Raw genomic sequence first — 57671 nt, forward strand, 5'->3', positions numbered from 1 at the left:
AAATGATTGAATCTTATAATATGAGTTATAGCGAACTGGCTAAAAACGCTGAATTTTTATCAAAAAAGCAAGTTAAGTTTCTTCAACAAGGTTCTGTTATTGATTGGGTCAACGACACTCAAAAATTAGCAAATCATGTGTATGCATCCGTCCAAGAAGATGAAAACTTGGGCTATGCTTATTCCTATAAGTTTCTGAACGTTGCAAGAGATCAAATGCAAATCGCAGGGATTAGATTAGCGAAGATCTTGAATGATTTATTTTGATACAAGAAGAAGATTTTAAAATTAACATTTAGTAACTGCCATAGATTATTTTCTGTTTTTTATCGCAGTTGCCGAACTAACACCCAAAATTACATTTCCAGGAATTTACACGTTTAACCTAAGCCCTTGATTTTTTATTTCAGTTGAAATTGCTGAGCTTTTTGAAGCATCTCGTCTCTTTTCTCGTACACTATTGATTTTAATACATCAATTTTTTAATATTCTTCATATATCCTCTACTCACCCTAACTACATCTCCATTTTCCATGGTGATATCGTAGCTTTTAGTGTACTTACTCAGTTCTTTGACCTTATTGAGATTGACAATTGAAGAACGATGTACCCTAATAAAAACAGAATCATCCAACTTCTCTTCGAGCGTAGAAATTCCATAATTACTTAAATAAGTGTCATCCGTGACTACTAATTTAGAATAATCGCCATAAGCTTCAATTCTGATCACATCTTCAACAGCAATAGTCACAAGTTTATTCTGCTTTTGAACCAAAATACGTTCAGGATATTTAGACGTTTCTATAAGTAAGCTTTCTGCTAAAGGTCGTGCTCTGTTGTTTTCAGAAGACTTTGATAAGCGCTCTATCGCAACTTTAAATCTTTCTTTAGTATAAGGTTTTAACAAATAATCAACCGCATGTACATCAAAAGCCTTTAGGGCATATTGGTCGTAGGCAGTGGAAAAAATAATCTGAGGCAATTCCTCTAAATGCTTTAGAACATCAAAACCCGTCATTCCAGGCATCTGAATGTCCAAAAACACTAGATCAGGTTTAAATTCGTTGATAATCTTTACGGCATCTACCCCATTATTCGCTTCTCCCAATAGAATTAACTCCATGAAGTCTTCAAGATATTCCTTAATTAACTTTCTTCCTGCAGATTCATCATCAACAATAATTACTTTTTTCATAGCTCAAAACTCACCTTTAATCCCTGTGGTTCATTATCATTTAATTGTAATGTGCTTTGATACATCTTTTCCAATCGCAAACGCGTATTGTTCAAACCAACACCCTTATCAAAAACATCACTTTTATCTTTTATTCCAACACCAGTATCTGAGATTTCAAACATCAGTTTGTTATTTACTTTATGAATGCCAATAAAAATCTTTCCACCATCAATCAAAGAAGATAAGCCATGTTTTACAGAGTTCTCTACCAAAGGTTGCAGCAACATTGGTGGCACCATATCATTCAAGATGGCCTCTTCAACATCAATTTCAATTTCCAAACGCTCTTGAAAGCGTTCTTTTTCTAAATCGAGATATTTTTTCACAAAATCCAATTCATCTTTTAGAGGCACTAATTCTGTTTGCGATGCTTTAAGTTGATACCGAAACAAATCTGATAATTCAGCAATCATATGTCTTGTTTTTTCGTTTTCAGAAGGTACTGATGCACTTATGGTATTGAAAATGTTATATAAAAAATGTGGATTCAATTGGGCTTTTATTGCGGATAATTCACTTTTTAATGCTGCATTTCTAAGCTCACCTTCCAGTTTTATTTTCTTTTGATTTTCTTTAAAATATCGGTAGGCAAAAAGGCAACCAAACTGAATCATCATAAATAATGAAGGAATATACCAATCCCAAATAGTACCTGCGCCTCTAAATCTATCAGCACCAATTGAATCCATAAAGGCATAGCGTCCCTCCCTGATAAAATAAACTACGATAGGAATCAAGATGACGACAACAGCAATCTGTAAAATGGTCTTTTTGTTTTTCAGCATGTAAATGGCCAAGAACCAAATCAAAAGGGAGGCAAAAAAATAAAATAAATATTGCATTCCAGAATCCAACCAATACCCTTTCAAATCTGCCCAGCCAAAAATCCCGTCACGCTCATAACCTCCGCTGTAGGCCCACAAAACGAGGCGATACAACAACGAGAAAAACACGTAAAATAAAACACCAATTAAGATTTCCTTTTTGGTCACGTTTTTCATTGATTGTAAATTTTATTAGGGGTTAAATATAAACCTTATCGACGCATTTTAAAACATAAAAGAGACGAGTGGACTTATGGCTCGACCAATCGTCCAAGCCTATTTAACTCTTAATTGTCCAACTCATCGGAATAGACGTGCATACCTTAAGCAGTCTCTTCATATTTGCATCGAATTAAAAAAAAATCAAATGAAAACACTTGTAACTATAGCTGTATTATTAATTGTTAATTTATGTGTCTCACAGCATATTATCGATGGAAAAGTCTTGGACGAAGAACATAATCCTGTCAATGCAGGTGTTCTGTCTTTACTGACTTTTGAAAACGGAACTTTCGTAAAAGCAGTAATAAGCAATGAAAACGGAACTTTTAAAATAGATAATATTGCCAATGGCAATTACAAGTTATTCATTACTTCTTTGGGCTTTAAAGATTATACCTCAAAAAAGTTTACTATTTCAGATAACAACAAAACATTGGACGCTTTTATTATTGAAGCCAATTCCGAAGCTTTGGATGAAGTGACTATTAAAGCCGAAAAACCAATGGTGCAGGTATTAGCTGATAAAATGGTTTTCAATGTGCAAAAATCCATCAGTATTGCTGGTGAATCCGGTTTTGAACTGCTTCGAAAAGCACCTGGAGTTCTGATAGACAATAACGAAAATTTAATTGTAGAAGGGAAAGCAGGCGTTTTGATCTATATTGATGATAAGCCATCCATGTTGCGTGGTGAAGATTTGGTCAACTATCTAAAAACCATTCAGGCTACCGATGTTGATGCGATTGAGATTATCACACAACCGTCCTCTAAATATGATTCTGAGGGAAATGCCGGAATCATCAACATCAAATTTAAACGGGATAAAACCTTGGGGACTAACGGTAGTTTGGCTTCTGGCGTTACTATTGGTGATTTCGCGACGTTTAATAATTCAATCTCCTTAAATAATCGCAACAAAAAAACCAGTTTGTACGGCTCCTATAGTAACCGATTTGGCGAAACCACAAGATACATGAATCTTTATAGGCTGCAGAACAACACTATTTTCGATTCTAAAACTAACAGTAATTACAATGTGAATAATAACAATCTACGTCTGGGATTTGACTATTTCGCAACTTCAAAGTCAACTTTTGGAATCATTTTAACCGGGAACTTTAGTGACAACGAAAATACAAGTAAGTCGAGAACTCCTATTATTCCAGAAGGCAATACCAATCCCACCTCCGTGTTGGTTGCAGGCACTGATTCCCATTCAAAAACGTCAAATTTGTACGGCAATCTTAACTATAAATTGAAACTTGATAATAATACAAGTTTTAATGTGGATTTGGATTATGGCAAGTACACCCAAGACAGGACCAACCTTCAGCCAAACCGTTACTTCAACGGAGCCGAAACAGAAGTGATAAGCGAATCCATCAACTTTATGGATACGCCAATAACGATTGATATTGTTACCGCAAAAATAGATTATGAACAAGATTTCTTAAATGGGAAACTTTCACTGGGTGCAAAATATTCTAAAATTGTAACGGACAATAAGTTTGATTTTTTTGATAGAATCAATGGAGAGGACATCATCAATGTAAATCGAACCAATACGTTTAAATATGATGAAAACATCAATGCGGCTTATGTGAACTTCAACAGAACCTATGAGAAATTCAATTTCCAAGCAGGCTTGCGTGTGGAGCAAACCAATTCAGATGGTATTTTGAAAAGCTTACAGGAAGACCAAAATGCCCAAGTAGATCGTAGTTACATTGATTTTTTTCCAAGTGGCGGCATAACCTATCAGCACAATCGGACGAATTCTTTTGCCTTAATCTATAGTAAAAGAGTACAAAGACCTAATTACCAAAGTTTAAACCCTTTTGAATATCAAGTGGATGAACTTACATTCTTAAGGGGCAATCCATTTTTACAGCCTCAATATACGGACAATATAAAATTTTCACACACTTATAACTACAGATTGAACACCTCTTTAAGCTACAGTTTTGTGAAGGGTTTTTCAGCACAAGTCACTGAAGCCGTAGGCGATGACCAGAACTTTATGAGTCCTAGAAATGTGGCCAATCAGAAGGTCATTAACCTCGGGATTTCTTATCCTACAAAATTCAACGATTGGTGGAGCATCTATTTTACCGCCAATGCATCCAGAAGTATTTATGAGGCCACAAATGAAGACTTTTTATCAACTGAGCAAAACACTTTAAGTCTCTTTGCGCAAAACACCTTTAAAATTACCAAAAGTTTTAATGCTGAAGTTTCAGGTTGGTATAGTTCGCCTGCCATTTGGAGTGGAACTTATAAAATTAAGAGTTTAGGAGCATTAAACATTGCGTTCCAAAAGAAGTTTTTTGACGATAAACTTTCAGCAAAATTAGGGTTTAATGACATCCTATACACGTCATCATGGCGCGGTACAACTCAGTTTGGTGATTTAAGAATTGATGGTAGTGGCGGAAGCGACAGCAGACAGGTTCAATTTAACCTCGCCTATAATTTTGGTGGAAGTGACATTAAAAAAGCTAGAAGTAGAGATACAGGAATAGAGGAGGAAAAGAATAGATTGTAACTTTTGAAATCTTACAAGTCATTGTTAATTGTATTTCATGAATGAGTTAGTCTTCAACATATCCATACAATTAATTCAAAGATTGATTAAATTATTTCATTAGATTAATCTCATCTTTACAATTCCTGAATTGATTTTATAAATTTCCACAACAGCCCTTAACGATAGTGATTAAGGCTTTATTTAAACACCTCTAAACTTAATTGATAATGAATAAGTTTTTGTTCTTTTTCTCTAGTTTTTTAATAATCGGTTTCTCTAGTTTTTCGCAGAAAGAAGGCCGAATTATTGGAAATATTCAGGACAAAAACACTTTGGAAGCTCTAATGGGTGTCAACCTTTTAGTTGAAGAAACTTCGTTAGGAACTACAACGGATGATACTGGACGTTTTAATCTGATTCTGCCTGTGGGAACCTATTCTATTACCGCATCTTTTTTAGGCTACAGGACATCCACCTTATATAGTATCGAAGTAACTTCGGGAAATGATCGGATCATTAACTTCGAAATGGAGCCAGAATCGGAGGTTCTTGAAGGCGTAATCATTAGTTTTAACAGAAATGCTTCGGCAAAAACCACAGATATGGTCACGCCCCTATCTGTTCAACAATTGACCTCTCAAGAAATCAAATCCAATCCGGGAGGCAATTTTGATGTCTCGAAAGTTGTTCAGACCTTGCCTGGAGTTGGTCTTAGTAATGGCGTTGGCGAGCGGAATGACATTATTATTCGCGGAGGCGCACCAAATGAAAATGTTTATTATTTAGACGGCATAGAAATTCCCGTTTTGAACCATTTTCAAACCCAAGGAAGTTCGGGCGGTGCCCAAGGCATCTTGAATGTGTCTTTTATCGAAAGTTTAAAACTAACAACATCAGCATTCGATTCAAAGTATAACGATGCTCTTGCTTCTACTTTTGTAATCAAACAGCGCAATGGAAATCCCGATCGGTTTTCTGGAAATGTTCGTGTAAGTTTAACGGAAACAGCCTTAACCTTAGAAGGGCCTCTATCTCCTAAGACCACTTTTTTAAGTTCCGTTCGAAAATCCTATTTAGGCCTACTTTTTAATATTGTAGACTTGCCGATTCGCCCAGATTTCTACGACTTTCAGTATAAGGTAAACCATGAATTTAATGACAAAACGACTTTAACTGCCATTGGCCTTGGAGCGATAGATGATTTCAGCTTTGCAAAAACAAAAGAATCGACACCTGAGGACATTTACATCCTTCGTTCAACGCCATATATCAATCAATGGACCTATACTATGGGTTTTAACTTAAATAGAAAAATCGAAAATGGGTTTATGAATTTTGCTTTGAGCAGAAACATGTTTCACACCACTATTGACAAATTTGAGAATGAGCAAAGAATAGAACAAAACAGGACGTTGTTGGTAAATTCTGATGAAATTGAAAACAAATTTAGGTTTGATTATAATAAATTTGTAAACGGATGGCGTTTTTCTTCGGGATTGGATGCGCAGTATGTTGGGTATTTTGGAGATGTCTTTAATAAAATAAGTAACGAGTTGAAAAACGAAGATGGCACTGTCATCTCTCCTGCACGTACGATTTCATTCAATAGCCAAATTAACTTCTTTAAATACGGCATGTTTGCACAAATTGCGAAACGATTTTATAATGAAAGGCTCCTTATTTCCGGTGGGATTCGTACGGACATGAATAGCTTTACCAATACTGGCAATAACCCTCTAAAAACCTTATCACCACGCCTATCTGCCTCTTATAGCCTGAATGAACGTTGGAATATCAATGGGTCTTTAGGTACGTATTACAAAGTACCAATTTATACATCATTGGGTTATAAGGATGACAATGGCGATTTTATAAATCGGGATTTGGAATACACACGTTCCACGCATTATGTACTTGGTACAGAATTCCTTCCTAATCGATCTTTACGATTTACATTTGAAGGCTATTTTAAGCAGTATTCTGATTATCCAATTTCTGAATCTACTGGTGTGTCGCAAGCCAATCAAGGCACACAATTTGGGTCGGTGGGAAGTGAACGCATCTTATCTATCGGTGATGGCCAAACTTATGGTTTGGAATTCTTCGTGCAACAAAAAATGACAGATCGACTCTTCTACGTTGCAAGCTATTCTTATGTGGTGAGTAAGTTCTCGGGTGCTGATGGCATTTTAAAACCATCATCATGGGATAATCGCCATTTATTTTCTGCGACCTTAGGATATCAATTTAATAACAACTGGGATTTGGGCCTAAAATATCGTTTTGCGGGAGGAAATCCATATACCCCATTTGATATGCCAGCTTCCCAACAAAATTATTTATTGCTGGGACAAGGTGTGCTTGATGTGGACCTGCTCAATCAAAACAGATTGTTAAACTATAACCAGTTGGATTTGCGAGTGGATAAAAAATTCAATTTCAATAAAACATCACTTGCGGTGTATTTGGATGTTCAAAATTTACTAATTCAAAAGAGTGAATCGAATCCAGATTACACATTTCAACGTAATGCTGATAACACGGCATTCCAAACTACCGATGGGCAACCAATTCAAATGGACGGAAGCAACGCCATTCCTATTATTTTAGATAATAAAAGTGGGCATCCATTGCCTACTTTAGGAATTGTGTTTGAGTTTTAAGAACAGTATCATAATCCTTACTTCGACTTCGTTTAGTAATAATTTCGCGTCCTAATCAAATGCCATTTTTGGCGTTTTACACCAACAGTATTTTATAAAGCAACGACGCACAAAAAAAGCCCTCAAATTACTTTGAAGGCTTAAATTCTGGGTGGAAGACCGGGCTCGAACCGGCGACCCTCGGTACCACAAACCGATGCTCTAACCAACTGAGCTACAACCACCATGTAGCCGCATCCTTAAATGCGACTGCAAATGTAATTTATTTACTAATGTTTACAAAGCCTTTTGCCAAAAAAATTATACTAAATCGAATAAACTTTTTACAGCAGCATACCGCTCCACTGTAAAACCCTCTGCGTGCTCTGTTCCTATCAATCGCCCTAAATCCCTGGCTCGGTAGTCAATACTATCCGTAAAGTTTTTACTGCTGATTGGCGTTTGGGGTGCTTTACTTTCAGGATCAAAGAATTGCGTTTTATAAGCCGCAACTGCCTCCATTTTTTTATCCATAAATCCCGACACATCTACCACAATATCTGGCTCAATATTTTTCCATTGAATGTAATGGTACACAAATTTTGGGCGCCATTGCTGTTGAGTTTTTCCGTCATATTCTGTTTCAATTTTTACCAATCCGCTTAAAAAACAAGCGTCACTAACTAATTGGCTGCCCTTTGCATGGTCAATATGCCGATCGCTGATAGCATTACATAAGACCATTTCAGGTTGGTATTTCCTGATCATTCGGATAAGTTCCAACTGATGGGCTTTATCATTTATAAAAAAACCATCCGCGAAACCCATATTCTCACGCACCACAACACCTAAAATTTTAGCACCGTCTTCGGCTTCCGACTTTCTGGTTTCTGCAGTTCCCCGCGTCCCTAATTCACCACGTGTGAGATCAATAATTCCTACTTTTTTACCGTTATGAACTTCTTTTGCAATGGTAGCACCACAACCCAATTCAATGTCGTCCGGATGTGCGCCAATAGCCAATATATCTAATTTCATCTGTTTAATTTTTAATCCAATCGTTTTGTTCTGCTTTGGTCAAAAATGACCAAGCCACTACTCTACTCACTTTATTGCCTTGGATCATATCCAAAACCTGAAACTCTGTTGCGCCCAATTTTTTCAAAGAAGCTTCCATGGATCGCACATGACTGACATTTGACACCAGACTTGTATACCAATAGCATTGCTGCTTATACTGTGAACTTTCATATAAATAATTGTGCAAAAAAGCTTTTTCTCCACCAGCGTAACACAACTCTTTCGGCGTACCACTAAAGTTTCTAACGAGTTTATCGTTTCCTTTGCCCAACCCTTTCAACTTGGTTTTGGTTGCTTCGAGAGCATCTGCCTGACTTTTATAAAATGGCGGATTGCAAACCGAAGCTGTAAATTTATCCGATGACTTAAGAATTCCCTTTAAAATATGCTGATAATCTTTTTGATGACGCAATTCAATGGCATTCCCAAGATTGTTTTCATCTATAATTTTTTGCGCAATTTGAAGGGACTTTTCATCAATATCGGTACCTACAAAACTCCAGTTATAAATAGCATTTCCCAATAGAGGGTATATACAGCTCGCACCTACACCAACGTCCAATATTTTGATATCAGTTTCTAACTGGCTTCGTCTTAATAAATCAGACAGATGGTGCATATAATCTGCACGACTAGGTATTGGTGGGCACAAATTTTCGTCAGGAAACTCCCAGAATTTTACATTGTAATGGGTAAACAACAATGCAGTATTCAAAGCCTTTACCGCATCAGGATTAGAGAAATCAATGGTTTGGGTTTGATAGTCATTGACAAAGACATAAGATTTCAAAGCCTCATGGTTTTTTGTGAGTACATCAAAATCGTATTTTTTAATGTGAAGCGAGTTTTTATGCAAATTATTTATGTTTTAGTGAGAAAGCTCTTTTAATTTATTTTCTATTCTTTTATCTGGAATTAACCACAGCAAGGCAACCAGAATAAAAATGGCGCCCCCAATCCGAACATCAATTAGAGCACCGACGATGCCACAGATATATAAAATTGGTGATATCTTACCTTTAATATCTTTCCCTAAAGCAGACGCCAATATAGACTCTTTTCCTTGGTTTTTGATGATCGAATTCTGTAGCATAAAATAGGCAATGGCAGCACATAGCAACACAACGCCATATAAAGTTACCGATGCCGTGGTAAAATCATTTTCACCCATCCAACCGGTCACGAAAGGAATCAATGACAACCAAAAAAGTAAATGGATATTAGCCCACAAAATTGATCCGGATACTTGTTTTACGGTTTGCATCATATGATGGTGGTTGTTCCAATAAATAGCCACATAAATAAAACTCAGTACATAACTGCCAAAAACAGGAAGCACAATCTGTAAATGTTTAAACTCACCACCGTGAGGCACTTTTAACTCCAACACCATAATCGTGATGATAATTGCTAAAACACCGTCAGTGAATGCTTCCATCCTACCTTTGTTCATAATGATATAGGTATATATAGTGTTATTCTATTTCTGAAGCTTTTAATTCTGAACTTGAAGTTTTGAACTTTTTACGGCTTCAATGGCTTGCTCAATATCAGCAATCAAATCTTTTTTAGATTCTATTCCAACTGAAAATCTGATCAAATTATCGCTCACTCCAATTTTATCACGTTCTTCTTGTGTCATTAAAGCATGCGACGTTTTATGAGGTGATAACATTGTGCTTTCCACTCCTGCCAAACTCATGGACGATTTGATCAACTTCAATGCCTTTTGAAATGCCATGGCATCCAAGCCGTCAACCAACTCAAAAGAGAGCATGCCTCCAAAACCTTTCATTTGTGATTTTGCCAAATTATATTGTGGATGACTTTTAAGTCCCGGATAATAAACTTGTTTGACATCGTTATGGTTAGATAGAAATTGTGCCAGTTTTTTAGCATTTTTATTTTGGGCCTTGACACGTAATGCCAAGGTTTTCATACTGCGTTCCAACATCCAAACGGTCATATCACTCAAACTGCCCCCTAAGTTCTTGGCAACATTAAAAATCGTATTCATATGCACGCTATTACAAGCAACTGCACCTGCCAAAATATCAGAATGCCCTCCCAAATATTTTGTGGCTGAATGTATGACAATGTCAATCCCAAAATCGATTGGCGTTTGATTGACAGGACTTGCAAAGGTATTATCAATAGTCGTTACGATATTTTTGGATTTCGCCAAATCGGCTACACCTTTTATATCTGTTATGGTCAATAAAGGATTGGATGGCGTTTCAATATGGATGAGTTTTGTGTTCGGTTGGATGGCCGCTTCAAAATCAGAAACTTCGTACCCATCCGTAAAGGTAAATTCGATGCCGTATTTTGGAAATTCTTCCCGAATAAAATTACTGGTACCACCATACAAGGTATTTTGGACGACAACATGATCGCCTTGTTTTAAAAACGCCAAAAACACAGTGCTTATGGCAGCCATGCCACTTCCAAAAATCATTCCTGATTCGGCGTGCTCCAATGCGGCAATCTTTTTGGATAAAAACTCCTGGTTGGGCGTGTTGAAATACCGTGGATAACGTTTGACATCGACCTCGTCAAATTGATAGGACGTGGACATATAAATAGGCGAAACAGCCCCTTTAAACTGTTCGTCTTTGATTTCTCCAACATGCGTGCAAATGGTATTTAATCCGTATTTTGATTTTGACATGAGTTCTGATTTATAATATGGTTTAAAATTACGAATATTTGGTTATACATCGAAGAAATATCAAAGTGCTTTTAGGAGTTAGAATTTGGTTTTCGCAATATATACTATGAAGATCAGTTCATGTGATTTTTTAAAAAAGCTCCCATTAACTCTTTATAAGTACATATAAAAGTAATTATCACAAAAAATATCCAAACTTAAAATCTGTATTTTAGGCATTGTAAGTCATTTAACTTATATTCGTGACGCTATTAATAAATTACTCTCCAAATGCTTAAAGCCGTATTATTTGATATGGACGGTGTTATTGTTAACACTGAACCATTACATCAAAAATCCTATTCCCTCATGTTTGACGATGTCAATATTGAGGTGCCAAATGATCTCTATGCTACTTTTACAGGACAGTCCACAAGGGCAATTTGCGACATGTTGATCAAACATTTTAAATTACCATTAGGCACTGAGACCTTACAGGAAATCAAACGCCATCACTTCAAATATTTGTTTGAAAACGATAACGAATTAGATCTTTTACCTGGCGTTTTAGACCTGATCAAAGATTATTACAACAATGGATTGACCTTGGTTCTTGCGTCTTCTGCAACAATGGAAAATATAAATAATATTTTTGAACGATTCAATTTGAACCCTTATTTCGTGGCCAAATTAAGTGGCGCCGATTTAAAAGCGTCTAAGCCACATCCAGAAATCTTCGAAAATGCTGCAAAAGCTGCCGGATTTGACCGTGACCAATGCATGGTGATCGAAGATTCGACAAACGGTATCAAAGCAGCGAAAGATGCTGGTATCTTTTGCGTGGGGTATGATAGTTTGGATTCTAATCAAGATTTTTCACTTGCCGATTTGGTCGTGAACGATTTTAAGGATATTTCTTATAAGAATATTTCTAAGCATTTCAGTTCTGTTCTTTCTGAAAAATAATACCGTCGTAAACAGATCCAGAGCTATAAAACCTATAGTTAAGGTTTCAGACTGACCACCTTTTTTTCCTATAAGAAAAACACTTAGGTCATCACTTCTGCTTTTTCAGCAAGTCATTTTGTTCCTGGATCAACTCCGTCAATTGCGAAAGTAACTCAATGTCTTTCGGTGTTTTGATCGTTTTATCTTTGACATCATGAGCCTTGTTTTTTAGACTATTCATGAATTTGACCACCAGAAAAACGGTAAATCCAATGATTAAAAAATCCATAAAGGCTTCAAAAAGGGCGCCATAACCAATCGCTACTTCATCAGAGATCAACTCCCCAGCAGGATCCATTAATTTTTCTCTTAAAACGAAACGCCTGTCCTGAAAATTTAAGCCATCGGTCATTAAAGATAAAGGAGGCATTAATACTTTTTTCACCAAGACATCAATAACCTTATTGAACGACGCACCAATAATGATTCCGATGGCCATATCCATCATATTCCCTTTTACGGCAAATTCTTTAAATTGTTTAAAAAACCCCATCTCTTTTTATAGTTTTAATTTAAATTGCAACAGCCACAAACAAAGTGTTTATGGCTGATATAATATCTGAATTGTATTAGTTCCTATTTCTTATAATAAACGGCATATTTTCGGTAAGCAAAAAAGGCCAAAAGAGCTACAACACCTACGGTAATTGCAATAAACTTCAAGCTGACAATTTGATCACCACTGGCATAGGCGTGAAGTCCTGAAAGGTAGAAGTTCACTCCAAAATAAGTCATCATAATACTTGCAAAAGCAATAATCGAAGCCAAGTTAAATCCAAAACGTCCGCGAAGTCCTGGAACCAATCTCATGTGGATGACAAAAGCATACACCATAATACTGATCAAAGCCCACGTTTCTTTAGGATCCCAGCCCCAATAACGGCCCCAACTTTCATTGGCCCACATCCCACCTAAAAAGTTTCCGATGGTCAACAGCACCAAACCTGTGGTCAGCGCCAATTCGTTGATGATAGTGAGTTCCTTAATGTTGAGCAACATTTTTTGTTTATTCTTTTCGTTGGTAAAGATCATCAAGATCAAAGAGACTGCTCCCAAGATCATCCCAAGAGTAAAAGGTCCATAACTCATCACAATTACCGCAACGTGAATCATCAGCCAGTAACTGTCCAATACAGGCTCCAAGGTTGAAATGGCAGGATCCATCCAGTTCCAATGTGCAACCATCAATATAATGGCCGTCACAAAGGCCGTTGCCGCAATGGTCAAATCACTTTTTCGTCCGAAAGCCAATCCGAAGAACATGGTTGCCCAAGCCACGTAAATCATCGATTCGTAGGCATCACTCCATGGCGCATGCCCCGAAAGGTACCAGCGCACACCCAATCCTGCGGTGTGAAGTATAAATAATCCTAAAAGTAAAAAACCGAAGACCTTAATACTAACATTGACGAACTTATTCTTGCCGTTAAAAATCTGTACAATTAAAAGAACGAACATGAGCGTTCCCACGTACATGTACCAACTAAACAGATTTTTAAAAATATCATATTTATTATAGGCGATTTCTGTTTTTATCTTTTCATCAGACAACATGACTTCACTACCATATTTCTCCTGTGTTTTTTTAATCCCATTCAACACCGCATCAGATTTAGAAAAGTCACCATCTTGCTTTGCCTGGTTAAGCGTCAATAAATAGGCACTAAAACCGTTATTTATGAAATTTGCTAACAGTGAATCGCTCATTTTTTCGCGATACCCGCCATCTCTAAATTCCTTTGAAGATATCCATTTGTTATTGTCGTCCTCTGGAACAGGAAAGATTTTCATGGCACGACCTTCCAACGCATTGTGCATCAAATTAACGCGTTGATCCGCTTCTTTGAATTCCTTTTGAGACCCATTAGGTATTGCCGCTCGGTAGGCGCTTTCGAGATAGGGTTGTAATTTGTAGGTACCGTCTTCTGTAAAGAAATCGATAAACGCCACATATTTTTGATCCATTGGAGTTCCAATAATTTTTCTGATGGTATCTGCTTTTTTTGCAGCCAAATAAATGACTGGTACATTATACCACAATAATGGACTTTCCTGAATGGACAACATCACCTGATTGGCATCAAACCCTTCATAAGTATCCTGTTTGCTAAGTTTACGCAGCACTTCAGATGCATAAGTGTCCATCGGCATCATACGTCCGCTATAATCCTGAACAACCATGTGTCCAAACTTATCTGCTTCTTCTTTTGGAGTGATATTGGCCCTAAGCACAGAATCTATCTGAGCTTTTGTTGGTCTGTCATTATGGCTGTGCCCATCATCTGGAGAATGTGATTGTGAGAAACCTAAGGTAGAACAGCCTATAAGTAAAATGGTAGCTAGTTTTCGTTTTTGTTTTTTAACCTTTTCGAGCATACGGTTCAAATCTGCAAATCGTGTGTTTTTATCAAACCAAATCGCCATAAGTCCGATATACAATAGGATATATCCTATATAAGTCACCCATGTACCCCAAAAATCGTGATTCACAGAAAGAATTGTTCCTTTTTCATCAGAATCAAAACTTGCTTGGAAGAAGCGATAGCCTCTGTGATCCAGAATATTATTCATATAGATATGATAATCATAATCACCTTGTTCTTCATCCAAAACCGTTACCTTACTCTCATAAGACGAATAACTTTTTTCAGTACCCGGATATTTCTTAGCAATAAATTCGTTGAGTTTCACCTCAAAAGGCAGCTCCATCAATTTGGACCCGTATTTTAACGCAATTTCCAAATTCCCGAATTTCAGTTGTTCGAAAGGGTTGTTTTTAAACGGACCGCCCAATAAGTTCACACGTTGCGTTTCACCGTCAACCGTCACCTTCAACACGACGCCATCTTCATCTCCCGCTAACATTTCTGACTTTTTAACCACATCAAAAACACCTTTTTCAACTGGTTTTGGAAATACCATTGACATATTTCCAATAAGATATCGCGACCGTAAAACCAAGGGCTGCATACTGTCTTTTACCACGGTTCCCGTTTCCATGGTTGCCATGGTCATATAAGTCCCTTCATAAGGGGACTCAATGGTCAGGCCATCAGGTGTGGAGGTTATATTGATGGCACCGGGTGTTGGTTTGTCTAAAGCCACCAAAACGTTATGGAGATTGGAAACCTCTCCAACTTTCAAGAAATGATTGTGAGGCTGCCCATCTCCAGCTTCTACTAATTTAAGATACGACTCACCCGATTCGTCCGGAATTATATCTACTTCCGCACTTTTGATATATTTCTCCAACTCAAAAGTGATCGGAATATCATCATAATCAGTTTCCACATGGAATTTATTGTTCAAACGGTATGAAAAATCAACCTCACGCTCAATGATCTTCCGCTGCGCCACGCCGTTTACCATGTAATCACCGTCTATATAAGCCGTAACATAGGTTTTTTGTGATAAAAACTGTTTTTCAGATGCACCTTCCCGTATATGCATCATCCCTTCATAGCCGATATATCTCGTAATAAATGCCCCGAAAATGATTAAAACAAAAGATAAATGTAGCATCAAGGTGGCCCATTTTTCCTTTCTCAACAAGCGATAACGAAACATATTACCAAAAAAATTGATCATAAAAAACCCCATGATGGCTTCAAACCACCACGCATTGTAAATCAAATGTCGTGTGTAAGGTGTAGGCGAAGTTTCTTGATTGGCATCTAAAAATGTCCCAATTGCCATAGCTAAGGCAAATACAACAAATAAAATGGCAGTTAAACGGGTGGAGAAAAGAATATTAGCGAGTCTTTTTTGCATGATAGAAAAACTAATTTTTGCGTGTTCATTTAAGCAGTGCAAATTTAGCCTTTTTTGTTGATGTTTGAAGGCATAATGAATGTTAAATTTCAGATAATTAAGATGCGCTAAAGTTTCGAAGAAACGTTTTGGAAAAAGAAGGTGTAGCCTTGCAAATAATTACTCCAGAAGACAAGGACTTACATTAAAAATAGGCACAACACATTTAACACTTGCTGAAATAAAAGAATGCAGGTCACTCACAGAAAGGCATCAATTTTGAATCTTGAACTCTAAACTTTGGAATTTGGAATTTAAACTCTGGACACCTATCCCTGCCTCGCCTGAAAAATATTCAAATACATGAAAGATCCCATTTTACGCGCACGATTTTTGGCATTTTGCGCATATTCGCCTTCAAAAAGCTCATCAAGAGTTGCGAACCACAGATTCATCCAAAGGCCAAAATGCAGTTCTGTAATGGTGTTGTCATTTTCTTGATCAACCTCTATATGTACCTGTAAAGGGTTTCCATGATAACGATTTTCCAACTTTCTGGTCATAAACAAACTGGTTTCCCAAAATGTGGTCAAACGCTCAATATGAGCATCCCAATCGGTTATGACACGATTAAAAAAGGGTCCTAAAACTTCATCTTTTCTAACTTTTCTATAAAATTCTGACACGAGTAGAAATACATCGTCCCGAGTCTCAATATCTTTTTTTTCCATTATAAGCTATGCCAAGCGTATCAGATTAATGATGAGGAACGTAGAATGCACTAAAATTGTTGCGATCAACAAATTATAGATGATTTTTGGCTTCATCTGCGCATACAAAGATCCATTATAAGCCATTGCAAAGCTAACAACTAATATCAAATCTAAAAAACGAAAGGTATGGGTACTGTTCATAATGATAAACATCGCTGCAATAGAACCTAAGCAACTTTGAAAAATGATGGTCAACGGAACATATAAGGTCAAATGCTCTTTAAAATCTTCGAGTCCTTTGTCATAAAGTGTCATATTGTTTATTTTTAGTGTTCTCACAAAGTTCCTAAACGTTTCTTCGTACATTTATGATTCAAATCATAAGATTATGATTCCTGAAGATATTATTTACGCTTTTGGAGGCAGTTTAAAAAACTATTCCAAAGATCGAACCATTTTCAATGAAGGTGAACGGGCCGATTTCTATTTTCAGATTAAAACAGGACATGTCAAAATGTTCAACATGACCGAAGAAGGAAAGGAATTTGTCCAAGGCTATTTTGAGAACGACAACTCCTTTGGAGAACCACCTCTGTTTGGAGCTTTCAAATATCCGGCAACAGCACTAACCCTTGAGATATCTGAAATTTATGTGCTTCCGAAGGCTTCGTTTCTTAAACTATTGAAAACACATCCGGACATTCATTTAAAATTCACAAAATTAATTTGTAAACGTATGGTCTACAAGGCGAAAATAGCAAGAGAGGTATCTATTTATCCGCCAGAACATCGTATTTTAACCTTGTTGCACCATCTTAAAGGAAGTACAGAAAGGGATCGAACTTTTGAAGTGCCTTTAACACGACAACAAATTTCAGAATTAACCGGATTACGAGTGGAAACGGTTATCCGAGCCATTAAAAAACTCGAAAAATCAAAAGCTTTATCAATTATTGACCGAAAGGTATTTATATAAATAATGCCCAAAAATTTCAATGCATTAGAACCAATCGCAAAGCTAATACAGGGAGATATCCAAAAATTCCTGTTTCTTAATTCTTAATTCCTATTTCTTCATTAATTTAGCAGCATGATTTCAGTGGTTATTCTTGGGGCAGGCAATGTCGCAACACATTTATTCAACGCTTTTGACAACGCAGATGCTATTTTTGTAAACCAATGGTTTAACAGAAGTATCAGCAGATTACGATCTTACAAAAATAAAGTTGAGATTATTGACGATGTATCGCAATTAAAAGATGCAGACGTTTATATCATTGCTGTCAGTGATGATGCAATTGCCAATCTATCAAAGCAATTACTCTTTGAAAACAGATTGGTGGTCCACACTTCTGGCACGGTCAACATTCACGATCTTGACAAGAAAAACCGACGTGGGGTATTTTATCCCTTACAAACATTTAGTAAAAGTGCTGCGTTAAATTTTGCGGATGTGCCCATTTGTATTGAGGCCATCGACAAAGCTGATCTTAAAACTTTAAAGGCACTGGCAAAAGCGATTGGCAGCAAAAGCCATAAGGTCAATACCGAGCAACGTAAAGCCTTGCATCTAGCAGCTGTGTTTGTCAATAATTTCACGAATCAACTGTATCGTGTGGCTCATGAAATCACTGAAGGAGAAGGCGTGGAATTTGATATTTTAAAACCGCTGATTTTAGAAACCGCAAAGAAAGTCCAAAACCTTTCCCCTTATATGGCGCAAACTGGCCCAGCAAAACGCAACGATAAAAAAACCATAAAAAAACATATAGAATTGTTGAAAAAGGAGCAGCATAAAGCTATTTATGAACTGCTGACAGCAAATATCCAGCAAACACATGGTGTTTCGACAGGTGCAACGGCCCAGTCGAAAAAAAAATAATGTAAATGGAAGAAAAAAGTTATAAAGAATACCTAGAACACATCACCACGTTTGTTCTTGATGTAGACGGTGTCCTGACCGATGGCACAATTTTATTGACTACCAATGGCGACATGCTACGAACCATGCATACCAAAGATGGATTTGCCATGAAAACCGCTATAGATGCTGGTTATCACCTGTGCATCATTTCTGGAGGTAGTAATGAAGGGGTCCGTCAGCGCTTAAACGCACTTGGAGTTACCGATATCTATTTGGGTGCCCACAATAAAATTGACCAATTGAACGAGTATATGGACAAAAATAATATCAAACATGAACAGGTGCTATACATGGGTGATGACATTCCTGATTATCCGGTGATGAAACTCGTTGGAATGCCCACCTGTCCTCAAGATGCAGTCCCAGAAATCAAGGCCATCTCCAAATATATCTCCCATAAAAATGGCGGCCGAGGTTGCGTGAGAGATGTGATTGAGCAGGTATTAAAAGTCCAGGGAAAATGGAATGGGAATTTTGATGCGAAGTATGACTGAGGGAGCTTGAAGCATGAAGCTTGAAGCACGGAGCTTGAAGTTGGAAGACCGAGGACGGGTGACTGATGAACGGATGATACCAGGCATGAGGGATTAGTATGACTAATAAAATCTCGAATCATTACGACTAAGTAATTTACGCGAATCTAAGGGAAACTCCCTGGGGATTGGAGATTATCGATTTTTGATTGAAGACTATAATTTAGAATCCGCTTTTAACTTAATACACTGATTATTTGATAATCAAATCCGTCAAGTCTGCGAATATCTGCAGGAAAAAACTTAAAAAATGAGGTGAATGAATTTGGATTTCGAACTCATAACTCTGAACATAACTCATAACTTTAAACCTAACACCACCAACCAATTGAACATTCTAAATTTAATCCGCTGGAAAAATTTATTGATGATTGCTTTTGTGCAATTGCTCATTAAATATGCCCTATTTCAACCATTCTTAGAAACCACAGAACTGACTATTACACTCAATGGTTTTGGATTTGGACTTTTAGTGCTATCCACACTTTGTATTGCCGCAGCAGGAAATATCATCAATGATATTTACGATGTTGAAACGGATTTGGTCAACAGACCAACAAAAGTGATTATCGGTAAAAAGATTTCTGAGAAAACGGCCTATACCCTATTCATTGCACTCAATGTGATTGGCGTTCTGATCGGATTTTACCTATCACATTTGGTAGGAAGAAGTGGTTTTTTTGCCATTTTCGTCATCATCTCCGCACTGCTTTATGTCTATGCATCCTATCTCAAACAGATGCTTTTATTAGGAAACATTCTGATCTCGGCGTTGGTAGGATTGAGTATTCTTATCGTTGGTGTCTTCGAGTTGATGCCAGTTATTACTGATCAAAATCAAGCCACACAATTGACTTTTTTTAAGATTCTTTTTGACTATGCCCTATTTGCTTTCCTGATTAACCTTGTGCGCGAAATTATCAAGGACCTTGAGGATGTCGATGGCGATTATAAATCTGGCATGAACACCCTGCCAATAGTTATCGGTCGTGATAGAGCTTCAAAAATAGCGTTTTTTGCTTCCCTATTACCGCTATTGGGCTCCATATATTATGTTGCCTCTTATCTTTTAAAATATGAATTGTTTATCGGCTATTTTTTGGTGATGATTATCGTACCATTAATTTATATTGCCATAAAATCTTTCAATGCAAAAACGAAAAAACACTACCATCATATTAGTAATATGCTTAAATTGGTCATGTTATTTGGGATGTTGTCCTTACTACTTTATCCGATTGTTCTGAAGTAGAAACTCTTAAGTGTTTTCTCGCAGAGGATTTTAAGATAGAAGCTGGAAGATAGAAGCACGAAGAATAGCTGATCAACCCCATTGGGGCATTGACAACCTGCCAACTGCCTGCCTGTCCGTAACTAATTGGAGGCGGGAAGACTGCCTACTGCTCATTGAAGACTAAAAAAAATGCTCAACGAAAAACTAAAACAGTACAACATCATCTTAGCCTCGGCATCCCCAAGGCGACAACAGTTTTTCAAAGATCTGGGGTTACAATTTGAAATTCGCTTAAAACCTGTCCATGAAGAATATCCACAGCGATTGAAACATTTTGAAATCAGTGATTATCTGGCACAACTTAAAGCTTTAACCTTTAAGAAAGATCTAAAGCCTAATGATATCCTCATTACCAGTGACACCATTGTTTGGCTCAACAATAAAGCTTTGGGTAAACCAAAAGACGCTGCAGAAGCTTTTGAAATTTTAAAATCATTGAGCAATGCCACACATGAGGTCATTACCTCAGTTTGCTTTACCTCTCTCTCCTTCGAAAAAACGGTGAATGCGGTTACAAAAGTGACCTTCAAACGCTTCTCTGATGAAGAAATCAACTATTATATCAACACGTGCAAACCCTTCGACAAGGCGGGTGCCTATGGTATTCAAGAATGGATTGGTCAAATTGGGGTGACCAAAATTGAAGGTTCCTATTTTAATGTGATGGGCTTGCCAACCCATCTTGTTTATGAAACGTTAAATGACATGGTTAAAAGCATTTAGCATTGTATTTTTAGTCAAAACGATTTTCAATGAAAGTATCACTCCCATTATTTTTTACTTCTATCCTTCTTCTCATAACGTTTTCATGTAAGGACGAGACAAAAGAAACTCAAAAGCCACAAGAAATTATATCGTCTACTACGGAAGAAACCCTAAAAGACGCTCAACCGTTATCGGACAAGTTCAAAACTTATTGGTTTAACAATGAGGCCGAAATCACCTCTTACACTTTGGAGCAAGGTCGCTATGGCGAAATTCGAGAAGGTAATGCCGTATTGGTGTTTGTCACCGAACCATTTTTAAGAGAAGAACAAGTTAAAGCAGATGAAGCCTCTTCCACGAACATTCCTGTACTAAAACTAAATGCCACAAAAAACTTCAATACGGGCATCTACCCGTATAGCATTATGCAAAGTATCTTTTATCCCCTGGCAAACAATCAGCATGCCTTAAAGATATCAAGCTCTGTGCAAGAATGGTGTGGTCATGTCTATACGCAACTCAATAACCGATCGGAGTTTGAAGTGGTTTCCCACTCTTATTTTGAAGGTGAAGCTGACGAGAGTTTTGGTTTGGGCAAAGCCATCTTAGAAAACGAATTATGGACACAGTTGCGCATCAATCCGGAAAGTTTACCAACTGGCGATTTGGAAATCATTCCTTCTTTTGAGTTTTTACGCCTAAGACATATCCCTTTTAAAGCCTATGCCGCTTCCGCAGAATTGCTTTCCGGCACCTACACCATCACTTATCCAGATTTAAACCGAAGTCTCAGCATCAATTTCAATCCGCAATTTCCCTTTGACATTACCTCTTGGGAAGAAACGTTTATCAGTGGTTATGGTGAAAGTGCCAAGCCATTGACCACCAAAGCGACTAAAATAAACACCATAAAATCCGACTATTGGAACAAGACCACAAATGACGATTTTTCACTTAGAGAAAGCCTTGGTTTAAATTAGACTTCTACGTTTTCTGTGTATCTTTGCAAATAATTCTACACCAAAAAATTATGTTTTTTCAAAATTATCAACAAGAGTTCATTTATACTGGCATTGTTCTTATTTTTTTATTGGTTACCCGATACTTCATCAACGCACTTATTGGTAAAATATCAAGAAGAAACGGAATTAATGTAGCACGTACTCAATTAATGCAACGTTACGTGAGTGTGGCATTGCTCATGCTTGCTTTTTTAATCATTCCATTTATTTTTGGAACTCAGGCCAACGATTTGGTCGTACTTTTTTCTTCTGTATTTGCAGTTATAGGGATTGGTCTTTTCGCAATTTGGTCTATTTTAAGTAATATCACTTCGGGAATTATTATGTTCCTCTCGTTTCCTTATAAAGTAGGTGATAAAATAAAAATTCACGACCACGATTTCCCTTTGGAAGGGATAATCGAAGACATTAGAGCTTTTCAATTGCATTTGCGAATTGAAAATGGCGATTTGATCACCTACCCTAACAACCTGATGCTCCAAAAACCAGTCACATTAATCAAAAAGGACGCCATTTACGATGTCATTGATGACAGTACCGATTTAATAAAAGCCGAAAAATAGGATTCATTCTCCGTTCAATCTTATTTCATTTTCTTTACGCCCTTTCAAAGAAAATCCAATCTTTCAGATTTTGAGTTAAATAAAAACTAAAATCGGAAATTACGATGCTTCTTTTTTATATTTGAGGAATTAGCTAAAGTCCAAAAAATGTTCAGACCCTATTTTTTCCTATTTATTATTTTATTTTATTGCTTTCCCGCCCAAGCACAACATCCAAAAAAGCCTACAAGTTCAGAAATTCACCAAGCCATAGAGAAACTAAATTTTTTAGGTTCAGTGCTTTATGTTGCGGCGCATCCAGATGATGAGAACACACGACTTATCTCCCACATGGCCAATGGCGTAAAGGCAAGAACTGCGTATCTCTCCCTAACGCGTGGAGATGGCGGACAAAACCTTATTGGGCCAGAGCTTAAAGAGCTATTGGGCGTGATCAGAACCCAAGAATTACTGGTCGCACGCCAAATTGATGGCGGTGAGCAACTTTTCACAAGAGCCGATGATTTTGGCTACTCCAAACATCCAGATGAAACCTTGGCTATATGGAATGAAAATGAGGTGCTTAGCGATGTGGTTTGGGCCATTCGCAAGTTCCAACCAGACATTATAATTAATCGATTTGATCATAGAAGTCCAGGTACAACCCATGGCCATCACACAAGTTCAGCGCTCTTGAGCATGGAAGCTTTTGATAGTGCTGCCGATAAATCAAAATTCCCAAATCAATTGAAATCCGTTGACGTTTGGCAAGCAAAGCGCGAATTTTTCAATACGTCCTGGTGGTTTTATGGCAGTAAAGAAAAATTTGATGCTGCTGATAAAACCAATCAGTATGCTGTGGAAGTTGGCGATTTTTATCCCGCTTTAGGCTTGTCAAATCCTGAAATTGCGGCTTTGAGCAGAAGTGCACATAAATCGCAGGGTTTTGGGAACACAGGAACCCGAGGAAGTGATTTTGAATATTTAGAACTCGTTAAAGGCGAGGCTCCAAAAGACAAAAATAATATTTTTGAAGGCATTGATACCAGTTGGAACCGTGTCAAAGGTGGTAAACCCATTGGAGTGTTGTTGAAAGAAGTTCAGTACCATTACAATTTTAAAAATCCGTCAGCCTCCATTCCAAAATTGATTGAGGCCTATAGATTGGTTCAAAAACTCGAAAATTCTCATTGGAAAACCATCAAGTCCGAAGATCTTAAAAATGTCATTGCTGCTTGCGCTGGATTGTTTGTGGAAGCCGTGGCGGAGTCCAATCTTGCAACGCCAAACAGCAACATAAAATTGAAATTGGAGGCCATAAACCGCAGTGCCCAGAACATGGCATTAACGTCTATAGTCCTATCTGACGGCACAAGGATTGAAAAAAACACAGATTTAAAATTCAATGAGTCCCACCGATTTGAATCCCAAATAAACATCCCTTCAACCACATCCTATTCCACTCCATATTGGTTGGAATCCAAAGGCACTTTAGGCATGTACAAAGTCGATGATCAAAGTTTAATCGGCTTGCCCGAAACGCCAAAAGAGATCATTGCAACATTTAATGTTTCCATTGAAGGAGAAACACTAGCGTACACAAAACCAATCGTTTATAAAACCAACGATCCTGTAAAAGGTGAAGTGTATAAGCCTTTTGAAATTGTTCCGGAAGTTTCGGCCCACATTGCTGAACCCGTCATTATTTTTGCCGATGACCAACAAAAGGATATCCAGGTGGTGGTAAAGGCCAATCGTACAAATTTAGAAGGTTTTGTTCAATTGGCACATCCTAAAGGATGGCAGGTGTATCCTGAAAAACAGAATATAGCCATCTCCAATAAAGGCGAAGAACAAACCTTGACCTTCACCGTCATTCCTCCAAAAAACCAAAGCGAAGGCCTAATGACACCCATGGTGCATATAGGCAACGATATTTTCACTAAAAAACTTGTTGAAATCAACTATGACCATATTCCATTTCAAATGGTATTGTTGCCAAGTGAAAGTAAAGTGGTCCGATTGGACATCAAGAAAAAAGGTGAAAACATTGGTTATATTGAAGGTGCTGGAGATGTTGTTCCAGAAAGTCTGCGACAAATTGGGTACAATGTGGCCATCATCAAGCCCGAAGATATCAACGCCGAAACCCTAAACCGTTTTGATGCCATTGTGGTGGGTATTAGAGCCTACAATACAGTGGATGCCTTAAAATTCAAACAGCAACAATTATTCGATTTTGTAGAACAGGGCGGTAATTTAATTGTCCAGTACAACACTAATGGTGGTCTTGTAGTAGAGCAATTGGCGCCATATCCATTGGAATTATCAAGAGATCGTGTGACCGATGAACACTCAAAAGTGGTATTGCTAAACACAACCCACGAGCTGCTCAACTATCCCAACAAGATTACCCAAAAAGATTTTGAAGGCTGGGTGCAAGAACGCGGCCTCTATTTTCCAGATAAATGGTCAAAAGAATTTACGCCCTTATTATCCATGCACGACAAAAATGAATCACCAAAAGAAGGCAGCTTATTGGTGGCCAAACACGGAAAAGGGCATTATATTTATACCGGATTGAGCTTTTTCAGAGAATTTCCAGAAGGTGTGGCTGGCGCCTACCGTTTATTTGCCAATATGCTTTCTGTAGGGAAAGAAACAATCAAAGCTGATGTTCAATTAAAAGACTAAAGCTTAAACCTTTGAGATTTTTACAAAAACAACAATTATGCAGAACCAACCAACGAATCAACCACCAAAAGAGCCTTGGAAAAAATCATACACCTTGGTGTTGGTTGCCAACGCCATTTACATCGTATTGTTTTACTTTATCATGAAATCCTTCTAAAATGCAGACATTAGATTGGATTGTCCTTATTGGAACGCTGGTTTCCATCGTTGCTTATGGTACTTGGAAAACGCGACATAGCAATAAGAATGTTGAAGATTATTTAAAAGGTGGCAATGAGGCCAAATGGTGGACTATTGGCTTAAGTGTTATGGCAACCCAAGCCAGTGCGATTACATTTCTCTCTACTCCCGGACAGGCTTTCCATGATGGGATGGGCTTTGTCCAATTCTATTTTGGATTGCCCATTGCCATGATCATCATCTGTTTGGTGTTTATTCCCTTATATCACCGACTCAAAGTCTATACGGCGTATGAATTTTTAGAAAATCGGTTCGATCTAAAGACCAGAAGCCTGACCGCTATCTTATTTTTGATCCAACGCGGATTGGCGGCCGGGATCACCATTTATGCACCGGCCATTATTCTATCCGCCGTTTTGGGTTGGAACTTGAATATTCTCATTGTCATCATCGGTATTTTGGTGATCATTTATACTGTTTCTGGAGGTACAAAAGCAGTCAGTATTACGCAAAAGCATCAGATGGCGGTTATTTTTACGGGCATGTTTATCGCCTTCTTTTTAATCGTGAGCTATCTTCCAGAAAATATCACCTTCACTAATGCTTTGGAGATTGCCAGTGCCAGCGGGAAAATGGACATCCTCGATTTTTCATTCGATTTTAACAATCGCTATACTTTCTGGAGTGGAATTATTGGTGGAACGTTTTTGGCCCTCTCCTATTTTGGTACGGATCAAAGTCAGGTGCAACGCTACCTTTCAGGAAAATCGGTAAAAGAAATGCAAATGGGATTGATTTTCAATGGTTTATTAAAAGTACCGATGCAGTTTTTTATCTTGCTGGTTGGCGTGATGGTTTTCGTCTTCTATCAATTTAATACGTCTCCGATTAATTTTAATCCTGCTGCAACCGAAACAGTGATGAATTCTTCCTACGCTGAGGACTATATCGCATTGCAAAACGAGCAAGATGCCATTTTTACAAAGAAGAAAGATTTGATGAGCGCTTATGCAGAAACAAAATCTGATGCTATTGCCCAACAGATTGCTTCCTATAATATAGGTGATAGAGCAAACAGAGAGGCGGCCAAAGAATTGATTGTCAAAGCAAATGAAGAACGGACACTCTCAGTTGAAACCAATGATAAAGACTACGTATTCATACACTTCATCTTAAATAATCTGCCTCGAGGTTTAATCGGACTGTTGTTGGCAGTAATTTTAAGCGCTGCCATGTCCAGCACTGCCAGTGAGCTCAACGCATTGGCGTCAACCACGACTATGGATCTTTATAAACGTAGTTTTGTACAAAATGAAGACGAGAATCATTATTTAAAAGCCTCAAAATGGTTTACCTTAGGTTGGGGAAGTTTAGCCATATTGATTGCAAGTGTAGCCTATTTGGCAGATAATTTAATACAATTGGTCAATATCATCGGCTCCATATTTTACGGGAACGTTTTAGGGATTTTCCTGCTGGCATTTTTCTTCAAATATATAAAAGGGAATGCCGTATTTATGGCCGCTCTAGTTACTCAAGTTATAGTAATTACGGGCTGGTGGTACGATTGGATGCCGTATTTATGGTTGAATCTATTCGGATGTGCATTAGTCATTGCAATCGCTTTTATAATTCAATTTATGAACTCACAACAAAATGAAAACGCCTAAAACCATACGTTGGGGAATTATCGGACTTGGTAAAATCGCCAATAAATTTGCTGCCGATCTACAGGCCGTTGCCCATTGCGAACTTTATGCAGTGGCCTCAAGACATCAGGAAAAAGCCAATTCATTTGCCAAACAATACAATGCCACAAAGTCTTATGGTGATTATGAAAGTTTGGCTGCCGACCCAAATGTTGATGCCGTATATATCGCCACCCCGCATAGCTCCCATAAAGAATACGCCATTTTATGTTTAAATCATAAAAAAGCGGTGTTATGTGAAAAGCCATTGGCCATGAATCTTCAAGAAGTCGAAGAAATGATTGCTGTGGCAAACGCCAACAATGTATTGTTGATGGAAGCTTTGTGGACGTATTTTCTGCCGCACTACCAATTTGTCTTAAAGGAATTATACACCGGAAGGTATGGCTCTATCAATAAACTGGAAGCCGATTTTGGGTTTAAGCCAAAGATGGATATGCATTCTCGGGTTTTTAATAAAGCGCTTGGAGGCGGCAGTTTACTGGATATTGGCATCTACCCTATTTTTGCAGCTTTATCTACCTTGGGCAGACCCGTTGACGTGGAGGCAAAAGCCAGGTTTTTTGATAATGGCGTTGACGCATCCTGTAAGATCATCTTTAATTATTATAATGGCGTCAAGGCATTCTTAAAAAGCTCGTTTTTAGAGGAAACACCAACCGAAGCTATTTTTTATTGCGAAAAGGGAATCATCAAAATCAACGGGCAGTTTCATAGACCTTCTACGGTAACCATTACCTACAATGGCAAACAAGCCACACATGATTTTGATTGCCACACATTAGGGTATAGTTATGAAACGGAGCATTTTAATGAATTGCTAAGAAACAACAAAACAGAAAGCCCGATAATGACCCATGATTTTAGTAGGGACTTGATGTTTATTTTAGATGATGTCAGATATTTAATCAATCTAAAATACGATTAAAAATCACGAACCTCGGGGTATTAAAACCCACTATTTGAAATAAAGTAGCCCCACAAAATTTTGCGGGGCTACGATAAATATTATGTAGTTATTATTTAATTCGCTCCCCATTCTTTCAATGAATCCTTATTCATTTTAATATAATCAGGATTGCCTGCTTCTTCTGAGGCTTTTAAAGATTTTTTGGCAAGTTCAATCGCTCCTTTCTTGTCCCCTGCTTTTGCATATATCAACGACTGTTGTCTCAATTGGTAAAAAGCTGGTTTTGGCATCATTGACATCGCTTTATCCATCCATGTTTTGGCTTGGTTGATATCTTTTCCTTCTTGATAATAGTATACGGCAGCAGCATAATAATCGCCAGCTCCTGGACCGTTCATCACTTTATCAATTGAAGCCGCTACTATTTTATCGGTTGGCACTTCAAATTTCACACCAGCATATACATTGGCCCACATCATCCCGAGAGTGGCTCCTGTACTTGACAAATCATCAAAGCCCATAGTGAAGGTTTCGATATTCATTGGTAATGGATACGTTTCTGCTTTTACTTTGGCAGCAATCTTTGATTCGTCCAATTCTTGAGGTGCTCCCCAATTTTCAGCACTTGAATAAAATACGATATCCCAATTATTTTCGTTCGGGATCGCAAAAAGCGCATAAGTTCCAGCTTTCAAAGACTTCCCTCCCACGGTAACATCTGTGCTAAAGCTTATTTTAGTATTCTCATTCGCACCCAAACGCCATACTTTGCCATAAGGTACCAAATCGCCAAAAACAGTACGTGCTCTCATATTCGGACGAGAATATTCCAAGGTTACATCAGTCAATCCCACAGTTTGCTCCACTTTAGAAAACGGACTTGGTTGTGGTGTTTGAATTTGGGCATTTGTTGTAAAGGTCATTCCTAAAACGCCAATAAATAGCATAATTTTTTTCATAATAATTTATTTTTAGTTGATTATTTTATTCAAAAAACAAAATTACATTTTTTAAAACCCTCAATTGTTAACGAAATCTTAAAATAAAAACTGTCCGAAAGCTAAATTACTGAAATGCATTCATTTAAAACAGCACTCAAAAGTCTTAAACCGTTGTTAAATTTTGTTTAATCTAATACATTAAAAGTTAAACATATTGTATCTTTACAGTAAATTAATAGTCATGGCAAAAAAGAAAAACATATCAGATCAAAACATCATCTCTTTTTATATGGATTATGTTTTAGAACATGGTGCACAACCTAAATCAGTTTACATATTCAGTAAGGCCAATAACTTTGAAGAATCAAAATTTTACGAACATTTTGGAACCTTTGAAGCCGTTGAGAAACAAATTTTCAGAGCACTTTTTGACACAACCTTACATCTATTGAATAAAAGTGAAGATTATAACTCATTTGATCCTCGCAATAAATTGTTAAGCTTTTACTTTACTTTTTTTGAGAATTTGACTGCCAATAGAAGTTATGTACTATTTGCCCTGCAACAACATAAAAACGCATTAAAAAACCTATCGGTTTTAACCGAATTGAAAAAAGGCTTTATAAAATATATTGATAGTTTAGATATTGAAACTTTAGATCTAAAAGAAGAACGCATGGATAAACTACAACATCGGGCATTGCAAGAATCAGCCTGGGTACAACTGTTGTTGACCATGAAGTTTTGGATGGATGATACTTCAGCTTCGTTTGAAAAAACAGATGTTTTTATTGAGAAATCAGTAAATACCAGTTTTGACGTCCTTAATATAGCCCCTTTAAAAAGCGTGATTGATCTTGGGAAATTTCTCTTCAAGGAAAAAATGCACATGAAATAGATGAAAACAATAGACAAAATCCCCACATCAAAAATACAAAGAGCTTCAAAATTGGTTACTACCGGCGCTAAGGTTGGGGTCAATTACCTCAAATATTATGGTGATAAAATTACGAAAACTGAGGATGAAGCACGTTCAAGATTGAATGAAAACAATGCAGAGGACATCTACGATAGCTTAAAACAGCTTAAAGGCAGTGCGCTCAAAGTTGCGCAAATGTTGAGCATGGAAAAAAGCATCATGCCACAGGCTTATGTAGAGAAATTCTCCTTGGCCCAATTTTCAGTACCTCCACTGTCGCCACCGTTAGTCATCAAAACTTTTAAAACCTATTTTGGCAAGATGCCAAATGAACTCTATGACTCCTTCAACACAACTTCGGTAAATGCTGCAAGTATCGGACAAGTCCATATTGCAGAAAAAAACGGGAAGAAACTTGCTGTGAAAATCCAATATCCTGGAGTTGCCGAAAGTATCTCGTCTGATCTGGCCCTCGTAAAACCTATTGCCATGAAAATGTTCAATATTAAGGGTAAGGATTCGGACAAATACTTTAAGGAAGTTGAAGGAAAGCTTATTGAGGAAACAAATTATATCTTGGAAATGCAGCAAAGCAAAGAAATTGCCGCAGCGTGTGCGCATATTCCAAACCTTTTGTTTCCTCAATATTATGAAGACTTATCCTCTGAGAGAATCATTACTATGGATTATATGGAGGGTGAGCATCTTTCGGAATTTACGACCAGAAATACGAATCAAAAAATGGCCAACAAACTGGGTCAGGCCCTCTGGGACTTTTATATGTTCCAAATCCATAAGCTTAAAAAAGTCCATGCCGATCCGCATCCCGGAAATTTCTTGGTATCTGAAGATCATAATTTAGTCGCACTCGATTTTGGTTGCATGAAATCTATTCCCGACGATTTTTATGTCCCTTATTTTGAATTGGCAAAACCTGAAAACATCACAGATAAGGCCTTCTTTACTTCAAAACTATACCAATTGGAGATCCTTCGTGAAGATGATTCAAAAGAAGAAGTGCTGTTTTTCTCCGAGATGTTCCACGAACTACTGAGCCTGTTTACACAACCCTTTCATGCAGAGACTTTTGATTTCTCTGATACTCAGTTCTTTGGAAAGATCACAGAATTGGGACAACGGTATTCAAAAAGTACGGAACTGAGAAAAATGAACGGCAATCGAGGTTCCAAGCATTTTATCTATATGAACCGCACGTTTTTTGGCTTATACAATCTTATGTTTGATCTAAAGGCGAAAGACATCAAAATCAATAATTTCACAACCCTATAACCTAATTTACTCAAAATAAGAGCTTAGTGTCGCCTCACAAAATGGACATCAAAAAAGTCATTTCGATTGATGGAAGATTCAGGATATTAAGATCAAATAGTGAGGGAAAAATCTTAACAAATTCATTCTACTCAAATACTTTTAAGCTGTCGTTCGTCTTAGCCATCGGCATAATTGATTGACGTCAAATTGCAATAAAGTACTGTCAAACGGTTTCCAGTTTATTTTTAAATTTCTATTGTTTTCCTGCTAATTTTGGATATCTTTAGCCCGTTGAAACCTGCGAACTCACTACTTACTTTGATTAATATAAATCCCCAAACAGCACAGTTTTCACTTGTTGATTCTACCATCTATGAGTTATTCAATTCAGAGCTCTATGATGGTGTTTGGTATTGTGAAAAGTCACACTCAAGACATATTTTCATCAGTAAACGTTTCAATGCTTTACTGGGCTACGAGCCAAATCGAAAACTATTATGGGATGCTATTCTTCATCCCGACGATATCCATAAACTTCAAAAACACCTCTCTACCATTTGTGGCCAAAATGAGATTGGTATCAACGAAGACCTAAGGCTCATCCATAAATCGGGAGACATCTTATGGTTACAATCTCATATATACTTTAAGCCACAAGCTGAACAAGACTCCCAATTTATTTTTATTGCTTTTAAAAACAACTCTAAAAAAAGGGTTTCAGAATTGGAGTTAATTCATCAACAAGAAAGGGCTCATGAAATCCTTAGTGACAGCTCCATTGGGACTTGGGAGTGCGATTTAATTACTGGAGAATCATACAGCAATGAAAGCTTGGCCACTATTATCGGTTATACGGCCGATGAGATGAAGAATTTTAATATTGATACATGGACAACTCTAACTCATCCAAATGATGTTTTGGAGGCAAATCAACTATTGGAGGAACACTTCCGGTCTAAGTCATCTTGTTTTAACAATGAATATCGAATAAAGCATAAGAAAGGCCATTGGGTTTGGGTAACCTCGATAGGAAAAGTTATCAATTACACCAAAGATCACCAGCCTAAACGATTGGAAGGCATACTATACGAAATCACCGACAGGAAGAACAACGAGCTTCAAATACAAAAATATAAAGAACTATTAGAAGGTGTCAATAAAGCTGCAGAAATTGGTGTTTGGGAAGTTGATTTAGAAACTGACAAAGTCTATTTGAGTGCGGAAATTAAAAAAATGTTTGGAGTTCCCATGTCTTTCGAACCAACTCTTGAAGATATTTTTGATTTCTTCAAGGAAGGTGAGAGTCGCCAAAAAGTGATTGATGCGGTTCAAAACGCCATCGAAAACGGAAAGAATTACGATATAGAATTGCAATCGATCACCGCAGATAATAAAGTCATCTGGACAAGGTCCATTGGAGTTTCAGAATTCAAAGACGGTATATGCACCCGCCTATTCGGCTTTTTTCAAAACATTCACGAAAAGACCATCGCATCAAAAAAGCTGGCTTTAAACGAAGAACTCTTTAGAAAAACATTCGCACATGCACCGGTAGGTATGGCAATTATCGACTTGAAAGGAAATATTTCCCAAGTCAATAAAAATTTATGCGAGTGTCTGGGCCAAACCGAAAAAGAGCTTTTACAAAACAACTTCAACAAATTCTCACATCCTGACGACACAAATATATCCAACGACCTTGTAGGCCAACTTTTAAAAGGAAAGCGAGAGAGTTTTAAATTGGATAAGCGCTATATCCATAAAAATGGTGCAACCATTTGGACTCAACTATCTGTATCATCGGTTAAAAATGAATTGCTTGAAATCACACACTTTGTAGTTCAGGTTCAAGACATTACAGAACGAAAAAAGAATGAATTGCTATTGGTCAATTATAAAGACTTGCTTGAGCGCTCCAATTATGTTGCAAAAATCGGGTCTTGGGAGATCAATGTTGGTGATCATACCGTCTCCTGGAGCAAATCCATGCATAATATACTGAATACGAGAGAGCATTTCGTTCCTAATTTTAATGAGTCCATTGATTACTTCACCAGCAATCCAAAACAGAAAGAGCTTTTAAAGTCCGCATTAAATAAGAGTTTAAAGGAAGGGATCAACTTTGATATTGAAACGCTGGCAAAGACTTATGGTGAAAAGCAGAAATGGGTGAGAATAATCGGCATTTCAGAATTTGTAGATGGCAAGTGCATAAGGTTATATGGTCTTATCCAAGATATAAATGACATTAAAGAGGCACAATTAGGTATTACCGTTAAAGAAGAACAGTGGCGAACCACTCTTAGCCATGCCAAGGCAGGGATGGCATTGATTAACTTTAATGGCAAAGCGGATAATGTCAACAAAAGTTTATGTGACATTTTCGGTTATAGTATGCAGGAAATGCAAGAGATTGGCATCAAAGATATTTCTTTGAGCGAAGATCTTGAAAGCAACATCAAATTAATGAACGATTTGATCCATGGACAGAGCGACAATTTCACGGATGATTTACGGTTTCTGAATAAAAACGGATCGATTATTTGGGCAAATGTCTCCGTTTCTGCCGTGAAAAACGACTACAATGAGTTTACGCACATGGTAGCTCAAGTGGTTGATATTACGGAATCAAAAACAAATCAACTCTTGTTAAAAGAGTACAAAGAAAGTTTAGAGCGCTCAAATAAAGTGGCGAAAATTGGATCTTGGAAAATGGATCCGGAAACCAAAAGCTTAAATTGGAACGAAAACCTTGGACGTTTGCTTGGTAACACAGAATTTATACCGCAAAATTTAAGCGAATTCATTAACTACTTTGCGCTTGAGAAAAACCATGAACAACTGCTCATTTTAGTACAAGAAGCCGTAAATAACGGTTCTAATTTCGATATTGAAATTCCTTTTAAAACGACCAAAGGCTTACGGTGGATGCGTTTGTTGGGTATCTCAGATTTTGAAGACGGCACCTGCAAAATGCTGCATGGATTAGTTCAAGATATAGACGATTTCAAACAGGCGCAATTGGAAATTGTACTTCGCGAAGAGGAGTTCAGACAAACCTTTTGGCATGCGCCCATTGGGATGGCCTTACTGGATTTAAACGGTAAGATTATTAAAGTCAATCCGGTAATCTGTGAAACTTTTGGTTATACTGAACAGGAAATGATTGCAATAGACAAGCATGTTATTTCCCATCCAGAGGATACAGAACTCTCAAACAAATTAATTGCAGAAGTTTTAAGTGGCGAGCGGGAGAGTTTTCAACAGGAAAAACGCTATTTCCATAAAAACGGAAAATTGATTTGGGCCATCCTATCCATTTCTGCCGTTAAAAATGATCAAGGAGAAACAACGCATCTGGTACTACAAGTCAGTAATATTACCGATAAAAAACTGCTGACAGAAAGCCTTAAGGAACACAATAACCGACTTCAAAATTATGCCCATATCGTATCGCATAATTTACGTTCGCATACAGGAAACCTGTCTATGCTGTTGGAGCTTACTGAAATCAACAACAATCAAACTTATGATGATGAATTGTATGAACACATCAAATCAGCCTCCAACAACATGAATGAGACGGTGCAGCATTTGAGTGAGATTGTCGAAATTAACAACCTCATTAAAGACACATTAGTACCCCAAAATTTAAAAAAGCGTGTTAATAAAGCGATAGAAAACGTTAAATCGACCTTGAACCAAGTTAACGGTGAGATGACCATTAAGATTAATGAAGAGTTCATGGTCTATGCGGTTCCCTCCTATTTGGACAGCATCGTGCTGAATTTACTCACCAACGCCATAAAATACAGATCCCATCACCGACTTTTAAAAATTGAGATAAAAGCTGGACAAAAGGATGGCCATACCTTCCTTAGTATTTCGGACAATGGTTTGGGGATTGATCTCGAAAAAAATGGTTCAAAGATTTTTGGTATGTACAAAACATTCCATGAGCACAAAAATGCTAGAGGCATTGGTCTGTTTATTACCAAAAACCAAATAGAAGCCATGGGAGGTAGCATTGAAGTTGAAAGTCAACTTGATGTTGGAACTACATTCACAATATATTTTAAAGATGAAAAAAATTAAGACGATATGCATCATAGACGACGACCCGATCTTTAGATTTGGAACCAAAAAAATGATGGAAAGCGTTCAAAATTCACTTAATTTTTTGGTCTATAAAAATGGAAAGGACGCCTTCGATAATTTATTGCCTAAATTACATTTGAACAATACGTTGCCCGATGTCATCTTGTTAGACCTAAACATGCCAGTGATGGACGGGTGGCAGTTTCTGGACGAACTCGTTAAAAGTCCAGTTGCAGAGAACATACCAATCTATATCGTCAGTTCATCTGTGGATAGCCGCGATATTAAAAGAGCAAAGAGCTATAAAATGGTCAATAAGTATATCGTAAAACCATTTTCTGTTTCCAAGGTGCAAGAACTTATGGAAGAGTTAGAAAATCGATTTTAATCTCTTCAAACATTAGGCTTAATCTCTTTGCCTCATCAACAATCATTCAAATTTTCGAGATCTACTTCATTTTGAGATGCACCTTCATCCTTTAAACTTCATTTTATATCTTTGTTTAACATTTGTAATATTTCATTAGACATTTCGTATATTTATTGAAAATCTACACACTTGAAAATAGTTGTTACCGGTTCTACCGGATATATCGGAAAAAGATTGATTCCCATTCTTATCAATGAAGGTCACGACGTAATTTGTCCCGTACGGGATAAATTGAGAGCAGACAATAGCCTCCTCGAAGAAGGTCATGTCTCTATTGTGGAAGCCGATTTTCTCAAGCCTGAGACCCTCGAGAATATACCTAAGGACATTGATGTTGCCTATTATTTAATTCATTCCATGTCAAGTTCCTCTGATGAATTTGAGAAATTGGAGGCCGCATGCGCCAAAAACTTTAAAACCTATTTTGATACCACCAGTGTCAAACAAGTGATTTATTTGAGTGGCATCACCAACGAAGAACACCTCTCAAAGCATTTAGCATCTCGGAAAAATGTAGAAGATTTATTGGCATCAGATAATTATGCACTTACCATATTCAAAGCCGGTATTATCGTAGGTTCTGGAAGCTCTTCTTTTGAAATCATTCGGGATTTAGTTGAAAAACTACCTGTGATGATTGCTCCCAAATGGTTGAACACAAAAACACAACCCTTGGCAGTCAGAGATGTGCTATCATTTTTATCGAAAGCCAAAGGCAGAGAAGAATTGTATAATAAAAGTTTTGATGTTTTTGGTCCGGAAACGATGACCTACAAAGAGATGCTGCTCAAGTTTGCTGAAATCCGAAATTTGAAACGATACATCTTGACGGTGCCTATTATGACTCCAAAACTATCTTCCTATTGGCTTTATTTTGTGACTTCTACGTCCTATAAGCTCGCCGCCTCTCTTGTGGATAGTATGGGGATCCAAATTATTGGTAAGAAAAGTAACATTAACGAGCTGCTTGACGTACAACCCATTAGTTATCGTGAAGCCGTGGCATTGGCTTTTGAAAAGATTGAGCAAAACAGTATCGTTTCAAGTTGGAAGGATTCCATGGTCAGTAGTGGCCGACTCAAAAACAGTCTTCACAAATATGTGAATGTCCCTACATACGGATGCTTCACCGATTACAAAGAGCGGAAGGTTTTGGATATGGATATCACCATTAATCGCATCTGGTCCATTGGCGGATCTACCGGTTGGTATTATGGGAATTATTTATGGAAAATAAGAGGCCATCTCGATAAGTTATTTGGTGGCATTGGCCTAAGACGTGGCAGAACCCATGTTTCTGAATTAAATGCTGGAGATGCCCTGGATTTCTGGCGCGTGATTTTCAGCGATAAAAAAGACCGAAAGCTATTGCTTTACGCCGAAATGAAACTTCCTGGTGAAGCATGGCTTGAATTCAAGATTGAAGACGGACTCCTGAAGCAAACCGCTACATTTAGACCTCACGGATTGGCAGGCAGGTTATATTGGTATAGCGTGTTGCCTTTTCATGGATTCATCTTTAAAGGAATGATCAATAAGCTGGTAGAAATTAAAGAATAAGTTTTTAGGACGTATTTAAATCACGAGAATAATTTTCTTCATTAATTTGACCGCGTACAACCTACTTTGTTCCTAACGTATTTAATGTATATCAGAAATTTTCTGAAATAACCACAATGGCATATTCTTTCCCCACAATCGAGAATTGATAGATTTCAGTTCAATATTGGTCATTTATTTCCAATAAACGCGTAATACGCCAAATTCTCTAAACAATGTGTTAATTATTGTTTAATGTTTTGACCATAACTGTAAACGCAGATTTTATTTAACTATCTTTAGACCATGATTTTGAACACCACATATTCCAATAAAAAGCACGATGAACTCATCAATGATTTGGTGGGTAAACCTTTTAGTTTGTGGCAATCCATCACGATGAGAGGGATCGGTTCCAAACGAATGATTATTGAAGAAGTGAGCCCAAATATGAATCAATATCTCAATACCGTATCGGATGTCAATTATGCCAATCTGGAAATGCGTCCGGTAGGCGTGCTCGTCAGAATAAATAAAGGCTTGAAAAATTATACATGGATCATTCCGTATTATAAGTTGGCCATTCATAAGAGCAACGGTAGCAGTATTCATGCTGAAGGAAAGTTCATCAATTTCAGACCGAACGCGAATCTTAGGGAAAACAAAGCTTTTTTTGACAAACTCTTGGACGAAAAAGTAAAATATGAAGTTGAATACCATACGCTCCCGTCATTTCAATGAAACACTTGACTCACAATTTAATTTTTAAAACCAATCGTTGCTTTGCTTTGGAAATCAAACTCCAATGACAGCACATAAAAAAGACCAAATGATTCCAGAAAAAGATTTAAATATATTTAGAGTCAATCAGCTCATCAAAGATTTCAATGCCAATGATATCGGTGACGATCATTTATATACGGGATTGGAGACGCCAATGAGGCCCGATGCCTTTAAACTCTCTGATAAGGAGAAGAAAGAGCGGATTTCCGTTTTGTTTGAAGAAATCATGGAAGTGTTAGGATTGGATCTCACCAACGACTCATTAAAAGGCACTCCAAATCGGGTCGCTAAAATGTATGTGGATGAGATTTTTTCTGGCTTAAATCCTGCCAATAAACCAAAAGTCACATTGTTTGACAACAACTACCAGTACAATCAAATGTTGGTGGAAAAAAACATTAGCTTCCACTCCAACTGCGAACATCATTTTGTACCCATTTTTGGCAAAGCCCATGTCGCTTATATTTCTTCTGGCAAAGTTATTGGCTTATCAAAACTGAACCGTATCGTCCAATATTATGCAAAACGTCCGCAAGTTCAGGAGCGTTTGACCAATCAGATTGCAGAAGATTTAAAACATATTTTAGGAACTGAAGATGTTGCCGTCATTATTGATGCCAAACATTTATGCGTTTCCTCACGAGGCATCAAAGATGAATCCTCAACAACAATTACCTCATATTACGGTGGAAAGTTTGGCGCACCTGAAAAAATCGCCGAATTACATAATTATTTAAAAGATTGACATTATGGACCTTATTAATGAAGCACTCGAATTTGAGCAACAAAAACTAAGATCACTTTCTACAAGTGACAGAATAGAAATTTCCAGAAAAGCCAAAACTTTAATTTTAGGCTTAAATGAAATTTATAAACGTAAAAAAGATGAACAGATCATGGATATTATGAAACGATTGACGGTCATCAAACAGAAAGTGGAAAAACGATTGAAGGGAAAACCACTTACTGCTTAGGTAATATATAAAGTATTTAGCTGGGACCGTATTGAGTTATTTAGACATTAGGCTAAAGTAACTCAATACAATCCCAGCATTTGAATATGAAATGTTCTTTAACTCTGTAGCTAAGGGTCAGGGTTTTTATTTAAAATATTCTATAGGAGCATCGTTAATATTAGAGACGATACTAAGATAGAATTTTTATTTTTTTATAAACTCTTTCAAAAATCAATAGTGTTCTAAACGTACTTTGGGGATTGTTACCCTTGAAGATGCAACGAATAATTCAAAGTAAATAATGAAGTTTTTAAAACCACTTTTCGTATTTTTAATCCTCAACTTTGGCGCCTTGGGACTTGGCATTTTATTCATGGGAAACGGCCCAACGAGCGATTGGTATACTTCTATGAGCCAAGCGCCATGGACACCTCCCAATTGGGTCTTTGGAACGGCGTGGACATTCATCATGCTCTGCTTTTCATTTTACATGACCTTTCTTTATCTTAAGCAACCCACCAATAAAGTCATCACTCTTTTTATCATTCAATTTGTTTTGAATATTGCCTGGAACTTCGTCTTCTTCAATCAGCATTTGATTGCCTTTGGGTTGGCAACTATTATCGCTTTGACATTTATCATTACCGTGTTTTTAGTCACATATTTTAAGTTGATGAAAGCTTATTCATTTTTGATCCTTCCGTATTTTGTCTGGATATGTATTGCGACCTCACTCAATCTGTACATTTTAATACATAATTAAAGAAAAATCTTTGAGAGCGATTCAATGTTTCAAATGCAATTCACTGTATCAAAAGGGTTCCTCGCGATCGTTGTTGGGATTGAAGAAATGAAAATATAAAAGAAAACAAATAAACAGATCCCACTTTTTTGGGCATTACCATGAAAATATACACGCTCCACCAAAAACAGAACTTACCCATTAGCATTGACACTGCATGGAATTTTCTTTCTGATCCAAGAAATTTAAAAACCATTACGCCAGAATACATGGGTTTCCATATTCTTTCTGGAGCGGATAGACCCATGTTTGCTGGTCAAATAATCCAATATATTGTGACACCGGTTTTGGGTATTAAAACCAAATGGGTCACGGAGATTACCCATAGCGTTAAAAATGAATATTTTGTGGATGAGCAACGTTATGGACCTTATGCCTTGTGGCACCATAAACATTTCATAAAAGAAATAGACGGTGGTGTGGAGATGGAAGATATTATTGACTATAAATTACCCTTCGGTATATTAGGTCAGTTGGTACACCCTATCATTGTCAAACCAAAATTGGAAGAAATATTCAATTATAGAACGAAAAAACTGGAAGCGCTGTTTGGGGTTTATAAAGATCGAATTCCAAACGTATAACTGCTCGTTCGACTGCCCGTTCGAAGCGAAGCGGAGGCGGGAAACTTTGAACACCGAATAACGAATTTTGAATAGCGAATGATGAAGTAGAACTTCGCAAAAACTCTGAACTCTGAACTCTGAATCCTAAATCGATGCAAAGAGCTGAGAATTTGAACCCTTAATTTTTGAACACCGAATAACGAATTTTGAATAGCGAATGATGAAGTAGAACTTCGCAAAAACTCTGAACTCTGAACTCGAAACTTGAAACCCAAAACAATGAAAAACCCCATCAACATCTTCTGGTTCCGTCGTGATTTGAGATTGGACGACAACGTCGGTTTCTATGAGGCCTTGAAATCGGAATATCCTGTCTTGCCTCTCTTTATTTTTGACACCGAAATCTTGGAGGATCTTCCTGAGGATGATGCTCGGGTGAACTTTATATTTGATTCGCTTCAAAACATGCGAACCCGCTTACAAAATGACCACAATAGTAGTTTGGCCCTATACCACGGAAAACCTTTGGATATTTTCAAACAACTTGTCAAGGATTTTGATATTGCCGCAGTTTACACCAATCACGATTACGAGCCTTACGCTCAATCACGGGATACCGAAATAAAAAATCTCCTTTCATCAAAGGAAATTGACTTTCACACCTATAAGGATCAGGTAATTTTCGAGAAAGACGAAGTTGTAAAAAAAGATGGCAAACCTTATATGGTTTATACACCCTATATGAAGGTTTGGAAAGAGAAATTCAGAACTATGGAGCTTAAGATTTTCTATACCAATTCCCATCTCCATAATCTCGTTAAAAACACGAGCTTACCAAACTTAAGCCTATCCGAAATCGGGTTTAAAAAAGCATCACAAAAGATTGCCGACTATGAGGTGACGCCAACCTTAATTCAAGACTACGAAAAAACCCGAAATTTCCCTGCCCAAGACAGCACGTCACGATTGGGTCCGCATTTGCGTTTTGGAACCGTCAGCATTCGTAAAATGATAAAAAAGGCCATTGCTGAAAAGAATGAAGTATTTTGGCAAGAACTTATATGGCGTGAATTCTTTATGCAAATTCTATGGCACTTTCCACATACAGTCAACGATAGTTTCAAACCGAAATATGACCGCATTGAATGGCGTAATAATGAAGCAGAATTCAAGCTTTGGTGTGAAGGCCATACCGGATATCCGCTCGTTGATGCTGGGATGAGACAACTGAATGAGACAGGTTTTATGCACAACCGTGTGCGGATGTTGGTCGGCAGTTTTTTATGCAAACACCTCTTGATCGACTGGCGCTGGGGTGAAGCCTACTTTGCCGAAAAGCTGCACGATTATGAAATGTCAAGTAATGTTGGAAATTGGCAATGGGTTGCCGGTAGTGGCGTAGACGCTGCTCCTTATTTCCGAATTTTTAATCCAACCACGCAGATTGAGAAATTTGACAAAGATTTAAAATACATCAGCAAATGGGTCCCTGAGTTTCAAGAATTGACCTATCCTGAAAAAATGGTAGATCATAAGGAAGCACGATTGCGTTGTTTGGAAACTTATAAACGTGCCTTAGATTAAGGACACTTCCTCATAAAAAAACTACATAATCTTTTTATATTATTTTCATTAGATGGAATTGTTAACCGCATTTGTCACTAATGAGGTAACAAATTGATCGCTATCTTTTGAACTCCATTGAAAATTAAAAAATAATTGCTTATCCGCTTTTGATCAAAGGAATCAAAACTTGAAAATACAATGCCGATTTTTTGTTTGCCCTCCCGGTAGATCGGGACTAAAAGGAGCAAAAAATATCAATGAATAATTGATTTGAGCATAAGCCACCCTTTAGTATCCATAGCTATTGGGAGGATTAAGGTTTATTCGGATTTTAAATGAGCAATTTTAATTTTTTTTAGGATTAATTATAGCTATGTAATAAAAATAATTCAAAAAATACTGTAACATTTTTAAGATGCTCGTATCCAAAAGAAAAATAAACGAACCTTAATTTAATCTTTTGAGACTATTATGAACATCAAAATCAGCATTGCCTTAATCATGTGTCTTATTAATTTTTATACCCCTTCTCTTGACACTCCCACAAGCTATCCCTTTACTGTCCAAATATCAGGACAAGGCGATAAATCGATCATTTTCATTCCAGGATTTGCAAGCTCAGGTGAGGTCTGGAAAGACACCGTAAAACAATTTGAGAGCAACTTTACATGCCATATCTTGACCATGGCGGGATTTGCAGGAGCGGCACCTCAAAGTCCAATCACTTTTGAACATTGGAAGTCCCAAATTGCCAATTACATCAAAAACGAAAACATTGAAGGGCTTATCCTTGTTGGCCATAGTATGGGAGGTGGATTAGCCATGGCCATTGCCGCAGATTATCCAGAGCTCATTGAGAAAATTGTTATCGTAGATGCTCTTCCAGCTTTAATGGCGCTGACCAATCCCGAATTTAAATCCAATAACAATTTAGACTGTTCTGAACAGGTCAAGCACTTTCAAGAAATGAGCAACCAACAATTTTATGAAATGCAAAAATCAAGCATGCCCATCTTAATGGCTAATGTGGAGATGCATGACACCGTTCTTGGTTGGAGTATGGCATCAGATAGGGAAACCTTTGCCAAAATGTACTGTGACTTTTCCAATACCGATTTGAGATCTCGACTTAATCGGATTGAGTGTCCTACACTCGTGCTTTTGGAGTCTTATTTTGTAAATTTCAAACCAGCAATTGAAGAACAATACAAAGAATTAAAAACAGGTCAGTTCCGATATGCCAATAAAGGCCTACACTTTATTATGTATGATGATGTCGATTGGTATTTAAACGAGTTAAATCAATTTATTACAGCCTATTAATGTCTTTTGAAGATATTTACAATCACTATTGGTCAAAAATTTTCCGTCTCTGCATGGGTTATGTGAATGACCATGCCGTGGCTCAAGATTTGGCACAAGAGACCTTCATCATCGTTTGGCAACAATTACCAAAGTTCAGGAAAGAATCAAGCATCGGAACATGGATTTACAGAATTGCCTCAAATAGATGCTTGAGACAGCTTGAAACAGACAAAAAGATTCAAAAATCAGAACTGCCATTTCAAATAAAGGAAGACGTTCCTATTTCGATAGAACCACAAATTCAGTTTTTATATACCTGCATTTCTAATCTTCCAGAAACCGATCGTATTATTATATCATTGGAATTAGAAGATGTCAAACAGGCTGAAATCGCTAAAATTGTCGGGTTATCAGAAGGCAATATCAGAGTAAGAATTCATCGTATCAAAGCTATTTTAACAGAAAAATTCAAAGTTTATGAACGCTAATATCGATTTTAAAAATCTTTGGAAACAGCAAGATATTGAACAACCCAATCACGCGGACTTACTGCTAACATTAAAGCGTTACAAAAACAAAGGTCTGAGACGCTTAGTATTAACCAATGTTTTATTATTCATTACGATAGTGTGTTTAGTGTTGATTTGGTATTTTTTTCAACCTCAAATGATCACCACCAAAATCGGACTTATAACTACCATATTAGCTATGGTTATTTTTGTTTTTGCCTACAATACTCTGTTTAAATATTATAAAGCGGCTTCTGAATCTGAAAGTAATCGTGCGTATTTGCAGGATTTAATTGCTATTAAACGCAAACAAAAGTTTGTGCAAACTAAAATGCTACAGTTCTATTTTATTTTACTCTCCCTTGGGGTTTGTTTATATCTTTATGAATATGTCAACAAGATGCCAACAGCAATAGGGCTATTGGTGTATGCTTTAACCCTGTTGTGGATAGCATTCAATTGGTTTTATCTCAGACCAAAGATGATCAAAAAACAAGAAGAAAAATTGGACACCTTGATCAAAAAGTTTGAGTTGATCAATCGACAATTGGATGAACAGCTTGAAATTAAAGCATAAAAAAGCCTCGAAAAATTCGAGGCATTCATATCCATAGTTTTTATAGGCAAAGGCAATTAATTCACCCTTTTAATTTTCGCGCCAATAGCTCGCAAACGTTCATCGATACGCTCGTATCCACGATCAATCTGCTCGATATTATGAATGGTCGACGTGCCCTTTGCCGATAACGCAGCAATCAACAGAGAAATTCCAGCTCTAATATCTGGCGACGTCATTGTCGTGGCTTTTAAGGTCGATTTGAAATCGTGACCTATCACTGTAGCACGGTGCGGATCACAAAGAATAATTTTAGCGCCCATATCAATCAGCTTATCCACGAAGAATAAACGGCTTTCAAACATCTTTTGATGTACCAAAACAGCGCCTCTTGCTTGTGTGGCAACCACTAATACGATGCTCAACAAATCTGGAGTAAATCCAGGCCATGGGGCATCGGCAACCGTCAAAATGGAACCATCGATATAACTTTGGATTTCGTAACCATCTTTATGTGCAGGAATATGGATATCATCACCATCTCTCTCAACGGTAATGCCTAGTTTTCTGAAGACATTGGGAATTTGTCCCAAATCATCCCAACTGACATTTTTAATCGTCAGTTCACTTTTGGTCATGGCCGCCAATCCGATCCAGCTTCCAATTTCAATCATGTCAGGAAGCATCTTATGTTCTGTTCCTTTTAATGAATCGACACCTTCAATGATCAACATATTGGAACCAACACCACTGATCTTAGCACCCATCCGGTTCAACATTTTGCACAGTTGCTGCAAATATGGTTCACAAGCAGCATTGTAGATCGTGGTCGTACCTTCGGCCAACACAGCAGCCATCACAATATTGGCCGTTCCGGTTACGGAAGCTTCATCCAATAGCATATAGGTTCCTTTTAATCGGTCTGCTTCCACACCATAAAAATGGTCCTCACGGTTGTATCGGAATTTCGCTCCCAGATTTATAAAGCCCTCAAAGTGGGTATCCAATCTTCGACGTCCAATTTTATCACCTCCAGGTTTCGGGATATAGCCTTTACCAAAACGTGCCAAAAGTGGTCCTACAATCATTATGGAACCACGCAATCCTTTTCCGTCCTCTTTAAACTCAGCAGATTCAAGGTATTTCATATTCACTTCATCCGCTTGAAACTCATAAGAACCAGGACCAATTTTATTGATTTTGACTCCTAAGTTTTCTAAAAGCGAAATCAGTTTATTGACATCGATGATATCGGGAATATTATGGATGGTGACGATTTCGGGGGTGAGCAAAACAGCACACAAAATTTGTAGTGCTTCATTTTTTGCGCCTTGAGGTTGGATACTTCCTTTTAATTGATGACCTCCTTCAATTATAAATGTTGTCATGTATATTTAGTAGCGTTTTCTATTGCGGCTGGAACTGCCTTTTTTAGAGTGTGTTTTCTTAGTGCTTGAAGAGTATTTCTTTTTGTTTCTCATCAACGTCGTAACGTCAGATAAATCTTCATCTTCCTCCTTCAGATTGATTTTCCCGCCGGACAATTCATATAAATGATTAAAGATGACATCATCTTCCACGGTGTCCTTGTTCCAATTCAAGAAACATTTTTTCATGTGATTGGCAATCGTATAGATCAAAGCCTCTTTTAAATCGCCGTCTTCCCATGTATTGGCAACATCAATCATCGTTTTGATATTATTGCCGTAAAAACGGTATTTCGGGAAATTTTGTGGGTATTTTAAAGGTTCAGGATGTGCCTGTAATTCTTCTTTTAATGGTTTCGGATAAGGAGAATCCACATCCAAATCAAAATCGGCCATAATAAACAGCTGATCCCAAAGCTTGTGCTGAAAATCGGGAACATCTCTTAAATGCGGTTGTAGATTGCCCATTACAGAAATAATGGCTTTCGAAACTTTGTTGCGTTCTTCTTTTGTTTCACGCTCTTTGGCGAAATTGATCATCTTCTGCAAATGTCTTCCATATTCAGGAATAATCAAATGTTCACGCTCAGTATTGTATTCTAAATTGTCTATCAAAATAATTAGTGTGTAGTATTAAATGTTATGCATCGCAGTACTTTGTGCATGTCTGCAAAATACGAAAAAAAATAAGGAAAGTTTAATTGTGCTATAAAAGTTTCGAAAAAAGACGGAAATCAGTTGGCAGTCCTCAGTTGGCAGTCGGCAGTTGACAGTTTCAGTTGACAACGATCTTTCATTTTCCGTAATCCCTCATCCGTCTTAGGTCACCTGTCATCGGGCACACGTCATAACTCATAACTCATAACTCTGAACAATATGAAATAGTCTTCAGTCGCCAGTCTTCAGTCGCCAGTCTTCAGTCTTCATTCTTCACTCTTCAGTGATCTGGTCATCCGTCATCACTCATCACTCATCACTCATAACTCATAACTCATAACTCTGAACAATATGAAATAGTCTTCAGTCGCCAGTCTTCAGTGATCCGGTCATCCGTCATCACTCATAACTCATCACTCATCACTCACCCGTCACTCGTCATCCGTCCTCCGTCATAACTCATAACTCTGAACTCATAACTCTGAACTCCCCCCTACAACGAAATTACCCCTTCCACATTCTCCGTCACTTCCTTATATTTTTCAATAACGCTCTCAGGTGTCAACATCTGCAAATTAATGGACACACTGGTATATTTTCCGTTTTTTGAGGGCTTGGTTTTGATGACCGCTCCCATATTATCAAAAACAGTTTCTATTTGTTGCACCTTATCGCCTTCTGATACGACGATAAACTTATAAAGGTATTCCGATGGCCAGCTTGCCGTTGCATAAAGCTGTGATCGTAATTTATCGTAAAATTCGTCTTGATTTTTCTCTGTACTCATAATGGTTCTTATTCATTTGCAAAGATACATTTTACTTTACATTTTTTAGTTTCTATTAAAATTACGATTTTTGCATCCAAAATCCTGCCAAATTGAGCACTAAGAAGATTGTTATTACTGGGGGACCAGGCACTGGGAAATCATCAATAATAGAGGAATTAAAAAAAAGAGGACATATTTGCTTTGAAGAAATCTCAAGACAAGTAACGCTCGAAGCGCGAGAGAACGGCATAGAACAGCTTTTCCTGTCACAACCCCTGCTCTTCAGCAAACTGCTTTTAGAAGGCAGGGCAAAACAATTTACTGAAGCCGATACCTACGAAAACACCACTATATTTCTCGATCGGGGCCTGCCTGATGTTTTGGCATATATGGATTTTTATGACAGTGAATATCCTGAAAGCTTTGTAAAAGTCTGCCAAAACAGCACCTATGACACCGTTTTTATTGTGACGCCTTGGAAAGATATTTTCCAAAGTGACAATGTCCGCTATGAAACTTTCGAACAGTCAGAGCAGATTCATGAGCAACTCTTGAACACTTATAAAAAATTCGGGTATCATTTGGTCCCTATTCCTTTTGATACCGTAAAAAAACGCGCAGACTTCATATTAGATTCCTTAAATTTATAGCGATGTCACATCCTATAATCATTTTAGAACGCTATTGGCACCATACTTCTTTTCGCCCATTGCAAGAGGAGATTATCGAGGCAGTCTTAAATAACGAGGACACTTTTGTATTACTGCCAACAGGCGGTGGAAAATCCATTTGCTTTCAAGTTCCCGCCTTAGTCAAAGATGGCATCTGTATTGTCGTCTCTCCACTGATCGCCTTAATGAAAGATCAGGTCGATCAACTTAAAGCCAAGGGCATTAAAGCCATGGCAATTACCAGTGGTATTCCGTACAACACTTTAGATACCCTCTTGGACAATTGCATTTATGGCAATTATAAATTCCTCTATCTCTCTCCAGAGCGTTTACAACAATCCTTGGTTCAGGACAGGATCCAACAAATGCCGGTCAATTTAATCGCGGTTGATGAGGCGCATTGCATCAGTCAGTGGGGAAATGATTTCAGGCCTGCCTACAAAAACATTAATGTTTTACGTCAATTACATCCGTCAGTCAATGTGATTGCACTTACGGCAACGGCGAAACCTAAAGTTGTACAAGAAATCATGACGGAATTGGACTTTATGGCGCCAAAGGTTTTTCAGGCCTCCTTTAAAAGACCAAACATTGCCTATATGGTTTTGGACACCAATGATAAGCACTACAAAATTGAACAGATCCTAAAAAAATATCCAGGGACGTCCATTATTTACGTCAGGACAAGGCGTGCGACCTTAGAGATTCATTCGTTTTTGGAATCGAAGGGCATTTCTGCCACTTACTATCACGGCGGGATAAGTAGTAAAGAAAAGAATGCGCATTTGGAACAATGGACCAACAACCAAAAAACGGTGATGGTCGCTACAACAGCCTTTGGAATGGGCATTGATAAGGCCGATGTCAAAACCGTTATCCATATCAATTTGCCCGAAAGCCTAGAAAGCTATTACCAAGAAGCAGGGCGTGCAGGTCGGAATGGCGAGAAGGCCTTTGCTGTCATTCTAAAAAATGCTTCCGACGAGCAACAACTTAAACATCAGTTTTTAAGCACCCTGCCTTCGGTGGATTTTATCAAACAAGTGTATCGTAAACTGTGCAATTATTTTCAGATTTCTTATGGTGAAGGCCACTTGACACAACATCAATTTAATTTTAATGTCTTCTGTAAAACCTACGGATTTCCGACAAGCACCGCCTACAACGCGGTTCAAATTCTGGACAGCAACAGCATCATTAGTTTATCGCAGCAGTTCAATTATCAAACCAAACTACAGTTCCTAATTAGCAGTCCAGCGTTGTTTGGCTATCTGAACACCCATAAATCTTTTGAACCTGTTATTAAGGCTATTTTACGCACTTACGGTGGTATTTTTGAGCATCAACTGAAAATCAATCTCAATTTGGTTTCCGAGAAGTCGAATGTCGATGAAAATAAAGTCTTAAATATTCTTCAGCAATTGGATAAGGATGGGGTTGTGGAATTTCAACACTCCAATACCGATTCTGAACTGACCTTCCTACAACCTCGTGAAGACGATAAGACCATCAACAGAATAGCCTCTATTATTGAACAACAGCAACGCTTAAAAGAAAATCAAATTGACGCGGTTATTGATTATATTTCTGATGAAAAGCATTGCAAGAGCATGATGCTGCTGGACTATTTTGGTGAGAAGAACAGCACGCCCTGTGGTATTTGTTCCTATTGTATTTTACAAAAACCAAAAGCCAAAACCTCGTCCGCAAAAAGTGTTTCACACGAGATCATTTTGCTTTTAGAAAACCAACCTTTGAGTTCAAGAGCATTGGTTGAACAGATGCAGCATTCAGAACAAGAAATTTTAGAAACACTTAAACTGATGCTTGCCAATAATATCTTGGAAATCACCTCTAACAATTCGTACAAAATAAAACATACATGAAAAAGAAGGATTTAAGAATTGTGTTTATGGGCACCCCAGAATTTGCGGTCGCCACTTTAAAGCTATTGGTTGAAAACGATTATCAGATTGTCGGTGTCATCACAGCCCCTGACCGACCTGCGGGACGTGGTCAAAAACTGCACCAATCTGATGTAAAAAAATATGCCCTTTCCCAAAATTTAAAACTTTTACAGCCTACCAATTTAAAAGACGACACTTTTTTAGCGGAATTAAAATCTTTAGATGCCAATGTACAAATTGTCGTTGCGTTTAGAATGCTGCCCGAAGTGGTATGGAAAATGCCAGAATACGGCACTTTCAATCTGCATGCTTCCCTTCTACCCGATTACCGAGGCGCTGCGCCAATCCATTGGGCGGTGATTAATGGTGAGAAGAAAACGGGCGTGACCACTTTCTTTATTGACGATAAAATTGATACAGGTGCCATAATTTTACAAAAAGAAGTTGAGGTTAAAGATGATGAAACCGTTGGCACCTTGCATGATACCCTCCAAGAAATTGGAAGTGAATTGGTCATCGATACCTTAAAATTGATAGAAACCGGTGATGTCAAGACCACGATCCAACCCAAAGTAGAGCAGCCCAAAACCGCTTACAAACTCAATAAGGAGAATTGTCAGATTGACTGGACTCAGAATCTGGATGCCATCTACAACAAAATCAGGGGCCTGAATCCATTTCCTGGAGCTTGGAGCTATCTTAACACTAGGGATGGGAATTTAACGGTCAAATTATTTGATGTTTCTAAAGAGCACTTATCGCATTCAGAATTGGCTGGAACGATCATTTCGAGTAAAAATGAGTTAAAAGTCGCAGTTCAAGGAGGTTATCTTTTTATTAATGAAATGCAGCTCCCTGGAAAGCGAAAAATGGATATCAAGTCGCTTTTGAATGGTTTTAATTTTTCTGAGGATGATAAAATGCTGTAACCCCTTATGGGCATTGATATTGCAAGAAATCGACTAAAACCCTTTAGCTTTATTAACAAATGGCCAAAGTTATCAACAAAAATCCGTATTTCCCTTGTCATTACTTGCGTGAATGAATATTCCGTATAATTTTGTAAGAGGATTTGACAAAATGTTAACCCAACTATTATTTAATAATTAAAATTTCAATTTTATGAACAAAACAGATTTAATCAATGGAATGGCTGAAAATGCTGGAATTACAAAAGCAGCAGCTAAAAAAGCATTAGATTCTTTATTAACTGATATCGAAGGTTCTTTACAAAAAGGTGATAGAGTATCTTTAGTAGGATTTGGATCTTGGTCAGTTTCTAAAAGATCAGCGAGAGAGGGAAGAAACCCACAAACAGGTAAAACTATCCAAATCAAAGCTAAAAACGTAGTTAAGTTTAAAGCTGGTTCTGATTTAAGCAGTGCTGTAAACTAAGATCACATTAAATATATTTGAAAGTCCACTCACTTGAGTGGACTTTTTTTATGACATTTTTTAACAAATCTATTGGATTTTTAGAAAATATGTTTTAGATTTAATTCCAAATCATGACTTATGATTACAATTAAACCCGAAAAAGGACATCTTCTGATTGCCGAACCCTCCATTATTGGAGACACATCTTTTAACCGTTCCGTTATTTTATTAGCAGATCATACCAGTGAAGGATCTGTAGGCTTTATACTAAATAAGCCTTTAAGATACACTTTAAAAGATTTAGTGCCAGATACCAAAGCCGAGTTAAAAGTATATAACGGAGGTCCTGTTGAACAGGACAATCTCTATTTTATACATAAAATTCCAGATTTAATACCTGAGAGTATCGAAATTTCTTTGGGTATTTATTGGGGTGGCGATTTTGATGTGGTCCTGGCGCTGATCAATAATGGCGTGATTAAAGCCTGCGACATTCGATTTTTCCTTGGCTATTCTGGTTGGGAACCTTCTCAATTGGAAAGTGAACTGGAAACCAATTCATGGATCGTCACTGAAAACATCTACAAAAAGTCCATCATTGAAAAAAAGGATGACAGTTTTTGGAAAGAAAAGATGTTGGAATTAGGTGGCGACTATAGTATTTGGTCAAATGCTCCCGAAAACCCTACTTACAATTAAGACAGCCTAATCTTAGTATTAAGTCTTTCTATGAGCAGTTTTGATACGTCTCGTGTGAATTCCTTTTTCCTATAATTGGTTATGGGTTGAATCCCTACAATGCAATTGGTTATAAATAACTCATCGGCTTTTTGAAGTTCAAAAGGCGAAATAGGTGCTTCCTCCAAAGTATAGCCCTCAAGCTTTTCAACCAGCTCTATAATTTGCTTTCGCATCACCCCTTTAAGGCATCCTTCAGACAAAGGTGGTGTTTTAATGACCCTGTCTTTGACCAAAAACAGGTTGCCATTCAATGCCTCAACCACCGTTTTGTCGGTATTTAGCAATAAACAGTTCTCAAAATTATTTTCCTTGGCATAAATACTTCCCAAGATATTAATGTTTTTATTGTTGCTCTTTAGGGTGGACAACAAGCCAGGTGCAACATAAAAATCCTTGAATAATTCAACCGTGTACTGTTCCGTATTTAAAGCATAAAAATCAGATGCCAATTTTTCTGTGATGATATTATAACTGATATCATTGGATGTTGGACCATACTTTCCGCCTTCCACACGATGCACATTCATACGCACTCTTGCTGAACTCTTCAACAATTGATTGGCTTCAACCGTCTTTAAGATTTCACTTTCTATAAATTCCATGGTAAAATTCATAGGAATTTCCATTCTCAGAATCCGCATGGAGGCCATTAATCTAAAATAATGATCTTCCCAAAACAGGATTTTCCCGTGCACTACCTTGATGGTTTCAAAGAGTGCATCACCATAGGCATAACCTCTGTTTTCAAGGGACAATAGATTTGAAGAAGATTCGTGAAGGGTACCGTTAAAATTAACCATAAAAAAAGTCTCGAAGTTTTAAAAAATCGAGACAAATATACTATTTATAAAAAAGAGTCGGACTAAGCAGAGCCTAAAACCTGCTTTAAATCGGAGATTTGATTTTCCCAGAGCATTTTGGCTTCTTCAACTTCATCTTCATCAATAAAATCAGTAATTATAATTGACACATCCTTAGTGATTTCATCCACTTGAATTCTGATTTCAAAATAATAAGAATCCCCTTCATCGTCATCGACCATCCATCTAAATTTGATGCGCTCACCACTTTTTTTACTGAGTAACTTCGCCTTCTCTTCACTATCATTCCAGATGAACGTAAACAACTCCCCACGTGAGTTTACGTTGTCTGCAAACCATTCAGATAAACCTGAAGGTGTCGATATATATTGATATAATAGTTGAGGAGATGACTGAATGGGAAACTCCAATTCAAATTTAATTTTTTCTTGCATAGGTCTATTTTGTTAACCCGCTCAATATATAATTAATTGTTTAGTTTAAAGACAAATTGACTAAAATAATTTTATCGCATTTTTATGGTTTTAATGTTTGGTGAGATTAATATTGTTTTTATATTTGCAGCCTTAAATTATGGCAGTATGGCCTTATGGCTTGTCAGTCCAATCCGAAGTCAGCTTCGAAATGGAAACATTGGATTCAATATCTGATGGGCGTTATAAAATAAGTTAATGGCGAGGTAGCTCAGCTGGTTAGAGCGTCGGATTCATAACCCGGAGGTCAGGGGATCGTGCCCCCTTCTCGCTACATTGTAAACGAAGGAAAAGTCAAGATATCTACATCTTGACTTTTTTATTTGCTAAAACATTTAGACATTTTAAATTCATTCCTGTCTTTCTCACACCGTAAAATTTCTTTTAACTCGTTGTATTACTCCATTCCATACACTATCCATACACTATCCATGGAGTATCTATGGAGTATCTATGGAGTATCTATGCACTATGATTAGAGCGGTTGATTGAAGGAACAATATTTGCATAATCCTAAAATCCCACAACTTTTTGACTTGATCCGAAGTAATGTGGCATTGGAAGCCTTCTGAAATGGGATCCATTGAACATGAGATTGCCGCGCTCGTGCCTCGCTCGCAATGACGGGTGATTAGACCGAAAAATATTAACCAAGAAACCCTTCTCTTTTAAAACTCCCCAATATCCGCTCCCCTATTCCCTGATCCAATTTAATATCTGCATTCAGCACATTCGTTTTAATAATACCTAATCTTGCTGATAGTATCATATTAGCCTGTTAGTTTTGTAAGTAAAATCCCAACATATATAATATAATTATTATATTTAAACCCTCCCTCAAAAAACAACCCGGTTTTTAATTAGTTATTCCACAAAATAGTAAAAAGTAACAGGCTCTACCCAATAAATATGAATGGGTTGGATGACTAATTAAAACAATAAAATGCAATTAATAAATACAGAACACAGTTTTTCATTTTATAACAAACTACTATCAGCCAAAGAACCAGACAACGAATTTGATATCAATCAATTTACTGGCAGTAAAGGTTCAGGTTCCAATTTAAATCAAACTCAATTTAGATATTTGAGAAAAGGCCTATAAATGAAATTGTTTATTTGAAATCAAATACATTTAAAGAAATAATGCCAAATTATAGCTGGAACTTATGTAATACCCTAGATGACTTTTCAGAGAATAGTAATGGAGGTGTCTATCTTTTAGTATTTAAAGGTTCACCTAAAAGAATAATCTATGTTGGAACAACTCACTGCTTTTCGAAAAGATTACTTCAACATAAAATTGGATACCTGAATGGAAATCGAACTTTATGGAAAACATCTTTATCAGAAGACATCTATGAACTAATGAGCAGTCAAGGACTTGGAAGAGTTGGTAGATTTAAGTATTATGCTTCTCTGGCGAAAAAAGGACTATTATGGGCAAGTACTACTATAGAAAAAGATTTAAAATTTAATGATCTAAATCCAAAAGAGAACTTTCAAAATACTTGGAAAGAATATTCATCAACATTTTTTGTGAAGAATATTGAAGTGTGGACGTGTAACATGTATGGAGATCAAGAAAGAGCACTGGCTTTAGAATCAAAAATTCAAACTACTTTCCAGAAAAACTACAATATTGCATCTCACATTAATGGTGAAGGTATGTGTTTCTTAGGAAAAATTGAAATAAGAGAAAACCTGTCTAAATATAAATTCAATTTTCTCAATTCACCAGATTTAGGGAAAGATGACATTAAGTTAATTAATGAATTACCGGATATAAAAATTATCGATTTCAAAAAAAAGTTAACAAGGAAAAAATCTCTCATAAAAACAAACAAAATTAAAGAAGCGAGAAAAACACGTAGATTTGCTTATACTAGTTGGGATGATATAGAAAATGATATTCTATTCAGTTGTTGTATGTTAAATATTGAGATAAAAGATATCGCTGAATCTTATCTCCAAAGGACTGACAAAGAAGTGAGTCAAAGAATCAAATATTTGAGTAAATATTATACCTTTCCTAAAAACTATACTTGATAAGATAAATGTAAATTAAAACAACATTAAAAAAAACAATCTCGCCATCATAATTGAATAAGCGAGATTGTTATCAAAGAGTTTAATTTAGTTTTCTTCCCTTGAGTGGTGGTACTCTTCGTGATCTGGATTTAATTGATTTCCATGATTAACATCGTCTGGATGATTGTTTCCTTTGTCGTTCTTTGATTTCATAAGTATTGAATTTAGAAGTTGAAATTATTTATTACTATTCTTAGATGCGGAACTTTGCGCTCGAGAGGCAAAACTTCCTTTTGCCACACCACCTGAATTGGAACTTTTGGCTGAAGAACTTTGGATTCTTGAAGCTGCTTGACTACTCATTGATTTTGATTTACTCATGTTTTTTATATTTTAATTATTGATTAAGAATGGTAGTAATTATGAAGTCTTTCTCCACTACTACCGGTTTCAAATTCAAATATCAGAATAACTTAACTTAAATTTTTCAGTTTGTGATAGAGCGCTTATATTTGGGATATCGCAACTGTTTTTTGTGATTTTAAGATGAGATGAATAACAAATGTCATTTCTCTTTTAATTTGTGAAGCCTACTTAACCACCCAAATTAATGAAAAACCCACCATATGATCTAGGCGCCTCCAGTGATCAATTTATTGCCCTTTTTTTAGTTCTTATATGTCTATTTGTAATACTTGTTTTTAGGAATTGGTACAACCTATTTAAAAAACGTAGTTTAAGAAAAGAAAATAGACGACTGACAGAACAGTTAAAAGCACATCAACGTGATATTTCGAACTTTAACATTCAAGTGAAAAAGACGAAGGCTATTGAAGAGCGACTTAAATTCAGTCAAGCAGCAATTACTCAATTAGATAACGAGCTAAGAGCCTATAAGGAGAAATTCTATTCCACATTAAGCCAAAAAGAAAAAGAAATAGAAGAACAAAAGGACATTATTAATCATCAGAAAATAGCTTACGAACGTTATGTTAATTTTAAAAACGTTGAAACCAACAATACCAGACTTGGTGCACATTTTATTAAGAATGTGATAAGTCAGATTTATATTGATTTAGATACAGCAGAAAATAACCCTAAATCATTTTTCGGCATTTATTACAGTTTTAAAAATACAGAAAATAAGATTCCCCCTCTGATCGCCTTAAAGCATATTTTTAAACTTTTAGACTACAATGTTCACGCTATAAATAAAGAACACATCAGTTTAGACGAGGAATGGAGACATATTGAAATGTTTATGGAGTTAATTCAATATCTTAAACCAAATACGGACATCAAATTAGAAACCCAGATAAGTATAGAGCAAAAAAGACTTTTAAAAATAAAACCTACTTTATTTTTTCCATTTGTAGAAAATGCTCTAAAACATGGAAGCTTAAATAATGAGAACTCTTTTATACGAATTGTTTTAAAGGAAAATGAAGACAAACAATTAATCTATTGCCTGGTGAATAGTGCTGAACAAAGAGGAGCTGGCGATAGTAAAGTCACACCAACTGCTAATTTTGGTTTAAATGCACTACAACAGTTGCTAAATGCCTACTACCCTAATAGCAAATTAGAACACAAAATATTACCAAACAACCAATATCAATCTGAACTAACTTTAAACCTGAATTAATTGATACGTTATATTCTAGTAGACGACAATCCAAGTGTTTTACATTCTGTAAAAACAAAAATAGAAGCTTTACCGAAAGATTATGATCTGCAACATATAAAGAGCTATGACAGTTCTAAAAAAGCGTTTGAAGAAGTGAACGAGAGTAATTACGATTTATTGATCGTAGATTATGAAATGCCAGTGTATAATGGTCTTGAATTAGCTCGAAAAATTGGAAAGAACAAGAAAATTATCTTTTTAACCTCCACGACTGATAACGAAAAAAAAGTGATTAACACCCTTGATATTTCCGGATATTTAAGTAAACCATTTGACATAGAGGAATTTAAGTATATTATTAAACATAAAATTATCGGCAAAATAAATTCTTCCAAAGCATATTTAAAACCTCACACAATAACCTTGAACATTGGCGCTAACAAAGATGTGCGTTTTCTAACGAATCAAGTGTATTACATTAGCAAATCATTAACTGATAATGGTGAACAGCCCATCAAAAATCATGTACATTTATATGGGAAAAATGATGTTGTTTTATATGCGAACCTAAGGATTACTATAAAAGACCTTTATGAGAAATTAGCAGATTACAACTTTGAGAAGATAGATCAGAGTAATATAATTAACATGGATTATTTAAAAGAACGTGATAACATGCATATTAGACTACAGGATTGTAGAGAAAGCTTTGTAGTTACCTCTAAGCACAAACCTGGAATTGTGGCAAAATTAAGAGCTATAC

55 protein-coding genes and 2 tRNA genes (2 of these 57 cut by a window edge) are annotated in these 57671 nt (G+C 37.0%); 38 read left to right on the top strand and 19 right to left on the bottom strand.

Features of this window, described 5'->3' with window-relative positions; all coding sequences use genetic code 11:
- Positions 1-266 carry the 3' end of a S1/P1 nuclease gene (locus J4051_RS08125; protein ID WP_208233373.1) on the top strand. 514 nt of this gene lie to the left of the window's left edge, so 266 of the gene's 780 nt are visible here — the last part of the coding sequence; its start codon lies off the left edge, out of view; the stop codon is at positions 264-266.
- 199 nt (positions 267-465) lie between these two features.
- Here J4051_RS08125 and J4051_RS08130 read toward each other — a convergent pair whose 3' ends face one another.
- Complete coding sequence (locus J4051_RS08130) at positions 466-1194, bottom strand: LytR/AlgR family response regulator transcription factor (RefSeq protein WP_208233374.1); 729 nt, start codon at positions 1192-1194, stop codon at positions 466-468.
- Positions 1191-2237, bottom strand: coding sequence for a sensor histidine kinase (locus J4051_RS08135; protein WP_208233375.1), 1047 nt, complete (start codon positions 2235-2237; stop codon positions 1191-1193). Before J4051_RS08135 ends, J4051_RS08130 begins: the two co-directional genes overlap by 4 nt.
- A gap of 190 nt (positions 2238-2427) precedes the next feature.
- Between J4051_RS08135 and J4051_RS08140 the strand changes: the two genes are divergently transcribed.
- Both J4051_RS08140 and J4051_RS08145 read left to right on the top strand, forming a co-directional pair.
- Positions 2428-4827 (top strand): outer membrane beta-barrel family protein, encoded by a 2400-nt coding sequence (locus J4051_RS08140; RefSeq protein ID WP_208233376.1) that lies wholly within the window; start codon positions 2428-2430, stop codon positions 4825-4827.
- A gap of 209 nt (positions 4828-5036) precedes the next feature.
- Positions 5037-7472, top strand: coding sequence for a TonB-dependent receptor (locus tag J4051_RS08145; protein WP_208233377.1), 2436 nt, complete (start codon positions 5037-5039; stop codon positions 7470-7472).
- A gap of 149 nt (positions 7473-7621) precedes the next feature.
- On the opposite strand, the gene J4051_RS08150 is transcribed toward J4051_RS08145, so the two are convergent.
- The 5 genes from J4051_RS08150 to J4051_RS08170 form a co-directional block, all read right to left on the bottom strand.
- A tRNA-His gene (locus J4051_RS08150) sits at positions 7622-7697 on the bottom strand.
- A 75-nt stretch (positions 7698-7772) separates the two neighbouring features.
- Complete coding sequence (bshB1, locus tag J4051_RS08155) at positions 7773-8489, bottom strand: bacillithiol biosynthesis deacetylase BshB1 (RefSeq protein WP_208233378.1); 717 nt, start codon at positions 8487-8489, stop codon at positions 7773-7775.
- A 4-nt stretch (positions 8490-8493) separates the two neighbouring features.
- The gene (rlmF, locus tag J4051_RS08160; RefSeq protein WP_208233379.1) at positions 8494-9387 is read right to left on the bottom strand and encodes a 23S rRNA (adenine(1618)-N(6))-methyltransferase RlmF; all 894 of its coding nucleotides are present in this window, start codon (positions 9385-9387) and stop codon (positions 8494-8496) included.
- Positions 9388-9399: 12 nt separating this feature from the next.
- On the bottom strand, positions 9400-9984 hold the full coding sequence (locus J4051_RS08165) for a TMEM175 family protein (protein ID WP_208233380.1): 585 nt from the start codon (positions 9982-9984) through the stop codon (positions 9400-9402).
- A 42-nt stretch (positions 9985-10026) separates the two neighbouring features.
- Complete coding sequence (locus J4051_RS08170; protein WP_208233381.1) at positions 10027-11202, bottom strand: trans-sulfuration enzyme family protein; 1176 nt, start codon at positions 11200-11202, stop codon at positions 10027-10029.
- Positions 11203-11472: 270 nt separating this feature from the next.
- Here J4051_RS08170 and J4051_RS08175 point away from each other — a divergent pair, with 270 nt between their 5' ends.
- The gene (locus tag J4051_RS08175; protein WP_208233382.1) at positions 11473-12147 is read left to right on the top strand and encodes an HAD family hydrolase; all 675 of its coding nucleotides are present in this window, start codon (positions 11473-11475) and stop codon (positions 12145-12147) included.
- A 91-nt stretch (positions 12148-12238) separates the two neighbouring features.
- Here J4051_RS08175 and mscL read toward each other — a convergent pair whose 3' ends face one another.
- From mscL to J4051_RS08195, 4 genes are all read right to left on the bottom strand, one after another.
- Positions 12239-12682 carry a large conductance mechanosensitive channel protein MscL gene (gene mscL / locus J4051_RS08180; protein ID WP_208233383.1) on the bottom strand — a complete coding sequence of 148 codons (444 nt, stop codon included), beginning with the start codon at positions 12680-12682 and terminating at the stop codon, positions 12239-12241.
- 83 nt (positions 12683-12765) lie between these two features.
- Positions 12766-15960: a cytochrome c biogenesis protein CcsA gene (gene ccsA, locus J4051_RS08185; protein WP_208233384.1), complete on the bottom strand. Its 3195-nt coding sequence runs from the start codon at positions 15958-15960 to the stop codon at positions 12766-12768.
- 308 nt (positions 15961-16268) lie between these two features.
- On the bottom strand, positions 16269-16670 hold the full coding sequence (locus tag J4051_RS08190; RefSeq protein ID WP_208233385.1) for a group III truncated hemoglobin: 402 nt from the start codon (positions 16668-16670) through the stop codon (positions 16269-16271).
- Positions 16671-16676: 6 nt separating this feature from the next.
- A complete protein-coding gene (locus J4051_RS08195; RefSeq protein ID WP_208233386.1) occupies positions 16677-16967 on the bottom strand; it encodes a hypothetical protein in 291 nt (96 codons plus the stop codon).
- A 73-nt stretch (positions 16968-17040) separates the two neighbouring features.
- On the opposite strand from J4051_RS08195, the gene J4051_RS08200 reads away from it, so the two are divergent.
- The 10 genes from J4051_RS08200 (at position 17041) to J4051_RS08245 (ending at position 28183) form a co-directional block, all read left to right on the top strand.
- Positions 17041-17628, top strand: coding sequence for a Crp/Fnr family transcriptional regulator (locus J4051_RS08200; protein ID WP_208233387.1), 588 nt, complete (start codon positions 17041-17043; stop codon positions 17626-17628).
- Between the two features lie 114 nt (positions 17629-17742).
- Positions 17743-18534, top strand: a complete 792-nt coding sequence (locus J4051_RS08205) for a Rossmann-like and DUF2520 domain-containing protein (protein ID WP_208233388.1) — start codon at positions 17743-17745, stop codon at positions 18532-18534.
- A 5-nt stretch (positions 18535-18539) separates the two neighbouring features.
- The gene (locus J4051_RS08210; RefSeq protein ID WP_208233389.1) at positions 18540-19070 is read left to right on the top strand and encodes a KdsC family phosphatase; all 531 of its coding nucleotides are present in this window, start codon (positions 18540-18542) and stop codon (positions 19068-19070) included.
- Between the two features lie 298 nt (positions 19071-19368).
- A complete protein-coding gene (locus J4051_RS08215) occupies positions 19369-20361 on the top strand; it encodes a geranylgeranylglycerol-phosphate geranylgeranyltransferase (RefSeq protein ID WP_208233390.1) in 993 nt (330 codons plus the stop codon).
- Positions 20362-20532: 171 nt separating this feature from the next.
- Entirely contained in the window at positions 20533-21126 is a 594-nt protein-coding gene (locus J4051_RS08220) for a Maf-like protein (protein WP_208233391.1), read from the top strand.
- Between the two features lie 29 nt (positions 21127-21155).
- Entirely contained in the window at positions 21156-22088 is a 933-nt protein-coding gene (locus tag J4051_RS08225) for a septum formation inhibitor Maf (RefSeq protein WP_208233392.1), read from the top strand.
- Between the two features lie 50 nt (positions 22089-22138).
- Positions 22139-22693: a mechanosensitive ion channel domain-containing protein gene (locus J4051_RS08230; RefSeq protein WP_208233393.1), complete on the top strand. Its 555-nt coding sequence runs from the start codon at positions 22139-22141 to the stop codon at positions 22691-22693.
- 147 nt (positions 22694-22840) lie between these two features.
- Positions 22841-25366 carry a PIG-L family deacetylase gene (locus J4051_RS08235; RefSeq protein ID WP_208233394.1) on the top strand — a complete coding sequence of 842 codons (2526 nt, stop codon included), beginning with the start codon at positions 22841-22843 and terminating at the stop codon, positions 25364-25366.
- Between the two features lie 158 nt (positions 25367-25524).
- Positions 25525-27216, top strand: a complete 1692-nt coding sequence (locus J4051_RS08240) for a sodium:solute symporter (protein WP_208233395.1) — start codon at positions 25525-25527, stop codon at positions 27214-27216.
- Positions 27203-28183, top strand: coding sequence for a Gfo/Idh/MocA family protein (locus J4051_RS08245; RefSeq protein WP_208233396.1), 981 nt, complete (start codon positions 27203-27205; stop codon positions 28181-28183). Before J4051_RS08240 ends, J4051_RS08245 begins: the two co-directional genes overlap by 14 nt.
- A 95-nt stretch (positions 28184-28278) precedes the next feature.
- On the opposite strand, the gene J4051_RS08250 is transcribed toward J4051_RS08245, so the two are convergent.
- Positions 28279-29124: a DUF2911 domain-containing protein gene (locus J4051_RS08250; RefSeq protein ID WP_208233397.1), complete on the bottom strand. Its 846-nt coding sequence runs from the start codon at positions 29122-29124 to the stop codon at positions 28279-28281.
- Positions 29125-29347: 223 nt separating this feature from the next.
- Here J4051_RS08250 and J4051_RS08255 point away from each other — a divergent pair, with 223 nt between their 5' ends.
- The 14 genes from J4051_RS08255 (at position 29348) to J4051_RS08320 (ending at position 44428) form a co-directional block, all read left to right on the top strand.
- Entirely contained in the window at positions 29348-30004 is a 657-nt protein-coding gene (locus J4051_RS08255) for a TetR family transcriptional regulator C-terminal domain-containing protein (protein WP_208233398.1), read from the top strand.
- Positions 30005-31315, top strand: a complete 1311-nt coding sequence (locus J4051_RS08260) for an ABC1 kinase family protein (RefSeq protein WP_208233399.1) — start codon at positions 30005-30007, stop codon at positions 31313-31315.
- Positions 31316-31615: 300 nt separating this feature from the next.
- On the top strand, positions 31616-35392 hold the full coding sequence (locus tag J4051_RS08265; RefSeq protein ID WP_208233400.1) for a PAS domain S-box protein: 3777 nt from the start codon (positions 31616-31618) through the stop codon (positions 35390-35392).
- Positions 35379-35783, top strand: coding sequence for a response regulator (locus tag J4051_RS08270; protein WP_208233401.1), 405 nt, complete (start codon positions 35379-35381; stop codon positions 35781-35783). Before J4051_RS08265 ends, J4051_RS08270 begins: the two co-directional genes overlap by 14 nt.
- A 171-nt stretch (positions 35784-35954) precedes the next feature.
- Positions 35955-37385, top strand: a complete 1431-nt coding sequence (locus J4051_RS08275) for an SDR family oxidoreductase (RefSeq protein ID WP_208233402.1) — start codon at positions 35955-35957, stop codon at positions 37383-37385.
- Positions 37386-37670: 285 nt separating this feature from the next.
- On the top strand, positions 37671-38105 hold the full coding sequence (locus tag J4051_RS08280) for a hypothetical protein (protein ID WP_208233403.1): 435 nt from the start codon (positions 37671-37673) through the stop codon (positions 38103-38105).
- A gap of 88 nt (positions 38106-38193) precedes the next feature.
- Complete coding sequence (gene folE, locus J4051_RS08285) at positions 38194-38892, top strand: GTP cyclohydrolase I FolE (RefSeq protein WP_208233473.1); 699 nt, start codon at positions 38194-38196, stop codon at positions 38890-38892.
- Positions 38893-38896: 4 nt separating this feature from the next.
- Positions 38897-39121 (top strand): hypothetical protein, encoded by a 225-nt coding sequence (locus J4051_RS08290; RefSeq protein WP_208233404.1) that lies wholly within the window; start codon positions 38897-38899, stop codon positions 39119-39121.
- Between the two features lie 283 nt (positions 39122-39404).
- Positions 39405-39866, top strand: a complete 462-nt coding sequence (locus J4051_RS08295; protein ID WP_208233405.1) for a TspO/MBR family protein — start codon at positions 39405-39407, stop codon at positions 39864-39866.
- A 140-nt stretch (positions 39867-40006) separates the two neighbouring features.
- A complete protein-coding gene (locus J4051_RS08300; RefSeq protein ID WP_208233406.1) occupies positions 40007-40489 on the top strand; it encodes an SRPBCC family protein in 483 nt (160 codons plus the stop codon).
- A 261-nt stretch (positions 40490-40750) separates the two neighbouring features.
- Positions 40751-42055, top strand: coding sequence for a cryptochrome/photolyase family protein (locus J4051_RS08305; protein ID WP_208233407.1), 1305 nt, complete (start codon positions 40751-40753; stop codon positions 42053-42055).
- Positions 42056-42508: 453 nt separating this feature from the next.
- Positions 42509-43360 carry an alpha/beta fold hydrolase gene (locus J4051_RS08310; RefSeq protein WP_208233408.1) on the top strand — a complete coding sequence of 284 codons (852 nt, stop codon included), beginning with the start codon at positions 42509-42511 and terminating at the stop codon, positions 43358-43360.
- A complete protein-coding gene (locus J4051_RS08315; protein ID WP_208233409.1) occupies positions 43360-43830 on the top strand; it encodes an RNA polymerase sigma factor in 471 nt (156 codons plus the stop codon). Before J4051_RS08310 ends, J4051_RS08315 begins: the two co-directional genes overlap by 1 nt.
- Positions 43820-44428 (top strand): hypothetical protein, encoded by a 609-nt coding sequence (locus J4051_RS08320; RefSeq protein ID WP_208233410.1) that lies wholly within the window; start codon positions 43820-43822, stop codon positions 44426-44428. Before J4051_RS08315 ends, J4051_RS08320 begins: the two co-directional genes overlap by 11 nt.
- A 56-nt stretch (positions 44429-44484) precedes the next feature.
- On the opposite strand, the gene murA is transcribed toward J4051_RS08320, so the two are convergent.
- From murA to J4051_RS08335, 3 genes are all read right to left on the bottom strand, one after another.
- The gene (gene murA, locus J4051_RS08325) at positions 44485-45795 is read right to left on the bottom strand and encodes a UDP-N-acetylglucosamine 1-carboxyvinyltransferase (RefSeq protein WP_208233411.1); all 1311 of its coding nucleotides are present in this window, start codon (positions 45793-45795) and stop codon (positions 44485-44487) included.
- A 6-nt stretch (positions 45796-45801) separates the two neighbouring features.
- Entirely contained in the window at positions 45802-46449 is a 648-nt protein-coding gene (locus J4051_RS08330; protein WP_208233412.1) for a DUF4290 domain-containing protein, read from the bottom strand.
- A gap of 535 nt (positions 46450-46984) precedes the next feature.
- Positions 46985-47278 carry a DUF493 family protein gene (locus tag J4051_RS08335; RefSeq protein ID WP_208233413.1) on the bottom strand — a complete coding sequence of 98 codons (294 nt, stop codon included), beginning with the start codon at positions 47276-47278 and terminating at the stop codon, positions 46985-46987.
- A 92-nt stretch (positions 47279-47370) separates the two neighbouring features.
- On the opposite strand from J4051_RS08335, the gene J4051_RS08340 reads away from it, so the two are divergent.
- The 5 genes from J4051_RS08340 (at position 47371) to J4051_RS08360 (ending at position 51914) form a co-directional block, all read left to right on the top strand.
- Positions 47371-47910, top strand: a complete 540-nt coding sequence (locus tag J4051_RS08340; RefSeq protein WP_208233414.1) for an AAA family ATPase — start codon at positions 47371-47373, stop codon at positions 47908-47910.
- A gap of 2 nt (positions 47911-47912) precedes the next feature.
- The gene (locus J4051_RS08345; RefSeq protein ID WP_208233415.1) at positions 47913-49817 is read left to right on the top strand and encodes a RecQ family ATP-dependent DNA helicase; all 1905 of its coding nucleotides are present in this window, start codon (positions 47913-47915) and stop codon (positions 49815-49817) included.
- A complete protein-coding gene (gene fmt / locus J4051_RS08350) occupies positions 49814-50767 on the top strand; it encodes a methionyl-tRNA formyltransferase (protein WP_208233416.1) in 954 nt (317 codons plus the stop codon). The genes J4051_RS08345 and fmt overlap by 4 nt, the downstream gene beginning before the upstream one ends.
- Before the next feature lie 193 nt (positions 50768-50960).
- Complete coding sequence (locus J4051_RS08355; RefSeq protein ID WP_208233417.1) at positions 50961-51233, top strand: HU family DNA-binding protein; 273 nt, start codon at positions 50961-50963, stop codon at positions 51231-51233.
- A 120-nt stretch (positions 51234-51353) separates the two neighbouring features.
- A complete protein-coding gene (locus J4051_RS08360; protein WP_208233418.1) occupies positions 51354-51914 on the top strand; it encodes a YqgE/AlgH family protein in 561 nt (186 codons plus the stop codon).
- Here J4051_RS08360 and J4051_RS08365 read toward each other — a convergent pair.
- The gene (locus J4051_RS08365; RefSeq protein WP_208233419.1) at positions 51911-52756 is read right to left on the bottom strand and encodes an aminotransferase class IV; all 846 of its coding nucleotides are present in this window, start codon (positions 52754-52756) and stop codon (positions 51911-51913) included. The two genes, J4051_RS08360 and J4051_RS08365, sit on opposite strands and share 4 nt — an antisense overlap.
- Before the next feature lie 62 nt (positions 52757-52818).
- Complete coding sequence (locus J4051_RS08370; protein ID WP_208233420.1) at positions 52819-53211, bottom strand: START-like domain-containing protein; 393 nt, start codon at positions 53209-53211, stop codon at positions 52819-52821.
- A gap of 239 nt (positions 53212-53450) precedes the next feature.
- Here J4051_RS08370 and J4051_RS08375 point away from each other — a divergent pair.
- A tRNA-Met gene (locus J4051_RS08375) sits at positions 53451-53524 on the top strand.
- Between the two features lie 372 nt (positions 53525-53896).
- On the opposite strand, the gene J4051_RS19125 is transcribed toward J4051_RS08375, so the two are convergent.
- Positions 53897-54019, bottom strand: coding sequence for a hypothetical protein (locus J4051_RS19125; RefSeq protein ID WP_262897797.1), 123 nt, complete (start codon positions 54017-54019; stop codon positions 53897-53899).
- Positions 54020-54193: 174 nt separating this feature from the next.
- On the opposite strand from J4051_RS19125, the gene J4051_RS08380 reads away from it, so the two are divergent.
- Together J4051_RS08380 and J4051_RS08385 are read left to right on the top strand one after the other, a co-directional pair.
- On the top strand, positions 54194-54355 hold the full coding sequence (locus tag J4051_RS08380; protein WP_208233421.1) for a hypothetical protein: 162 nt from the start codon (positions 54194-54196) through the stop codon (positions 54353-54355).
- Between the two features lie 14 nt (positions 54356-54369).
- Entirely contained in the window at positions 54370-55299 is a 930-nt protein-coding gene (locus J4051_RS08385; protein WP_208233422.1) for a hypothetical protein, read from the top strand.
- Between the two features lie 219 nt (positions 55300-55518).
- Here J4051_RS08385 and J4051_RS08390 read toward each other — a convergent pair whose 3' ends face one another.
- On the bottom strand, positions 55519-55662 hold the full coding sequence (locus J4051_RS08390; RefSeq protein ID WP_208233423.1) for a hypothetical protein: 144 nt from the start codon (positions 55660-55662) through the stop codon (positions 55519-55521).
- 229 nt (positions 55663-55891) lie between these two features.
- On the opposite strand from J4051_RS08390, the gene J4051_RS08395 reads away from it, so the two are divergent.
- Positions 55892-56926, top strand: a complete 1035-nt coding sequence (locus J4051_RS08395; protein ID WP_208233424.1) for a LytS family sensor histidine kinase — start codon at positions 55892-55894, stop codon at positions 56924-56926.
- A protein-coding gene (locus J4051_RS08400) for a LytR/AlgR family response regulator transcription factor (protein ID WP_208233425.1) crosses the window boundary here: on the top strand, positions 56927-57671 show its 5' portion. Its footprint extends 14 nt past the window's final position; the window shows 745 of its 759 coding nt (coding positions 1-745); it begins with the start codon at positions 56927-56929; its stop codon lies beyond the right edge, outside the window.

It is taken from the genome of Gelidibacter pelagius (assembly GCF_017581925.1).
GTDB classification, from domain to species: Bacteria; Bacteroidota; Bacteroidia; order Flavobacteriales; family Flavobacteriaceae; genus Gelidibacter; species Gelidibacter pelagius.

Excerpts from the sequence above, each read along its gene's own strand:
- J4051_RS08380 (WP_208233421.1), top strand. The coding sequence starts at position 54,194 with ATGCAATTAATAAATACAGAACACAGTTTTTCATTTTATAACAAACTA.
- fmt (WP_208233416.1), top strand. The coding sequence starts at position 49,814 with ATGAAAAAGAAGGATTTAAGAATTGTGTTTATGGGCACCCCAGAATTT.
- J4051_RS08290 (WP_208233404.1), top strand. The coding sequence starts at position 38,897 with ATGGACCTTATTAATGAAGCACTCGAATTTGAGCAACAAAAACTAAGA.
- ccsA (WP_208233384.1), bottom strand. The coding sequence starts at position 15,960 with ATGCAAAAAAGACTCGCTAATATTCTTTTCTCCACCCGTTTAACTGCC.
- J4051_RS08355 (WP_208233417.1), top strand. The coding sequence starts at position 50,961 with ATGAACAAAACAGATTTAATCAATGGAATGGCTGAAAATGCTGGAATT.
- J4051_RS08230 (WP_208233393.1), top strand. The coding sequence starts at position 22,139 with ATGTTTTTTCAAAATTATCAACAAGAGTTCATTTATACTGGCATTGTT.
- J4051_RS08140 (WP_208233376.1), top strand. The coding sequence starts at position 2,428 with ATGAAAACACTTGTAACTATAGCTGTATTATTAATTGTTAATTTATGT.
- folE (WP_208233473.1), top strand. The coding sequence starts at position 38,194 with ATGATTCCAGAAAAAGATTTAAATATATTTAGAGTCAATCAGCTCATC.
- J4051_RS08395 (WP_208233424.1), top strand. The coding sequence starts at position 55,892 with ATGAAAAACCCACCATATGATCTAGGCGCCTCCAGTGATCAATTTATT.
- J4051_RS08130 (WP_208233374.1), bottom strand. The coding sequence starts at position 1,194 with ATGAAAAAAGTAATTATTGTTGATGATGAATCTGCAGGAAGAAAGTTA.
- J4051_RS08240 (WP_208233395.1), top strand. The coding sequence starts at position 25,525 with ATGCAGACATTAGATTGGATTGTCCTTATTGGAACGCTGGTTTCCATC.
- J4051_RS08200 (WP_208233387.1), top strand. The coding sequence starts at position 17,041 with ATGATTCCTGAAGATATTATTTACGCTTTTGGAGGCAGTTTAAAAAAC.
- J4051_RS08220 (WP_208233391.1), top strand. The coding sequence starts at position 20,533 with ATGCTCAACGAAAAACTAAAACAGTACAACATCATCTTAGCCTCGGCA.
- J4051_RS19125 (WP_262897797.1), bottom strand. The coding sequence starts at position 54,019 with ATGATACTATCAGCAAGATTAGGTATTATTAAAACGAATGTGCTGAAT.
- J4051_RS08300 (WP_208233406.1), top strand. The coding sequence starts at position 40,007 with ATGAAAATATACACGCTCCACCAAAAACAGAACTTACCCATTAGCATT.
- J4051_RS08190 (WP_208233385.1), bottom strand. The coding sequence starts at position 16,670 with ATGGAAAAAAAAGATATTGAGACTCGGGACGATGTATTTCTACTCGTG.
- J4051_RS08215 (WP_208233390.1), top strand. The coding sequence starts at position 19,369 with ATGAATTTGGATTTCGAACTCATAACTCTGAACATAACTCATAACTTT.
- J4051_RS08280 (WP_208233403.1), top strand. The coding sequence starts at position 37,671 with ATGATTTTGAACACCACATATTCCAATAAAAAGCACGATGAACTCATC.
- J4051_RS08165 (WP_208233380.1), bottom strand. The coding sequence starts at position 9,984 with ATGAACAAAGGTAGGATGGAAGCATTCACTGACGGTGTTTTAGCAATT.
- J4051_RS08195 (WP_208233386.1), bottom strand. The coding sequence starts at position 16,967 with ATGACACTTTATGACAAAGGACTCGAAGATTTTAAAGAGCATTTGACC.
- J4051_RS08145 (WP_208233377.1), top strand. The coding sequence starts at position 5,037 with ATGAATAAGTTTTTGTTCTTTTTCTCTAGTTTTTTAATAATCGGTTTC.
- J4051_RS08175 (WP_208233382.1), top strand. The coding sequence starts at position 11,473 with ATGCTTAAAGCCGTATTATTTGATATGGACGGTGTTATTGTTAACACT.
- J4051_RS08235 (WP_208233394.1), top strand. The coding sequence starts at position 22,841 with ATGTTCAGACCCTATTTTTTCCTATTTATTATTTTATTTTATTGCTTT.
- J4051_RS08170 (WP_208233381.1), bottom strand. The coding sequence starts at position 11,202 with ATGTCAAAATCAAAATACGGATTAAATACCATTTGCACGCATGTTGGA.
- J4051_RS08345 (WP_208233415.1), top strand. The coding sequence starts at position 47,913 with ATGTCACATCCTATAATCATTTTAGAACGCTATTGGCACCATACTTCT.
- J4051_RS08360 (WP_208233418.1), top strand. The coding sequence starts at position 51,354 with ATGATTACAATTAAACCCGAAAAAGGACATCTTCTGATTGCCGAACCC.
- J4051_RS08310 (WP_208233408.1), top strand. The coding sequence starts at position 42,509 with ATGAACATCAAAATCAGCATTGCCTTAATCATGTGTCTTATTAATTTT.
- J4051_RS08250 (WP_208233397.1), bottom strand. The coding sequence starts at position 29,124 with ATGAAAAAAATTATGCTATTTATTGGCGTTTTAGGAATGACCTTTACA.
- J4051_RS08370 (WP_208233420.1), bottom strand. The coding sequence starts at position 53,211 with ATGCAAGAAAAAATTAAATTTGAATTGGAGTTTCCCATTCAGTCATCT.
- J4051_RS08205 (WP_208233388.1), top strand. The coding sequence starts at position 17,743 with ATGATTTCAGTGGTTATTCTTGGGGCAGGCAATGTCGCAACACATTTA.
- J4051_RS08335 (WP_208233413.1), bottom strand. The coding sequence starts at position 47,278 with ATGAGTACAGAGAAAAATCAAGACGAATTTTACGATAAATTACGATCA.
- J4051_RS08390 (WP_208233423.1), bottom strand. The coding sequence starts at position 55,662 with ATGAGTAAATCAAAATCAATGAGTAGTCAAGCAGCTTCAAGAATCCAA.
- J4051_RS08365 (WP_208233419.1), bottom strand. The coding sequence starts at position 52,756 with ATGGTTAATTTTAACGGTACCCTTCACGAATCTTCTTCAAATCTATTG.
- J4051_RS08295 (WP_208233405.1), top strand. The coding sequence starts at position 39,405 with ATGAAGTTTTTAAAACCACTTTTCGTATTTTTAATCCTCAACTTTGGC.
- murA (WP_208233411.1), bottom strand. The coding sequence starts at position 45,795 with ATGACAACATTTATAATTGAAGGAGGTCATCAATTAAAAGGAAGTATC.
- J4051_RS08270 (WP_208233401.1), top strand. The coding sequence starts at position 35,379 with ATGAAAAAAATTAAGACGATATGCATCATAGACGACGACCCGATCTTT.
- bshB1 (WP_208233378.1), bottom strand. The coding sequence starts at position 8,489 with ATGAAATTAGATATATTGGCTATTGGCGCACATCCGGACGACATTGAA.
- J4051_RS08225 (WP_208233392.1), top strand. The coding sequence starts at position 21,156 with ATGAAAGTATCACTCCCATTATTTTTTACTTCTATCCTTCTTCTCATA.
- J4051_RS08245 (WP_208233396.1), top strand. The coding sequence starts at position 27,203 with ATGAAAACGCCTAAAACCATACGTTGGGGAATTATCGGACTTGGTAAA.
- J4051_RS08210 (WP_208233389.1), top strand. The coding sequence starts at position 18,540 with ATGGAAGAAAAAAGTTATAAAGAATACCTAGAACACATCACCACGTTT.
- mscL (WP_208233383.1), bottom strand. The coding sequence starts at position 12,682 with ATGGGGTTTTTTAAACAATTTAAAGAATTTGCCGTAAAAGGGAATATG.
- J4051_RS08305 (WP_208233407.1), top strand. The coding sequence starts at position 40,751 with ATGAAAAACCCCATCAACATCTTCTGGTTCCGTCGTGATTTGAGATTG.
- J4051_RS08135 (WP_208233375.1), bottom strand. The coding sequence starts at position 2,237 with ATGAAAAACGTGACCAAAAAGGAAATCTTAATTGGTGTTTTATTTTAC.
- J4051_RS08315 (WP_208233409.1), top strand. The coding sequence starts at position 43,360 with ATGTCTTTTGAAGATATTTACAATCACTATTGGTCAAAAATTTTCCGT.
- J4051_RS08260 (WP_208233399.1), top strand. The coding sequence starts at position 30,005 with ATGAAAACAATAGACAAAATCCCCACATCAAAAATACAAAGAGCTTCA.
- J4051_RS08320 (WP_208233410.1), top strand. The coding sequence starts at position 43,820 with ATGAACGCTAATATCGATTTTAAAAATCTTTGGAAACAGCAAGATATT.
- J4051_RS08255 (WP_208233398.1), top strand. The coding sequence starts at position 29,348 with ATGGCAAAAAAGAAAAACATATCAGATCAAAACATCATCTCTTTTTAT.